The following is a 57,671-nucleotide window of genomic DNA, read 5'->3' as shown; positions in this document are numbered from 1 at the left end:
CCGCGCCCTGACCGGCAAACCCGCCCGTCAGCTGCGTACCGCCTGGACCGACGCCTGGGACGCCGCGGACGGCCCCGGCACCCTGCCGATGCCCCTCCAGGGGCTGCTGGTCGCCGAGGCCAACTCCCGTATCCAGCGCCACGAGGTCGAACCGCTGCTGGGCACGCCCGTCGGCCAGATCGTCGGCCGGATGAACAGCGAGCGCAGCGTGCAGGCCGTCTTCGACGATCTCACCCGCGGCTTCGAGAAGGCCGTCGACCGCATCAACCGCATCGCGGGCCGCGCCTGACCGCCGCGCCCGCCGAGGAGGCAGCACGATGACGGACCACTCCGCACCGCCCACCGGCTTCTGGGCCCAGGCCACCGCCGACCCGGACCGCACCGTTCTGATCGCCCCCGACGGCGAGGAGTGGACCGCGGGCCGCCTGCACGCCGCGGGCAACCGCCTCGTCCACGGGCTGCGCGCCGCCGGACTGACCCGCGGCGACGCCTTCGCGGCCGTCCTGCCCAACGGCGTCGAGTTCCTGACCGCGTACCTCGCCGCGTCCCAGGCCGGTTTCTACTTCGTGCCCGTCAACCACCACCTGGTGGGGCCCGAGATCGCCTGGATCGTCGCGGACTCCGGCGCGAAGGTGCTGCTCGCCCACGAACGGTTCGCCGACGCCGCCCGCGCCGCCGCCGACGAAGCCGGGCTGCCCGCCGGGCGGCGCTACGCCGTCGGCGCCGCCGAGGGCTTCCGCCCCTACGCCGACCTCCTCGACGGACAGCCGGACACCCCGCCCGCCGACCGCACCCTGGGCTGGGTCATGAACTACACCTCCGGCACGACCGGCCGCCCCCGCGGCATCCGCCGCCCGCTGCCCGGCACCCCGCCCGAGGAGACCCATCTCGGCGGCTTCCTCGGCATCTTCGGCATCCGGCCGTTCGACGACAACGTCCACCTGGTCTGCTCGCCGCTATACCACACGGCCGTCCTCCAGTTCGCCGGTGCCTCCCTGCACATCGGCCACCGGCTGGTCCTTATGGACCGCTGGTCGCCCCAGGAGATGCTGCGGCTGATCGAGGCCCACCACGCCACCCACACCCATATGGTCCCCACCCAGTTCCACCGGCTGCTGGCCCTCCCCGAGGAGGTCCGCGCCGGGTACGACGTGACGTCGATGCGGCACGCCATCCACGGGGCGGCGCCCTGCCCCGACCACGTCAAACGCGCCATGATCGACTGGTGGGGCGGCTGCGTCGAGGAGTACTACGCGGCGAGCGAGGGCGGCGGCGCGTTCGCCACCGCCGACGACTGGCTCAAGAAGCCCGGCACCGTCGGCAAGGCGTGGCCGATCAGCGAACTCGCCGTCCTCGACGACGACGGCAACCGCCTGCCCCCGGGCGAACTGGGCACCGTCTACCTGAAGATGCGCACCGGCGGCTTCCGCTACCACAAGGACGACGCCAAGACCCGGCAGAACCGCGTCGGCGACTTCTTCACCGTCGGTGACCTGGGCTATCTCGACGAGGACGGCTCTCTCTTCCTCCGCGACCGCAAGATCGACATGATCATCTCCGGCGGCGTCAACATCTACCCCGCCGAGATCGAATCCGTCCTTCTCGCCCACCCCGCCGTCGCCGACGCCGCCGCCTTCGGCATTCCGCACGACGACTGGGGCGAGGAGGTCAAGGCCGTCGTCGAACCGGCCGACGGCCACGCCCCCGGCCCCGAACTCGCCGCCGCCGTCCTGGAGTTCTGCACCGGACGGCTGGCCGGATACAAGCTCCCCAAGTCCGTCGACTTCGTCCCCGCCATGCCCCGCGACCCCAACGGCAAGCTCTACAAGCGACGGCTGCGGGCGCCGTACTGGGAGGGGCGGGAGGCGACGGGCCCAGCCTAGGAAGCCGACCGGCGCGCGCCGAGGGGGTGCGCGCCGGGGCCGAACGCCCCTGCCCGGTGCCTTGACCCGGGCCGGGGCGGCGCCGAGGATCGCGCCATGACGGCAGCGCGGAGCAACACGGTCGACGGAGTCCTGCGGCGCAGCGCGCGCCGGGTGCCCGGGCGGGCGGCGGTGCGGTACGCCGACCGCGCCTGGACCTACCGGGCACTGGACGAGGCGGTGACCGCGGCGGCGCGGGTGCTGCGCGGGCTCGGCCTCGCCCCCGGCGACCGGGTCGCCGCCTACGGACGCAACTCCGACGCCTACCTGATCGGCTTCCTGGCCTGCTCCCGCGCGGGGCTGGTGCATGTCCCCGTCAACCACGCCCTCACCGGCGAGGACCTGCGCTACGTCCTCGACCAGTCCGGCAGCTCCCTCGTCCTCACCGACCCCGCGTTCGCCACGCGGCTCCCGGCGGACCTGCCCGCCCTGCCGCTGCGGGACGCCCCGGACGGACTGCTCGCCCGTATCGCGGAGCCACCCCGGGACGCCCCGGACACCGACACGGGGGAGACGGACCACGACGCCCCCGGGGACGACGGCGACGCGCTCGTCCAGCTCCTCTACACCTCCGGGACCACCGCGCTCCCCAAGGGCGCGATGATGACGCACCGCGCCCTGGTGCACGCGTACACCAGCGCCGTCGTCGCCCTCGACCTCAAGGAGACCGACCGGCCGCTGCACGCGCTGCCGCTCTACCACGCGGCGCAGATACACGTCTTCCTGATGCCCTATCTGGCGGTCGGCGCCGAGAACACCCTCGTGGACGGGCCCGACGCCGGGCAGCTCTTCTCGCTGGTGGAGACCGGCCGGGTGGACAGCCTGTTCGCGCCGCCCACGGTGTGGATCGGCCTGGCCCGGCACCCGGACTTCGCCGTCCGCGACCTCCGCGGACTGCGCAAGGCGTACTACGGCGCGTCGATCATGCCCGTACCGGTCCTGGAGCACCTCCGGGCCCGCCTGCCCGGTCTCGCCTTCTACAACTGCTTCGGGCAGAGCGAGATCGGCCCGCTCGCCACCGTCCTCGGGCCCGGGGACCACGCCGGACGGATGGATTCCTGCGGCCGCCCGGTGCTCTTCGTCGAGGCGAAGCTGGTCGACGAGGACGGCCGCGAGGTGCCCGACGGCGAACGCGGCGAGATCGTCTACCGCTCCCCGCAGCTGTGCAGCGGCTACTGGGACAAGCCGCAGGAGACCGCCGAGGCGTTCCGCGACGGCTGGTTCCACTCCGGTGACCTGGCGGTACGCGACGCCGACGGCTACTTCACCGTCGTCGACCGGGTCAAGGACGTCATCAACTCCGGCGGGGTGCTGGTCGCCTCCCGTCAGGTCGAGGACGCCCTCTACGCGCATCCGCAGGTGGCGGAGGTCGCGGTGATCGGCCTGCCCGACGAGCGGTGGATCGAGGCGGTCACCGCCGTCGTCGTCCGCACGCCCGCACCGGACGGCGCGGACGGACCGGCCGGCGAACCGGTCGGGGAGCGGGAGCTGATCGACGCGGCACGGGCCCGGCTCGCCGGGTTCAAGGTGCCCAAGCGCGTCCTCTTCGTCGACGCGTTGCCGCGCAACGCCAGCGGCAAGATCCTCAAACGGGAGCTGCGCGCCCGCTTCGCCGCCCGCTGACCGGCAGAGATCGCGGGCCACCGCGTGTACGGAGGGCGACTGTCAGTGCCCCCTGCCATGCTGGGAACCGGCCGGGGACACCACGGACGGTGATGGAGCGTCATCGCTCGGCGGGGCGTCGGCCACGGTTGCCGTGCGCCGTCCACCGCGTCACGGCGCGCCGACCGCAGCACCGTCACGGCACCGCACAGCCATTCGTCCGCGCAAGGCGAAGGACCTCGGAGGACCCATGCTGACCACCGACTACGTACCGGGCACGCCCAACTGGATCGACCTCGGCGCCACCGACACCGACGCCGCCGTCGCGTTCTACTCCGCCGTCTTCGGCTGGACGTTCCGGTCCGCGGGGCCCGAGGCCGGGGGCTACGGCTTCTTCCAGCTCGACGGCCGCACCGTCGGCGCGATCGGCCCGCTGACCGAGGAGGGCGCCACCCCGTCCTGGACCGTCTACTTCCACACCGCTGACGCGGACGCCACCGCCCGTGCCGTCGTCGCGGCCGGGGGAGCGGTACGGATGGAGCCGGGCGACGTCTTCACCGCCGGGCGCATGGCGGCGTTCACCGACCCGACCGGCGCCGACTTCGGCGTTTGGCAGCCCCGGGAGAACCCCGGCCTCCAGGCCGTCACGGAGCCCGGCACCCTGTGCTGGACGGAGCTGTACACCACCGACGACGCCGCGGCCCGGGAGTTCTACCGCACGGTCTTCTCCTGGAGCTACCAGGACATGCCGATGGGCGGCGGCCCGGTCTACGGCATCGTCTCCTCGCCCGGCGGCGGCAAGGGCGAGGACACCGGCCAGGGCGGCATCATGCAGCTCCAGAAGGAGCATCTGGACGCCGGTTCGGGCTCCGAATGGCATCCGTACTTCGGCGTCACCGACTGCGACGCCACCTTCGAGATGGCCACGGAGCTGGGCGCCCGCGTGCAGATCCGGCCCATGGACGTACCGCGCGTCGGCCGCATCGCCGGGCTCCAGGACCCGTGGGGCGCCCCGTTCGCGCTGATCCAGGGGGATCCGACGATGAGCTGACCCGGTGGGGTGCCGGGGGAGCCGGGGGTGCCGGGGGAGCCGGAGACCGGGGCCGGTCGGCGGGGCCGCCCGAAGCGATCCGCCGCCCGCACCCGGCCCGGCACGTCCCGCGTCACGCCCCCCGAGTCGCCGTGCCCAGCAGGGCCACCGCGGGCAGGGCCACGAAGCCGTCGCCCACCGCGTGGGCGGCCACCTTACGGTCGTAGATCCGGCGTACCGCCGCGCGGGAGGCGGCGTCGAGATGGCTCAGGACGGTGCCGGTCATCGGGGTACCGGCGGCGACGTCGTGCCACCACTGGCCGGGGTCGACGCGGTGCAGCAGCCGCAGCGTCTCGACATCGGCGTCCGCGAAACCGGCCGCGTCCAGCAACCGGCAGAAGGCCGCGGGCCGTTCGGTGACGTCGTACCCGGCCAGGAACGGCGCGTCCTCGGGCGCCTCGGCGGGCCGGGGCACCCCGGACTCCGCCAGCGCCTCCCCGAACAGCGCCAGCGCCCGCATCGCCTCCTGGTCCCAGCAGGTCAGCGCGGCCCGCCCGCCCGGCGCCAGCACCCGGCGCACCTCCGTCAGACCCGCGGCCGGGTCCCCCAGGTGGTTGATGACGAAGTTGCCGGTCACGGCGGTGAACTCCCCGTCGGCGAACGGCAGCGCGTCGAGGAGGGCGACGTGGACGTCGAGCCCGGGGTGCGCGGCCGCCGCGAGCGCGGCCATCTCCGGGGAGGCGTCCACCGCCGTCACCTCCGCGCCGCGCCGCAGCGCCGCGGCCGACACCGGGCCGGGACCGCAGCCCACGTCCAGCAGCCGGGTGCCGGGCCCGACGCCCGCGGCGTCCAGCAACGGCGCGACGAACCGGGTGGTGAGCCGGGCGAATCCCTCGCGATACGCATCGCCACGCCCGGCCCAGCCCTCCCGCTCGAACCGGTCGAAAGATTCCGCGTCCCAGGTGGTCATGGCCGCTCCCGCCTTTCCTCGATGGCCGCTCATCGTGGCAGCCGGGATGCCCGGACGACCACCGGCCACCTCCCGGAACCGGCCGGACAAAACCGCGTCCGGCCGCCCCGTCGGCCCCGTAGGCTCATCCGGCCGGGCCACGTACGACCGCCGGTCCCGGCACGGAGCGGTTCCGGAAGCCCGATACGAGAAAGGCCGAAAGGTGCAGCTGATCCCCTCGATACGCCGCCTCCTGCCCGCCGCCGCGAGCGCGGTGCTGCTGCTCGCGGGGACGGGCGGAGCACAAGCCGCCACCACCACGGCGGGGGCGCACGCCAACCTGCCGCACGCCGCTCCGGCCCCGGGCGCGCCGCCCGCGGCGGGTGCGTTCGTCCACTCCCCGTACCGTCAACTCCGGCCGCTCGCCGCACTGTCGGCCGAGCGGGCCGCCCTGGGTGACCTGGTGGCGGCGGCCAAATGGGGGACCGGCGCGCCGATCGACGACCCGGCACGGGAGCGGGAGGTGCTGGACGCTGCTGCCGCGCAGGCCCGGCGGCTCGGCGCCGACCCGGAGGTCACCCGGCGGATCTTCCGCGACCAGATCGAGGCCAGCAAGACCGTGCAGCGCGGCCTGTACCGCGCCTGGGAGGCGGACCCGGCGCGGGCGCCGCGGGAGCGGCCCGACCTGGCGAAGGTCCGCACCGAGATCAACCGCGTCAACGACGCCCTGGTCCGCGCCGTCGCCGCCTCCCCGCACGCCCGCTCCGCGCCGTACTGTCCGGTGGTCCTGGGGGTGGCCGCCGACCGGGTACGGCACGAGGAGCGGCTGGACGCCCTGCACACCAGGGCGTTGGGACGCGCGGTGCGGTCGGTGTGCGGTGGCTGACGGGCGACGGCGCCCGCGCGCCCCTCACCCCTCGCCCCCGCCCCCCACCACCGCCTTCGCCCACCGGTAATCCGCCTTGCCGCTGGGCGACCGCTGGATGCGCTCGGCCACGACCACCGTGCGGGGTACCTTGTACCCGGCCAGGCGGGAGCGGCAGTGGGCGCGTACCGCCTCGGTGTCCAGGGGGGCCGCGCCCGGGCGGAGTTGGACGACGGCCGCGACGCGGCTGCCCCAGCGCGGGTCGGGTACGCCCGCGACCAGCGCGTCGTAGACGTCCGGATGGGCCTTGAGGGCCTGTTCGACCTCCTCCGGGTAGATCTTCTCGCCGCCGGAGTTGATGCACTGCGAACCGCGGCCCAGGACCGTGACCACGCCGTCCGCGTCGACGGTGGCCATGTCGCCGAGCAGCACCCAGCGGTCGCCGTCCGCCTCGAAGAACGTCTCGGCGCTCTTGACCGGGTCGTGGTAATAGCCCAGCGGTACGTGGCCGCGCAGCGCGATCCGGCCCACCTCGCCCGGGGCGACCGGCCGCCGCGTCGCCGGATCGACCACCGCCGTACGGGGATTGACCCGCACCCGGAACCCGCGCTCGGGCCCGGAGTCGTCGGTCGCCGTGCCGTTGAAGCCGGACTCCGACGAGCCGAAGTTGTTGAGCAGCATCGCCTGCGGCACCAGCGCGGTGAACTGCGCGCGGACCGTCTCCGACAGCACCGCGCCGGAGCTGGAGACGCTGAACAGCGAGGAGCAGTCGGTGCCGCGCAGCGGACCGGCGAGCGCATCGGTCAGCGGCCGCAGCATCGCGTCGCCGACCAGCGAGACGCTGGTGACCTTCTCCCGCGCCACGGTGCGTAGCACCTCCTCGGGTGCGAACTTGCGGTGCAGGACGACCTTCTGGCCGAAGTGGAAGGCGATGAACGCGGTCAGCGTGGAGGTGCCGTGCATCAGTGGCGGCGTCGGGAAGAAGACGATGCCGTCGCCCCCGGCCGCCACCCGCTCCGCGACCTCCTCCGGCCGCCGCACCGGCTCACCCGTAGGGGCGCCGCCACCCATCCCGGAGAAGAACAGGTCCTCATGGCGCCAGACCACGCCCTTGGGCATCCCGGTGGTGCCGCCGGTGTAGATGATGAACCGGTCGTCGGCGGAGCGCGGCGCGAACCCGCGCCCGGGGGACCCCGCGGCCTCCGCGTCCGCGAGTGCCACCGGCACCGGCTCCGGCTCCGGCGCGCCCTCGGGCGCCGGCCCGACCCGTACGAGATGGCGCAGCGCGGGCGCGTGCGGGGCGGCGGTGGCCACCCGGGTGGTGAACTCCCCGTCGAAGACCAGCGCCACCAGGTCGGCGTCCCGGTAGAGATAGGCCAACTCATCTTCCACGTAGCGGTAGTTGACGTTGACGGGGGTGGCGCGGATCTTCAGGCAGGCGTAGAGGGCCTGGAGGTATTCGACGCCGTTGTAGAGGTGGAGTCCGACGTGGTCGCCGGGGGCGACGCCCTGCGCGGTGAGGTGGTGGGCGAGGCGGTTGGCGGCGCGGTCCAGCTCCGCGTAGGTCAGCCGCCGTTCGGCGCCGCTGCCCGGGTGGTCGACGTACACCAGCGCCTCGCGGTCGGGGACCGCGTCGACGATCGATTCGAAGAGGTCGGCCAGGTTGTACTCCACGTCTCCTCCAGACCGTGCCGGACGGCGGCTCGGCGGCCATTAGAGCGTCGGCCACGGCAGCAGGGAAGGGCCACGGCGAAGAAAACTGACTGAGTGTCAGAAAACTCTTGAAGTCGCCGTACCGCTCCTGCACCCTGTTCTGCGTCCACAGACGGGAGGACGGACATGGGCGGGACGGAACATCTCACCGTGCACCGCGAGGGGGCGACCCTGGTGCTCACCCTCAACCGGCCGGAGGCGAAGAACGCCCTGTCGCTGCCGATGCTGGTCGGCCTCCACGACGGCTGGCGCGCCGCCGACGAGGACGACACGGTCCGCTCGGTCGTGCTCACCGGCGCCGGCGGCACCTTCTGCGCGGGCATGGACCTCAAGGCCCTCGCCGGTGACGGCATGGCCGGCGACCACTACCGCCAGCGGCTGCGTGATGACCCCGACCTGCACTGGAAGGCGATGCTGCGCCACCACCGCCCCCGCAAACCGGTGATCGCCGCCGTCGAGGGCCACTGCGTCGCCGGGGGCACCGAAATCCTCCAGGGAACCGACATCCGCGTCGCGGGGGAGAGCGCCGTCTTCGGCCTCTTCGAGGTCGCCCGGGGACTCTTCCCGATCGGCGGCTCCACCGTCCGCCTGCCGCGCCAGATCCCCCGCACCCACGCCCTGGAGATGCTGCTCACCGGCCGCCCGTACCCGGCATCCGAGGCCGCCCGGATCGGCCTGATCGGCCATGTCGTCCCCGACGGCGGGGCGCTGGCGAAGGCCCTGGAGATCGCCGAGCGGATCAACGCCTGCGGGCCGCTCGCCGTGGAGGCGGTCAAAGCGTCCGTGTACGAGACAGCCGACCTGTCCGAGGCGGACGGCCTCGCCGCCGAACTCGCCCGGGGCTGGCCGGTGTTCGACACTGCCGATGCCAAGGAGGGCGCCCGGGCCTTCGCCGAGAAACGCCCGCCCGTCTTCCGGCGCGCCTGACCGCGCCCCGGCCCACACCTCGCGCCCGGCGCGCGTCCCACCGCCGGGGGCGCACGCCGCACCCTGCGCGCCCCCGGCCACGCGCCCACCCAAGGAGCCCGCATGCCAGAGGTCACGCCCGAGCCCACCGCGCCCCCCGCCGAGCCGGAGGAGGCCCTCACCGCACCCCTCGTCGTGGAGTTCCCCTTCACCCGGTCACTCGGCCCCGTCCGCGGCGCCTTCCTGACCGGGCTGCGCGAACGCACCGTCCTCGGCATCAAGGCCACCGACGGCCGCACCGTCGTCCCGCCCACCGAGTACGACCCGGACACCGGCGCCGAGCTGCGCGAGCTCGTCGAGGTCGCCCCCACCGGCACCGTCACCACCTGGGCCTGGAACCCGTCCCCGCGCCGCGGCCAGCCGCTCGCCACCCCCTTCGCCTGGGTCCTCGTCCGCCTCGACGGCGCCGACACCGCCCTGCTGCACGCCCTGGACGTCTCCGGCCCCGACGCCGTCCGCACCGGCATGCGGGTCCGTATCCGCTGGGCCGCCGAGCGCACCGGCGCCGTCACCGACATCGCCTGCTTCACCCCGGACGACGGGCCCGCCCCGGAACCCGCCGAACCGGCCGCCCACAGCGGCGAGTTCGACGACCCCGTCATCGGCATCACCGCCCCCGCCCGGCTCGACTACACCTACGCGCCCGGCCGCGCCCAGTCCCGCTACCTGCGGGCCCTCGGCGAACGCCGCACCCTCGGCGAACGCTGCCCGTCCTGCCGCAAGATCTACGTTCCGCCCCGTGGCGCCTGCCCCACCTGCGGCATCGCCACCGCCGAACAGGCCGAGGTCGGCCCCCGCGGCACCGTCACCACCTTCTGCATCGTCAACATCAAGGCCCGCAACCTCGACATCGAAGTCCCCTACGTCTACGCCCACATCGCCCTCGACGGCGCCGGACTGCCCCTCCACGCCCGCATCGGCGGCATCCCGTACGACCAGGTCCGCATGGGACTGCGCGTCGAACCGGTCTGGCGCGACGGCAGCCGCTACCCCGACCACTACCGGCCCACCGGCGAACCCGACGCCGACTACGACAGCTACAAGGAGCTGATCTGATGCCGGCCCTGCCCCGCGACATCGCTGTCGTCGCCTTCGCCCAGAGCGATCATGTGGCCGACAGCCACGAGGTCTCCGAGGCCGAGATGGTGATGCCCGTCCTCCACGACGTCCTGGACCGGACCGGCCTCAAGGCCCGCGACATCGGCTTCACCTGCTCCGGCTCCTCCGACTACCTCGCCGGACGCGCCTTCTCCTTCACCATGGCCCTCGACGCCGTCGGCGCCTGGCCGCCGATCTCCGAATCCCATGTCGAGACGGACGGCGCCTGGGCGCTGTACGAGGCATGGGTCGCCCTCCTCACCGGCGAGGCCGACACCGCCCTCGTCTACGCCTACGGAAAGTCCTCCCCGGGCGATCTGCGCGCGGTCCTCACCCGCCAGCTCGACCCGTACTACCTCGCCCCGCTGTGGCCCGACTCCGTCGCCCTCGCCGCGCTCCAGGCCCAGGCCCTCCTCGACGCGGGCCTGACCTGCGAGGACGAGCTGGCCGCCGTCGCCACCCGGTCCCGCGCCGCCGCCGCGGACAACCCGCACGCCCAACTGCGCGGCCCCCGCCCGCAGGGTGATCATGTCGTCGCCCCGCTGCGCCGCGGCGACTGCGCGCCCGTCGGCGACGGCGCCGCCGCCGTGATCCTCGCCGCCGGGGACCGTGCCCGCGCGCTCTGCGGCCGGCCCGCCTGGATCCGCGGCATCGACCACCGCGTGGAGGCCCACTCCCTCGGCGTCCGCGACCTCACCGCCTCGCCCTCCACCCGCCTCGCCGCCGACCGCGCCGGAGCCTTCGACCGCCCCGTCGACCTCGCCGAACTGCACGCCCCGTTCACCTCCCAGGAGATCGTGCTGCGCCGCGCCCTGCGGCTCGGGGACGGCGTCACCGTCAACCCGTCCGGCGGCGCGCTCGCCGCCAACCCCGCCATGGCCACCGGCCTGATCCGCATCGGCGAGGCCGCCGCCCGCATCCAGCGCGGCGAGAGCGGCCGCGCCCTCGCCCACGCCACCTCGGGCCCGTGCCTGCAACAGAACCTCGTCGCCGTCCTGGAGGGGGAGTCATGAGCAAGGAGCCCGTGGCCGTCGTCGGCATCGGCCAGACCGCGCACGTCGCCGCCCGCCGCGACGTCTCGCTCGCCGGACTCGTCCGGGAGGCCGCCCGCCGCGCCCTCGACGACGCCGCCCTCGACTGGCGCGACATCGACGCCGTCGTCCTCGGCAAGGCCCCCGACTTCTTCGAGGGCGTCATGATGCCGGAACTGTTCCTCGCCGACGCGCTGGGCGCCGTCGGCAAACCCCTGCTCCGGGTGCACACCGCGGGCTCCGTCGGCGGCTCCACCGCGCTGGTCGCCGCCAACCTCGTCGCCGCCCGCGTCCACCGCACCGTCCTCACCCTCGCCTTCGAGAAACAGTCCGAGTCGAACGCGATGTGGGGCCTGTCCCTGCCCATCCCCTTCCAGCAGCCGCTGCTGGCCGGGGCGGGCGGCTTCTTCGCCCCGCACGTCCGCGCCTACATGCGCCGCAGCAAGGCCCCCGACACCATCGGCTCCCTCGTCGCCTACAAGGACCGCCGCAACGCCCTGAAGAACCCCTACGCCCACCTCCACGAGGCGGACCTCACCCTGGAGAAGGTGCAGTCCTCGCCGATGCTGTGGGACCCCATCCGCTACTCCGAGACCTGCCCCTCCTCCGACGGCGCCTGCGCGATGGTCCTCACCGACCGCACCGGCGCCGCCCGTTCCCCGCACCCCCCGGCGTGGCTCCACGGCGGCGCCATGCGCAGCGAGCCCACCCTTTTCGCCGGGAAGGACTTCGTCTCCCCGCGCGCCGGACGGGACTGCGCTGCCGACGTCTACCGCCAGGCGGGCATCACCGACCCGCGCCGCGAGATCGACGCCGTCGAGATGTACGTACCGTTCTCCTGGTACGAGCCGATGTGGCTGGAGAACCTCGGCTTCGCCGCCGAGGGGGAGGGGTGGAAACTCACCGAGTCCGGCGTCACCGCCCTCGACGGCGACCTGCCCGTCAACCCGTCGGGCGGCGTCCTGTCCACCAACCCCATCGGCGCCTCCGGCATGCTCCGCTTCGCCGAGGCCGCCCTCCAGGTACGCGGCCGGGCCGGGGACCACCAGATCGACGGCGCCCGCCGCGCCCTGGGCCACGCCTACGGCGGCGGCGCACAGTTCTTCTCGATGTGGCTGGTGGGGGCCGACCGGCCGGAGTGAGGCGGGCCGGGGCGGCGCCCACGCGCACCCGCGGGCCATGGCCGCACCCGGCGGCCCGCCCGCGCCCCGCCCGCCCCGGACGCCGCCCGCCGCATCCCGGCCGGGCCCGACTGCCGACGGGCCATTCCCGGCCCCGCCCGCCCTCACGGCCGGAGCAGTCCCGTCCACCACCCGTCGCCGTCGAGCCGTACGCACCGGGGCCCCGGACGGCCGCACGAGCCGGTGCGAACCGTCGCACCCGGCGCCGCCACCACCACCCGCCGCCCATGGCCCCCACACCACAGCCCAGGCCCCGCGCCGGGCCCCGACCCGTCCCCCGCGCCCGTCCGCCGGCCCCCGCCGTCGGGTCCGCCGACCGCCGTCCGGGCACGTACGATGGCGGCATGTCCTTCCTCCGCCGCCGCAGCGCAGCCACGCCCGCCGGGCCTGACTTCGACGTCCTCGCCATGGATCCCGGGGACTGGCCGGGCAATCTCGGAGCCGGGCTGCTGCCCGCCCCCGACGGCACCTGCCAGGGCGTCTTCCTCCGCTACGACCTGTTCGGCGGCCGCGGCCCCGCGATGGTCATCGGGAACCTCCCGGAGGGCTCCCCGGCCCGCGAGCTGGCCGACGGCGAGGTGCCCTTCGAGGTCGCCCAGCTGCTGGCGGCGCTCGGCAACGACGAGCCGGTCGAGGTCGTCGAGAGCGAGGACACCCCCGTCATGCACGACGACAACCTCCTCATCGTCAAGCGCATCAAGTGCTCCGAAAGCCGCGTCTCCTGCGCCCAGTTCGACCGCAGCGACGGCGTGCTGGTCACCATCGCCAGCTGGGACCGCCCGATCACGGACGATCTCTACGCCCTCCTCAAGCCGCTCCCGGCCGAACTCTTCCAGCAGCACTGACGAGCCGAGGGCCGGGAAGCGTCACCACTCCCCGGCCCCTGCGGCAGCCGGTTACGCCGCGCCCCGCCGGACGTCGACGTCCGCAGCCCGCACATACCCGATCCGGTGCCCGACCTGGATCTCGTAGTAGCGGTCCTCGCCCCGTACGACGGCGTGCGTGGCCGTGTCGAAGCCGGACGCGGAGAAGTAGTCCCCGCGCACGCTCCCGCCGACCGCGTACCGCTCCCCGGCGTGCAGCTGGTACGGCAGCGGCGACACCTCCTGCACCGGGACACCCGCCGGATACGCCGCCTTCTCCGGGTACGCCCGCCCGTAGACCGGGATCGTCGCCCGGCCCGCCTTCGGCGTCACCGTCGCGCCCGCTGTCCGGAAGGCCGTGGGCCGCTTCGCCGGGTTCTCGAACCACGCCCGCTGCCCGAGGTACCAGATCGCCGTCCAGTCGCCCTGCTGCCCGGCGAACGCGAAGTGCTGGCCGGTGCTGGCCCGCGCCCCCAGATCGTTGACGTCGATCGTCGACGCACTGCCGTCCGGCCGCAGCCCCACGTCCTTGACCAGCGCCGCGTCCGCCTTCGGCGCGACGCGCAGCCGCACCGCCTCCGACCCGTGCGCGGCACAGGGCGCGCCCGCCTTCTCACAGCCCGTGTACGGCGGCGTGTTCGTCGCGTAGTCCGGCCGGATCGTGACGAGATCGCCCGCCGCCCGCCGCCCCGCCGCGAACGGCTTGCCCAGCAGCGTGAAGTAGTGCGCCCAGTCCCAGTACGGACCGGGGTCGGTGTGCATCCCCGGGATCGTCGACGTCGTCGTGCCCGGCACGTTGTCGTGGCCCAGGATGTGCTGCCGGTCCAGCGGCACCCCGTACTTCCGGCTCAGATAGGTCACCAGCCGCGCCGAGCTGCGGTACATCGCCTCCGTGTACCAGGCGTCGGGCGCCGCCAGGAACCCTTCGTGTTCGATGCCGATCGAATGGGAGTTGATGTACCAGTTCCCGGCCTGCCAGGCGACGTCCTTCGTCGGCACGTGCTGGGCGATCAGCCCGTCGGACGAGCGGACCGTGTAGTGCCACGACACATACGTCGGGTCCTGGACCAGCTTCAGCGACGTCTCCCACGACCCCTCGGTGTCATGGATGACGATCGTGTCGACCTTGAGGTCCTTGGGCCGGTCCGCCTTGTCGTGGTTGCCGTAGTCGTCGTTCCCGAACTTCTCGTACGGCGCCGGGACCGACTCGCACGCCACCGTCGCCGGGCACTCGGGCCGCGCCGCCGGATCGGCCGCCTGCAGGACCGCCGGGGCGATACGTTTCGCCTGTCCGGCGTCGGGGCGCAGCGCCGGACGCGCCGCCAGCGCCACCCGCTGCCCCGCGTCCGTCGTCCGCGCCTGACCGCGCCGCAGCGTGTCGAAGACCTCGTCGGCGAAGACCCGCCCGCCGGACGTGTCGCCCGCCCCGGCGTACCGCGCCACCGCGGCGTACCAGCCGGCCGGACCGGCGTCGCGCGGCAGCCCCAGCGTGCGCTGCTCCGCGGCGAGCAGCGCCGCGCCGCCGAGGACGTTCGCCGCCGGATCGGTGCGCAGCTTCGCCGCCGGAATGCCGGTCAGCTCGGCCGCCCGGGGCAGCGTCCGCAGCCGCGCGGGCAGCTCGGCGGGCAGCGGCTGCGGCGCGGTGACCCGGCGTCCGGCCGCGACCGGCCGCGCGGTGTCGCCCCGCGGGTCGTCGTCCGCCTCGCTGCGGCGCGCCGCCGGCCGGGCCACCGCCGCCCGGGCGTCCGTCAGATGCATCGGGCCGTACCCGCCGTCGACGCTGGGCGCACCGCCGTGCGCATCCCAGCGGGACTCCAGGTAGGAGACGCCCAGCAGCACACTGCGCGGTACGTGGTAGCGGGCGGCGGCCTCGGTGAAGGCCCGCTGGAGGGTGTCCGGTGCGGGCTCGGCGGCCCCGGCCGGACCGGTGGCCGACACCAGTGGGAGCAGCAGTGCCCCGGCGGCGAGGGCCGTCGCGGTGCGGACGGCCGGGCGGGAGGTGCGTCGTCCGCCCTCCGGTTCGGCTCTCCGGATTCTTCGCAGTCTTCGCAAGGCAACCTCCTGGGACCGGCCCCGGCCGGGGCGTTGTGACGGGTGATGCGCAGACGTCCGAACGGGACGGGACTCGTCTCATGAGACCCGACCGGCCTAGAGGTATCGACTGCCCAACGATCCGTCAATCACCTCACCACAGCGGGATTTCGCATGTCAGCGCGGTACGGAGGCAGTCTTCCCGGGATCGGCCCGCGGCCTGCGGGGCGTCAGTGGAATGGACCAGTGGCGGCCGCGGACCACTTCGCCGGGCGGCCACGGAACCGGGAGCGCGGCCGTGCGCCACGGGGCGGCGCGCCCTGGCCCCGGCATCGCGCCCGTGCCCCGGCACGACGAAGGGGCGGCGCATCCGTCCTTCCGGATGCGCCGCCCCCAGGGCCGGTCGTCAGCGGGTGCCGACCGCCGCCCGTACCGCCCGCCGGGCCATCTGGGCGTCGTCGTGCAGCCGTCGCAGCAACAGCCGCTGTTCCTCGCCCGCGGACAGGGCGCCGGGCACGCCCCCGGCCGGAGTGCCCTCCGGCACCGGCTCCCGCATCGTGCGCTGCACCGCGCTCTCGTACCGCTGGATCTCCCGCGTCAGTACCAGCATCAGATTGACCAGGAACGCGTCCCGCGCCGCCGGGCCCGCCGCCTGGGCCAGCTGACTGATCTGACGGCGCGCCGCCGGAGCCTCACCGAGCTGCGCCCACAGCGTCGCCAGGTCGTAGCCCGGCAGGTACCACCCGGCGCTGTCCCAGTCGAGCAGCACCGGGCCCATCGGCGACAGCAGGACGTTGTTCAGCAGCGCGTCGCCGTGCGAGAACTGGCCCTGGACGTGCGGGATGCCGCGCAGCAGCTTCCGCAGGTCACCCAGGTCCCGGTCGGTCAGCAGCCCCAGTTCGTGGTAGCGCGCGATCCGGCGGCCGTAGTCCAGCGGCGCGTCGAAGAGCCCGGGCGGCGGCCGCCAGAGATTGATCCGGCAGATCGCGCCGAGCGCCGCCCGCACGTCCCCGCGCGCCGGAGCCTCGGAGGGGTGGCGCTGGAGGGCGGCGACGCGGCCCGGCATCCGCTCCACCACCAGCGTGCAGTTGTCGGGGTCGGCGGCCACCAGCCGCGGTACCCGCACCGGGGGACGGTGCCGGACGAACGCCCGGTACGCCACTATTTCCTGCCGGAACCGCTCGACCCAGGCGGGGGAGCGGTCCAGTAAACACTTCGCGACCGCCGTGGTCCGTCCCGTCGTGCCCACCAGGAGGACGGACCGGCCGCCGCGCCGCAGCACCTGGACCGGATGGAACTCCGGACAGATGCGGTGCACGGAGGCGACGGCGGCGCGCAGCGGGGCGCCCTGGGGGCCGGACAGATCGAGCCGCCCGCTCAGCGGCTGGGCGACCACGCCCGCCTGCCGGACCCGGCCGCCCGCAAGCCCGGGCACCGTCCCCGCGCCGGCGGCCGGATCGGGGTACGGCCGGCCGCCCGCGGGCTGGTGACGGTACGTCCGGGTGGGGGAGGTCACGGCGGACGATGCTGCGTACATGGGTGAGACGGATCCCTTCGTGCGCCGACGAGTGGTGCGCTCCCGGCCCGGTGGCGGGAGCCCGCCGGACGGACCTCGTGCAGAAGGCCGGTTCGGCGTGCCCCTGGAGCAGGGCTCGCACCCTGGGGAATGCGGTCCCGCCACCGGGCCGGGGGCGACACGTCTACACAACACACCGGCGCGGGTGGCAGACCATGTGGCGCACCCTGGCGAACCCCTGGCGAATGCTCGCAGCCCATGTCAACGGCGGTTAGTGTCAACGCAGTCGAGGAACCTGGGGGCTTGACGTGGGCAGGGAGCCGAACACCCGTCTCGCGGACCTTTTCGGACTGGCCGGATGGTCCAAGGGCGAACTGGCGAGACTGGTCAACCGGCAGGCGGCGGCCATGGGCCATCCGCAGTTGGCGACCGACACCTCGCGGGTGCGGCGCTGGATCGACATGGGGGAGACCCCCAGAGATCCGGTGCCGAAGGTGCTGGCCTCGCTGTTCACCGAGCGCCTCGGCCGTGTCGTAACCACCGAGGACCTCGGGTTCGCCCGGAGCGGCCGTACGGGGAGGCGGCAGTCCGACGACGGGCTGCCGTGGGCTCCCGAGCGGACCGCCGCGGTCCTCACGGAATTCACGGGAATGGACCTCATGCTCAACCGACGCGGTCTGGTGGGCGCGGGCGCGGCGCTCGCCGCAGGCTCCGCGCTGACCGGCGCCATGGACAACTGGCTGCACACCGACCCGGCACCGCGCTCCGGTGCCGCGGCACACCCCGATCCGCTCACCGTCTCCGGCTTCGAATCGTCGCACCGCTACGACCAGATCGGCCTCGACCGCTACGAGGCGGCGCCCGTCGGCTCCCAGGAGATCGACGCGCTGGAACGCTCCGTGGAGGTCTTCCGCGCCTGGGACGCCGCCCGCGGCGGCGGGCTCCAGCGCAAGGCCGTGGTCGGCCAGCTCAACGAGGTCGGCGGCATGCTTGCCTACCGTCACCCCGACCACCTCCAGCGCAGGCTCTGGGGGGTGGCGGCCAACCTCGCCGTGCTGGCCGGGTGGATGTCCCACGACGTCGGGCTGGAGCCCACGGCGCAGAAGTACTTCGTCATCGCCGCGCACGCCGCGCGGGAGGGCGGCGACCGGCCGCGCGCCGGTGAGGCGCTGTCCCGCGCCGCCCGCCAGATGGTCCACCTGGGCCGCCCGGACGACGCGCTCGACCTGATGCAGCTGGCCTCCTCCGGCTCCGGCGAACAGGCGCTGCCCCGCACCCGCGCCATGCTGCGCACCATCGAGGCATGGGCCCACGCGGCCAAGGGCAACGGCAACGCCGTCCGCCGCACCCTGGGCGAGGCCGAGGAGCTGTTCGTCTCCGACAAGGGCGATGTGCCGCCGCCCGGTTGGATGCAGATGTTCGACGAGGCCGATCTGCACGGCATGGAGGCGTTGGCCTACCGCACCCTTGCCGAACACGACCCGTCGGCCGCCGGTCTCGCGCAGAGCCACGCCAAACAGGCTCTCCGGCTACGGGAGAGCAGCCGCCGCCGGTCGCAGATCTTCGACTACCTCTCGATGGCGTCGGCCTGCTTCATCGGCGACGACCCCGAACAGGCAGACCGCTACGCCCGGTTGGCGCTGGCCGCCATCGCCGAGAACTCCTCGCACCGCACCTGGGACCGGCTGCGCGAGATGTACCGCCTCACCGGGCAGTACTCCGGCAACGACCGGATCAAGGAGTTGCGCGCGGAGATCGACCAGGTGATGCCGAAGCCGCGCGGCAAGGCGAAGGTGCCCGCCCCGGCGACGGCGCTCGACACCCGGCTCGGCATCACCTTCTCGGTCTGAGCCGATGCCGTACGACAACGACGTCGGCGCCACCGGGCCGGAGCACCGGAGCAGACCGACGGCCGGGGGGCGGCGTGACCGGGCCGCCGGATCCGGTCACCGTACGCCCGCCCTCCGGGCCGGCCGTTCACCGTCGTCTCAGCTGACCCGCGCGATCAGCAGACACGCATCGTCCTCGCGGACGGCGCCGTCGAACTCCTCGACGGCGAGCCGGACGCACTCCTGGGCGTCACGCGCCGCCGTGAAGCGCGGCGCCAGGCCGAGCAACCGCTCGGCCGCCTCGTGGGCCGCGTCCGGGCCGTGTGTACGGCGGGGCAGCAGACCGTCGGTGTGCAGCACCAGCAGATCGCCGGGGGCCAGCCGCTCGGTGCGCTGACCGTACGCGGCGTTCGCGGTCGCCCCGAGGAGGACGCCCTCCGGCGGGTCCAGCGCGCGCCCCGTGCCGCCGCGGAACAGCAGCGGCGCGGGGTGCCCGGCCTGGGCCCACTCCAGCTCCCGGGTGGCCGGGTCGAACCGGCAGCAGACGGCGCTGCCCAGCGCGGGCTGCGCGGCGGAGTCCAGCAGCTGGTTGAGGAAGCCCATCAGCGGCCCCGGGCGGTGACCGGCCACCGCCATCCCGCGCAGCGCGCCCAGCACCATCGCCATCCCGGACGTCGCGCTGGCGCCGTGCCCCGTCAGATCGCCGACGCTCAACAGCGTGGTGGTGTCCAGGAGTGGGAGGGCGTCGAACCAGTCGCCGCCGATCAGGGCGCTGGTGGCGGCGGGGAGGTAGTGCCCGGCCAGATCGAGGGCGACCGGGCCGCCCTGCGGGAAGCGGAGCGGACCGCGCCACGGCGGCAACACCGCCTCCTGCAGCTCGACCGCGAGCCGGTGCTCCGTCCGCGCCGCATGTCGCCTGCGCTGCAGCGAATCGCGGCTCTCGCGCACCGCCCGCTCGCTGCGCCGCAGCTCGCTGACGTCCCGCAGCACCGCCCACATGCACGCCGTCGAGCCGTCCGCGTCGAGCACCGGCTCGCCGGTCATGTGCACCGTCCGCACCCGGGCGTCGGGGCGTACGACGCGGAACTCGCCGTCGATGGGGCGGCCGTCCACCAGGCAGTCGGTGACCATCGTGGCCAGATGCTGCTGGTCCTCGGCGAAGACCAGGGACGGCAGCTCGTCGAGGGTCAGCGGGCCGTCGGACGGCTCCCGGCCGAGGATGGTGAACAGCTCCCCGGACCAGCTGACCTCGTCGGTGAGGAGGTTCCACTCCGCGCTGCCCACCCGGCTCAGCAGCGAACCGCGCGGCGGCTCCTCCTCGGCGGGCGGCGCGAGCGGCCCGGCGTACGCGGCGCCGTCGGTCTCCTCCGAGGGCAGGCCCTCTCTGAGCTGGTCGAGATGGCCGCCGACGTCGTCGAGGTGGTGGACGGCGAGGTCGCACAGCGCGCGCTGCCAGCGCAGCTGCGGATCGATGGTCGCATCGTCGGTCGCCGCCGACTCGCGTACGGCGTCGAGGCCACCGCGCAGCCGACGGGCCTGGGTGATCAGGGCCTCGACCGTGTCGCGCGCGGGCGGCTGGGCGGACGGGTGGTCCGCGAAGAGGGGGGACGGCATCGATTCTCCGAGATATGGCGGCGCCGGCCACGGCGGTCCTGCCCTGGCCGACAGAGCGCGCCCGGGGGCTGGTATGAGGGCCGGGTGACGACTCTTGCACAGGCTGCGACGGTCCGTAAGGGATTTGGCATGACCCGATACGGCGTTGCGGTCGGCATATGCCCCCGGCCTCCGTGGGGCGTCACCGGCCGAATCGGCGGAATGACAGATTCCAAGCTAGGCTGCGCCCGCCGTCGCGCTGCCGTGCCCACCGATCCATGCTGGGAACGACGCATACGGTCCGCGGTCACCGGCAAGAATGCCGGTCGGCGGAAATCCCGTTGCCAGCCAGTCCCCCGCACCGGATGCTGACCTCATGTTCGATCCAGACATAGCGCCCAGTGGCACCCTGCTCGGCCTCCTCCAGCGAGGCCGCGGCGACGGGACCCTGCACGCCCTCGCGGCGCCGCGGGCCGCGGCCCTCGCGGCGCTCGACGACTGTGTGCTGCGCGATGCCCGCCGCGACTGGCAGGTGGAGAACCGCTCCCTGTACTACGCGCGCCTCTACATGCAACTCGACGGTGGACTCGACGCGATCGAACGGCACCTCTTCCAACTGGACGACGGCGTCGACACCGCCGAGGAGCGCACCGGCCTCGCCCTCTCCGTCCTCGGCCACCTCGCCGCCTACGGCCGGGACGCCGCCCGCCTGCTGCTGCGCGGTTACGCCGCGATCGGCAGCAACTGGCGGTGGGCCCTGGACGAGCTGGCGCTGCGCGACGACGACGCGGGCCTGGCCGCCCTCGCGCCCGCCGTGCTCGCCCGCTTCCCCGCCACCGCCGAGGGCGACGCCGCGCTGGCCGCCGCCGTCCGTGACGCCTTCGAACCCCGCCCCTGGCGGCTGTGGGCCGAGGACCCGCGTTACGCGGAGCGCCTGGCCGCCGCCGGGGAGCAGGGTTCCTTCGACCGCTGGCAGCGTCAGCTGCGCCCGCGCGGCCCGCGGCCCGGCTGGAGCGTCGCCGATGTGCTGCGCTGGGCCGAGGAAGGCGCGCCGGGCGCGGTGGAGCAGCGGTATCTCGCCGCCGCCCGCTGCCTGGGCGCCGTCGCCGGGCCCGAGGACCGTCCCGTACTGCTGGGCGCCGCCCGGGTCGGCCCGGACGCGGCCCGCGCCGCCGTCCTGCACCACCTCGCCGAACGCGGCGACCCCGATGCCCTCGACCTCATCGAGGCGACCGCCGGTGACCCCGCCGCGGGCGAGGTGCCCACCGCCGCCGCGCTCGCCGCCTTCGCCCGGATGCGGTCCACTGACGCCGTCCTCGGCCGCGCCCGCGGCTGGGCCCGCCGCGGCGACGAGCTGGGTGCCGCGGCCGCCGCCGTCCTCGCCCGCCGCGGCGACGCCCGCGACGCCGGGGTGGTGCTCGCCGCGCTGCGCCGTACGGTCCGCGTCGGCGGCCCCGACGCGGACGCGCTGTGGGAGCTGGTCGACGGCGTCGGGCGGCTCGGCGTCGGCTGCGCGGCGCCGGTGCTGCGCCACGTCTACCGCGAGACCGCCTCCTCCGAGCTGCGTGGGCGGACCGCCGCCGCGCTCGCGGTGACCGATCCCGGGTTCGCCGCCGGGTTCGCCGTGGAATGTCTCTGGGACTGCGAGGAGACCACCCGGGAGCTGGCCGCCCGGCACGCCGCGACCGGCGACGACCGGGTCGTCGAACAGCTCCGCAGACTCGCCGCCGATCCGGCCGAGGAGGCCGAGGTGCAGACCGCCGTCCGCAGCCGGTTCGGGCCGGACGCCTCCGCGGTCTGAGCGGACGGCCGGCCCGGGCGGGGACCGGCGGAAGCCGCCCCCCGAGGCCGGGCAGCACCCCGACGCCGGTCCGGGTGGCCGTGCCCGGACCGGCAAAAGGCCCCGGCACCCACCGGCCCCGGCACATCCGGCCCCGCACCCGTGGCCGGGCCCGGGTGCCGCGCCCACGACGCCCTCTGGCGCGCCCCGCGTCCGCTGCCACAATGGCCGGATGACCGGACGCTGGGAGTTCTGGATCGATCGCGGGGGCACCTTCACGGACGTCATCGGCCGGCGGCCGGACGGCCGTCTGGTTACCGCGAAACTGCTCTCGCACCACCCCGAGCGGTACCGCGACGCGGCCGTCGAGGGCATCCGGCGGATGCTGGGCCTCGCGCCGGGGGAGCCGGTGCCCGCCGAGCGGGTCGCCGTCGTCAAGATGGGCACCACCGTCGCCACCAACGCCCTCCTGGAGCGCACCGGCGAGCCGGTCGTCCTCCTCATCACGGAGGGGTTCCGCGACGCCCTGCGCATCGCCTACCAGAACCGCCCCAGGATCTTCGACCGGCACATCGTGCTGCCCGAGCCGCTGTACGACCGGGTGATCGAGGTGCCCGAGCGGCTGGACGCGCACGGCTGGGTGGTGCGGCCGCTGGACACCGCGGCGCTCCGCGGTGAGCTGGCCCGGGCCCGCGCCGACGGGCTGCGCGCCGCCGCCGTCGTCCTGCTGCACGGCTACCGCCACACCGCCCACGAGAAGGCCGTCGCCGCGCTCGCCGCCGACGCCGGGTTCGCGCAGATCAGCTGCTCGCACGAGGTCAGCCCGCTGATGAAGCTGGTGCCGCGCGGCGACACCACCGTCGTCGACGCGTATCTCTCGCCGGTGCTGCGCCGCTACGTCGACGAGGTGGCCGCGCAACTCCCGGGCGTCCGGCTGATGTTCATGCAGTCCAACGGCGGGCTGCGGCGGGCCGCACACTTCCGGGGGAAGGACGCGGTGCTGTCCGGTCCGGCCGGTGGCGTCGTCGGCATGGTCCGCTCCGCCGCCGAGGCGGGGCCCGGCCACGACCGCGTCATCGGCTTCGACATGGGCGGCACCTCCACCGATGTGTCGCACTACGCGGGCGAGTTCGAGCGGGTCCTCGGCAGCGAGGTGGCCGGGGTGCGGATGCGCGCGCCGATGATGAACATCCACACCGTCGCCGCCGGCGGCGGCTCCGTCCTCCACTTCGACGGGCGCCGCTACCGCGTCGGCCCCGGCTCCGCGGGCGCCGACCCCGGGCCCGCCTGCTACCGCCGTGGCGGCCCGCTCACCGTCACCGACGCCAACGTCATGCTCGGCCGGATCCAGCCCGGCCACTTCCCGGCGGTCTTCGGCCCGCGCGGCGACCGGCCGCTCGACGCGGACGTGGTCCGCACCCGCTTCGCCGACCTGGCCGCGCGGGCCGCCCGGGAGACCGGCGACGACCGCGGGCCGGAGGAGGTCGCCGCCGGTTTCCTCGACATCGCCGTCCTCAACATGGCCAACGCCGTCAAGAAGATCTCCGTGCAGCGCGGCCACGACCTCACCCGCTACGCGCTGACCAGCTTCGGCGGCGCCGGTGGCCAGCACGCCTGCGCCGTCGCCGACGCCCTCGGTATCGACACGGTGCTGATCCCGCCGCTCGCCGGGGTGCTCTCCGCGTACGGCATCGGCGTCGCGGACGCCACCGCGATGCGGGAACGCGCTGTCGAGACGGAGCTGGACGGCGCGGCGGCCGCCGACCAGGTCCGTGCCGTCTGCGACGAACTGGCCGCGCTCGCCCGCCGTGAACTCGTCGACGAGGGCGTGCCCGCAGAGAGCGTCACCACTCGCGCCCGGGTGCTGATCCGCTACGCCGGGACCGACGCCACGCTCGGCGTCCCGCTTGCCACCACCGACGAGATGGCCGCCGCCTTCACCCGCCTGCACCGCGCCCGCTACGCCTTCACCATGGACAAACCGCTGGTCGCCGAGGCGGTGACGGTCGAGGCGACGGGCGCCGCGGGCGGTGCGGGCTCCGGCGCCGAGCCGCTCGGCCCCCGTACGGGCGAGATGCGGCCCGCCGCCACCGTCCGGATGTACACGGGCGGCGCCTGGCGCGACACCCCGCTCCACGCGCGCACCGGGCTGCGGCCGGGGGACACCGTCACCGGGCCCGCGCTCGTCACCGAGGAGGACGCGACCACGGTCGTCGACCCGGGCTGGCGGGCGACGGTCGGCGACGCCGGGCATCTGGTGCTGCGCCGCGCGGAGCCCCGTCCGGAGCGGGCGGCCGTCGGTACCGCGGCGGATCCGGTGATGCTGGAGGTGTTCAACAGCCTCTTCATGGCCATCGCCGAGCAGATGGGCGTCCGGCTGGAACACACCGCGCACTCCGTCAACATCAAGGAACGCCTCGACTTCTCCTGCGCGCTCTTCGACGCGGACGGCAACCTCATCGCCAACGCCCCGCACATCCCCGTACATCTGGGCTCGATGGGCGAGTCGATCAAGGAGGTGCTGCGGCGGCGCGGCGCCACCATGCGGCCGGGCGATGTCTACGCGGTCAACGACCCGTACCACGGCGGCACCCATCTGCCGGACGTCACCGTCGTCACGCCGGTCTTCGACGACGCCGGAGGCGAACTGCTCTTCCTGGTGGCCTCGCGCGGCCACCACGCGGAGATCGGCGGGATCACGCCCGGTTCGATGCCCGCGTTCAGCCGTACCGTCGACGAGGAGGGCGTCCTCTTCGACAACTGGCTGCTGGTCCGCGACGGGCAACTGCGCGAGGACGAGACCCGCGCGCTGCTGACGTCCGGCCCGTACCCCTCGCGGGCGCCGGACGCCAACCTCGCCGATCTGCGCGCCCAGATCGCCGCCAACGAGAAGGGCATCACCGAACTCCGCCGGATGACCGGGCAGTTCGGCCTGGACGTGGTCCGCGCCTACATGGGTCATGTCCAGGACAACGCCGAGGAGTCGGTCCGCCGGATCATCCCCCGCCTCACCGACGGCGACTGCGACTACGTCACCGACAGCGGCGCGCACATCAAGGTGGCGCTGACCGTCGACCGGGCCGCCCGCACCGCGGTGCTGGACTTCACCGGCACCTCACCGCAGCAGCCGGGCAACGACAACGCCCCGCGCTCGGTGGTGATGGCCGCGGTGCTCTACGTCTTCCGCACCTTGGTCGCCGACGACATCCCGCTCAACAGCGGCTGCCTGAAACCGGTCGAGGTGCGCGTACCGGACGGCTGCATGCTGGCCCCGTCCCACCCGGCGGCGACGGTCGCCGGGAACGTTGAGACCTCCCAGGCCGTCACGGGTGCTCTCTACGCCGCGCTGGGCGTCCAGGCGGAGGGCTCGGGCACGATGAACAACCTGACCTTCGGCAATGACAGGGTGCAGTACTACGAGACGGTCGCCTCCGGCTCCGGCGCGGGCCCGGACTTCGACGGCACCGACGCCGTACAGACCCATATGACCAACTCCCGGCTCACCGACCCCGAGGTGCTGGAGTGGCGCTATCCGGTGCGGGTCGACGCCTTCGCGGTACGGTCCGGCAGCGGCGGCGCCGGGGCCCACCATGGCGGCGACGGCGTCGAGCGGCGGCTGCGGTTCCTCGAACCGATGACCGTCGCCCTCCTCACCGGCCACCGCCGGGTCCCGCCGTACGGCATGGCGGGCGGCGCCCCGGGGGCGCTCGGCGAGAACGTCCTGCTGCGCGCCGACGGCACCACCGAGGAGCTGCGCGGCCGCGACACCGCCGAGGTGGGCCCGGACGACGTCCTGGTGGTGCGGACGCCGGGCGGGGGCGGGTACGGCGCGCCGGACGGACCGGGCGGATCGGGCGGTCCGGCCGGGGCGTGAGCGTGAGGCGGCCCGCCCGGGGCGCACGCCGGTCGGACCGCACGGGGAACGCCGGTCGGACCGCCCGCCCTCACGCCCCGCGCAGCGGCAGGAAACGGATCGGGGTGCCCGGTACGGCCTGCGCGGCGGCAGCCAGATGGCGGGCGGGGACCACGCCGATCACCGGGTAGCCGCCGGTCGTCGGATGGTCGTGCAGGAAGAGGACCGGCAGCCCGTCCGGCGGCACCTGGAGGGCGCCCAACGGCATGCCTTCACTGGGGAGTTCGCCGTCCTTCGCGCGTTCCAGGGGAGGGCCCTCGGTGCGCAGCCCGATGCGGTTGCTCGCCGCCGAGACGCGGAAGCGCCCGGTGGCCAGGGTGCGGTGTCCGTGCGCGGTGAACCAGTCGTCGCGGGGCCCGGGACGGTAGGGCAGCAGCAGTTCGGTGGGCGGACCCGGGTGCGGGACCGCGTCCGCCCAGGCCGGGGCCGGGGGTGCGGCGCCGAGCGGCAGCACCGCGCCGTCGGTGAGCGGATCGCCGCCCAGGCCGGAGAGCAGATCGGTGGCGCGGCTGCCGAGCACCGGCTCGGTCGCGACGCCGCCGCCGAACGCCAGGTACGAGCGCAGCCCCCGGGCGGCGGGCCCGGCGTCGAGGACGGCACCGGCCGGGACGCGGACCGGGGCGCCCCAGGGCGCGGGCCGCCCGTCGACGGTCACCGGGCAGGGCGCGCCGGTCACCGCGACGGTGGTGGCGCGGCGCATCCGTACGGCGCACCCGGTGAGCGTGGTCTCCAGGGTGGCCGTCGGCTCCGGGTTGCCGACGAGGCGGTTGGCGAGGCGGTGCGCCGGGGCGTCGAGGGCGCCGGAGAGCGGTACGCCCAGGTGTGCGTGGCCGGGGCGGCCGAGGTCCTGGACGGTGGTGAGGGCACCGGCCCGCACCACGAGGCAGGCGTGATCGGTCATCGGACGGTCTCCGTGTCGCGGGCCCTGTCCCGGGGCACGAAGTGCACCCGGGTGCCGGGCGTGAGCAGGGCGGCGTTCTCCCGCCGCGGGTCCCACAGCACCGCGTCGGTCCGGCCGATCAGCTGCCAGCCGCCGGGGGAGGAGCGCGGATAGACGCCGGTGTACGGCCCGGCGAGCGCGACCGCGCCGACCGGAACGCGGGTGCGCGGGGTGGCCCGGCGCGGCACGTGCCACTCCTCGGGCAGCCCGGTGAGATAGCCGAAGCCGGGGGCGAACCCGCAGAACGCCACATGGAAGGTGGTGGCGGCGTGGCGGCGCACCACCTCGTCGGGGGTGGTGCCCCACAGCGCGGCCACATCGGCGAGGTCCGGGCCGTCGTAGACCACCGGGATCTCCACGCCCGGCCGGTCGGCGGCGGTGAGCTGCGGGAGGTCCCAGGTCTCCAGGTCGGCGGCGAAGCCGCGGGGGTCGTCGAGGCTGTCGAGGAAGACGGTGCGGGCGGCGGGCACGATCTCGGTGACGGGCGGCAGGGTTCCGGCTGTGGCGCGCCGCAGCAGCTCCGCGTGGAGCGCGCCGACCTCGTCGGCGGTGTCCAGTTCGAGGAGGAGCCCGTGCGCGCCGACGGGCAGCGCTCTCATACGAAGCTCCGCACCACCACGCCGGCGGAGCCGAGTTCGGCCTTCACCCGGCGGGCGAGCGCGGCGGCGCCGGGGGTGTCGCCGTGCAGGCACAGCGACCGGGCGCGGACCGTGACCGGCTGTCCGTCGTGGGAGCGGACGGTGGCGTCGCGGGCGATGGAGAGCGCGCGCCGGACGACCTCCTCGGGGTCCTGGATGACCGCGCCCGGCTCGCTCCGCGGGACGAGGGTGCCCCCGGCGGTGTAGGCGCGGTCGGCGAACGCCTCGTCGACGACGGGTAGTTGGGCCTCGCGCGCTGCTTCGTGCAGCCGGGAGCCGGGCAGGCCCAGAACCGGCAGCGACTCGCCCGCGGCGCGGATCCCGGCGACGACCGCGGCGGCCTGTTCGGCGTCGTGGACGCAGCGGTTGTAGAGCGCGCCGTGCGGTTTGACGTAGCCGACGCGGGCCCCGGCGGCGCGGGCGAAGACCTCCAGCGCGCCGATCTGGTACGAGATTTCGTCGGCCAGCTCGTCCGCGGGGACGTCCATGGCGCGGCGGCCGAAACCGGCCAGATCGCGGTAGGAGACCTGGGCGCCGATGACGACGTCACCGGCGGCGGCGCGCTCGCAGACCCGGCGCATCGTGCCGGGGTCCCCGGCGTGGAAGCCGCAGGCGACGTTGGCGCTGGTCACGACGGACAGCAGGGCGTCGTCGTCGGTGAGCCGCCAGCGTCCGAAGCCCTCGCCGAGGTCGGCGTTGAGGTCGATGACGGCGGGTTGGACGGCGAGGTCGCTCATGGGTGTCCGCTCCAGGGCTCGGTGGCAGGGGGCGCGGCGGCTGCGGGGAGCGGGCGCCCGGGGCGGGTCCGGTGGGGCCCGGGGCCGTGGGCGCACGGGCCGACCGGCGTCGGCGCCCAAGGTAGCGATCGTTGAACGATCCGACAAGAGGTGTGTTGTTCCGATCCGGCTTCTGGGATTGACTTCCGACGGGAGAACGATCGAGACGGTGCCCGGCACGGACCGGCGCCACGGCGGAAGCGGGGTGGGCCGATGGCCGGCGGAGCGGCGAAGGCGGAGCGGCGGCGGCCGGTCGACGTCGAGGGGCTGGCGGGCGACCGGGCGCTGCTCGGCCGCGCCGGGACCGCCGAGCGGGTCGCGGACATCCTCCGCGACCGCATCGCCGAGGGCTACTTCCCGCCCGGCGCCCGGCTCTCCGAGGAGAGCATCGGCGGCGCCCTCGGCGTCTCCCGCAACACCCTGCGCGAGGCGTTCCGGCTGCTCACCCACGAACGGCTGCTGGTGCACCGCCTCAACCGCGGCGTCTTCGTCCGCGTCGTGACCGTCGAGGACCTGGCCGACATCTACCGGGTCCGCCTGCTCGTCGAGTGCGCGGCCGTCCGCGGTCTGGGCCAAGGGCCGTACGACGAGGGGACGCGGGCGACGATCGGGGCGATCGAGGCGGCGGTGCGCTCCGGCGAGACGGCGGTGCGCGAGCGCGCCTGGCAGAAGCTGTCCACCGCCAACATCCGCTTCCACCAAGGCGTCGCGGCGCTGGCGGGCAGCCCTCGCACCGACGAGCTGATGCGCGGCGTGCTCGCCGAACTCCGCCTGGTCTTCCACGTCATGGACGACCCGCGCCGCTTCCACGCGCCGTACCTCACCCGCAACCGGCAGATCGTCGAGGCGCTGGAGGACGGCGACGCCGCCGCGGCCGAGCAGCTGCTCCGCTCGTATCTGGAGGACTCGCTCGCCCAGCTCTCCGGGGCGTACGCGCGGCTGATCGCCGAGGGGTAGCGGCGCGGCGGCGGGTGGCGGCGCCGGGGCGGGGTGCGTCCGGTGCCGGGCCACGGCGGCGCCGGGCCGGGCGCGGGACCGATGGCGCGTCGCCGGAAAGTTCCCGGCCGTAGACCCCTTGTCGGATCGTTGAACAATCGCTTAGCCTCCGCTGCAATCCATTCATCGATCCTCACGATCCGCGTGGGGTCCTGTACGCGGAAGGCGGGCCCATGATCGTGCTCCTCGGCGTGCTCGTGGTCGTCATCGGCTTCGCCACGAAACGCCACCCCCTGCTGGTCGTCGGCGCCGCAGGCATCGTCGCCGGACTCCTCGGCGGACTCTCCCCCCAGGAGGTGCTGGCCGCCTTCGGCAAGGGCTTCGCCGACAGCAGGTCGGTGACGATCTTCGCCATCACCCTCCCGGTCATCGGCCTGCTGGAGCGCTACGGCCTTCAGGAACAGGCCCGCAACCTGATCGCCCGCTTCGCCAAGCTCACCACCGGGCGGTTCCTCGCCCTCTACCTGGGCATGCGGCAGATCGGCGCCGCCCTGGGCCTCACCGACGTCTTCGGCCACGCCCAGACCGTCCGCCCGCTGGCCGCCCCGATGGCCGAGGGCGCCGCCGAACGCCGCCACGGCACGCTCACCGACGCCGCCCGCGAACGCATCCGCGCGTGCGCCGCCGCCGCGGACAACGTCGGCCGGTTCTTCGGCGAGGACGTCTTCCTCGCCGTCGGCTCGATCCTGCTGATCACCGGCTTCGTCAACACCACCTACGGCACCCACCTCGAACCGCTCCACCTCGCGCTGTGGGCCATCCCCACCGCCGTGTGCGCCTTCGTCGTCCACGGCTGGCGGATGCTCCGCCTCGACCGCCACCTGGAGCGCGAACTGCGCGCCGCCAACGCCGGGGGCGCCCGCCCCGCCGAGCCCACCCACCCCACCGGCGCCGCCGGGAACGCCACCGCAGCGGAGGCCACCGAATGATCAAGGCAGAGTGGTTCTACTGGCTGGTCGGCCTCAGCTTCCTGGTGATGGCCGGGCAGATGCTCACCGACCGCAGCAACGCCAAACGGCTGGGCACCGCCGCCTTCTGGGGGCTGATCGGCGCCGGATTCATCTACAGCAGCTGGGTCGTGGGCCACCGGGCGCCCGCCGAGCCCCTGGGCGCCGCCGTCCTGGTCATGGTCGTCCTGGCCGGATGCGGTTTCACCGGACGCGGCACCCCGCGCACCACCACCCCCGCCGAACGCACCGCCCACGCCGCCCGGTTCGGCAGCCGCCTCTTCGTCCCGGCGCTCACCATCCCCGTCGTCGCGCTGGTCTGCGCCGTCGGCGTCGCCCGCCTGCGCATCGGCGGCCGACCCGTCCTCCAGGAGGGCAGCGAGACCATCCTCGGCCTGGGCATCGGCGCCGTCGTCGCGCTCGTCGTCGCCATGGTCATGCTGCGCGAGAAGCGGCTCTCGGTGCCCGTCGCCTCCGGCCGCTCGATGCTGGAGTCCATGGGCTGGGCGATGCTGCTGCCGCAGATGCTCGCCACGCTCGGCGCCATCTTCCAGGTCTCCGGCGTCGGCACCCAGGTCGGGAAGATCACCACTGCGGTCCTGCCCGACAACTCCCTCTACGTCGCCGTCGTCGTCTACTGCGTCGGCATGTTCCTGTTCACCCTGATCATGGGCAACGCCTTCGCCGCGTTCCCCGTGATGACCGCCGCCGTCGGCTGGCCCGTCCTCGTCGAGCACTTCCACGGCAACGCGCCCGCCGTCCTGGCCCTCGGCATGCTCGCCGGATTCTGCGGCACCCTGGTGACCCCGATGGCCGCCAACTTCAACATCGTCCCGGCCGCCCTCCTGGAGCTGAAGGACCAGTACGGGCCGATCAAGGCGCAGCTGCCCACCGCGGGCGTCCTGCTCGTCTGCAACATCGTGATCATGGCGCTCTTCGCCTTCTGACCCAGGCCGCCACCACCGAGGAGACCGCATGACCCGGGTACTGCTGACCGGCTTCGAACCGTTCGACGGCGAGAAGACCAACCCGTCCTGGCAGGCGGTCCGCGCCGCCGCCGCGCAGCCGCCCGCCGGACTCGACCTGCGCACCGCCGAACTCCCCTGCGTCTTCGGCGAGGCCGCCCGCCGGCTGCGCGCCGCGGTCGCCGCGCACCGGCCCGACGTGGTGATCTGCGTCGGCCAGGCGGGCGGCCGCCCCGACATCACCGTCGAACGCGTCGCCGTCAACCTCGACGACGCCCGCATCCCCGACAACGCGGGCGCCGCCCCGATCGACGAATCCGTCGTCGTAGGCGGCCCCGCCGCCTACTTCTCCACCCTGCCGGTCAAGGCGTGCGTGGCCGCCGTCCGCGCCGCGGGCCTGCCCGCCTCGGTCTCGCACACCGCCGGGACCTTCGTCTGCAACCACGTCTTCTACGCCCTCGCCCATCTCATCGCCACCGAACTGCCCGCCCTGCGCGGCGGCTTCGTCCACGTCCCCTACGCGCCCGAGCAGGTCACCGGCCGGGCGCAGCCGTCCCTGCCGGTGGACACCGTCGCCCGCGCCCTGCGCGAGATCGCCGCGACCGCCGCCACCACCCGCAAGGACCTGCGGCTGCCGGGCGGCGCCACCCACTGACCCCGCCGCGGCCCCGGCGGGCCGGGCGTCCGCTCCGCCGAGGCCGACCGGGTACGCGCCGTCACCGCCCCCGGGCGGCCCGCGTACGCTTGCTGACCGGCCGGAACGTGCCCCAGGTGCGGGCCGGGGCAGCGCCGCTTCGTCCGTTGTCAGTGCGAGCGCTTACTCTGTGCAACGTGACTTTTCCAGCTCCGGGGGCCACAGCGCCCCAGCCGGCCGGGACCCACCGGCCCGCGCCGGGCCCCGCCGCCGACGAGGGCCTGGCCCGCCGCCTGCGCGCCCTCGCGTGCACCGCGCCGCTGCACGACCTCGACGCGCGCAAGGCCAACCTCGCGGGCGAGTACGGCGGGTACGCCATGGCGGAGGTGGCGCTCGCCGTCATCGACCTGGTCACGCTCCACATGGACTTCGACACCGGCGCCGACCACGAGGAGATAGTGGCCCGGGTACTGCCCCGCATCGCCGCCCAGGCCCCCGGGCGCCCCGCCGCCGAACACGAGCGCGTCGCCCGCTGGGTGCTGGAAAATCTCCTCAACGTCGGCAGCGTGGACCGCGGATTCCGCGCCGTCTACGGCACGTTCGACACCACCGGCACCTATGTCCGCCGCGACTACGACTTCAAGCTCATCGAAGAGGTCCCCGGCACCGGCGGCGCGGTCTTCCTGCGCACCACCGACGAAGCGGTCAACGTCCTCGTCGGCGCCCTCGACACCGACGTCACCAGCGCCCAGATCGCCGCCGAGGTCAAGCTGGAGGTGCTGATCAGCCGCGGCCGCCTCGCCGACGCCCAGCTCGCCGCCGAGCAGGCCCGCTACCGCACCGTCCAGTACGCCGAGACGCTGCGCCGCACCCTCGACGCCACCCGGCGCAACGTCCGCGCCGTCGACTGGCTGCAGACCGTCCCCGACATGATCGCCGAAGCGCTCGACCACGTGGCCGACCGCTACCGCCACGAGAACGCGATCCTCACCAACATCCGCAAGGCCCGCGACGAGACCGAGGAGCCCGAGCACAAGCGGCGCGCCGCCGAGCTGGTCGACATCGTCAAGGACTGCATCCGGCGCCACACCCAGCTCCAGTCCCGCCTGCTGGAGGCCGGACCGCTCTTCCGCGCCGAGCAGGACCGCCAGGCGTTCGCCGCCCCGACCGCCCGCTCCGGGCTCGACCTCTACGGTCAGCTCGTCGCGCCGCTGCTGCCGCTCCCCACCGAGCAGGCCCGCCGCGTCACGGACGCCTTCTTCGCCCACGGCACCGGCCTGCGCACCCCGGCCGCCGTCCGCGTCACCGACCTCGTCGACACTCTGCTCACCCCGCCCGCCGAGCGGGACCACCTCGGCGCCGAGATGCCCGAGCCCGATCTCGTCGCCACCCCCGACGACAGCCGTTTCAGCGAGGCGCAGCTGGACGCCGCCATGGCCCTGCTGGACCTGCCGTCCGACGCACCCCGCCGCCTCTCCGGTCTGCTCGCCGACGCCCGCCGCACCGGCGACCCGGACCTCGCCTACCTCGTCGCCCTCCTCGCGGTGCACGCCGCCAGCCCCCCGGTCGGCACCGCCTACCGCCAGGGCGAGGCCCAGCTGCTCTTCGCCGTCGACGACGGCACCGAGCTGACCGACCCCGAGTTCGGCGGCGCCGACCTCATCGTCGGCACCGCCCTCCTGGACGCCGCGGGCATGGCCGCCGACCGCTCGGAGGTGGCCTGATGTCCCGGCCCGCCCGGGGCCGCCGGCTCCCGCCCGCCGCACCCCTGCCTCCCCCGTCCGTCCCCCACAAGGAGCCCCGCCCGTGACCGAGTACGCCGCCGACGAGGTGCCGCAGCCGGAGCCGGTGCCCGCGCCTCCCGGGCGGGGGGCCACCGCCGGGGCCGAGCCCGCCGCGGCGCCGGTCACCCCCGCCGACGCGGCCGACGCGGCCCGGCTCGTCGCCTTCGGCCTCCAGCCCAAGCTGCTGCCGGCCCGCGACGCCGAATACGCCGAACTGCTGCGCCGCCACCGCGACGACCCCGCCTTCGCCCGGCTCGCCGACGCCGTCGCCGCCGGGCTCGGCCTCGTCGTCCTGGAGGTCTCCACCCGCGCCGGGATGGCCGTCACCGCCGCCGAGGACTCCGTCTTCGCGGTCCGCATGGGCGACTACGCCCGCCGCGCCTCCGCCGATTCGGCCGACCGCTTCCTGCACGGTCTGGCCCACCTCGCCGTCGCCGCCCTCGCCTTCCCCCGCCCCGAGGACCTCGCCGACGACGGCTACATCGGCCGCCTCACCGTCAACGGCGTCGACGCCTTCGTCCGCCAGGCGTGCCGCCGCCTGGAGGAGCGCGCCGCCGAGGACGGCGAGAACACCGACCCGGCCACCGGCGCCCCCGGCCTGGAGGCCGCCTGGCGCGTCTACGCCCGCCGCAGCGCCACCGGCGCCACCAAGGACGCCCGGCGGCTGGCCGGTTCCACCACCGGCATCATCGCCAAGGCCGTCACCTTCCTCGTCGACTCCGGCTTCCTCCAGCGCACCGGCGACGACGCCGGGGGCACCTACCGCACCACCGCCCGCTACCAACTCCAGGTCCGCGACATGGCCGGGGGCGCCGCGATGAGCGAACTGCTGGAGTTGGGCGTCGTCCCCGTCGCCGACGGCACCGCCTCCCTGCTGCCCGGCGAGGACACCGACGCCCTCGACCTGGTGGCCGACGCCGGACTCCCGTTCCACAGCCCCTGACCGCCCGCCGTCCGACGCCCACTCCCGCCCACCCCGACAACGAAAGTCCGCCATGTACGAGCTGTCCCGGGTCCGCCTCTACTCCATCGGACCGGCCGGCGCACGCTACGCCGACACCGTGCTGGACCTGCGCGGCGTCGGCGCCCCCGTACCGCAGCCCGCGCCGGCCCAGGCGGACTTCTTCGAGGACGAACCGACCGGCCCGCCGCGTCGCCCCGCCCCCGCGGGCGTCCTCTTCCTGGAGAACGGTGGCGGCAAGTCCGTCCTCCTCAAGCTGATCTTCTCGGTGATGCTGCCGGGCCACCGCAACACCCTCGGCGGCGCCAGCTCCGGCGTGCTGCGCAAGTTCCTGCTCGCCGACGACTGCGGCCACGTCGCCCTGGAGTGGCAGCACACCGTCACCGGCGAGTCCGTCGTCGTCGGCAAGGTCAGCGAATGGCGCGGCCGTCAGGTCTCCAACGACCCGCGGAAGTTCGCCGAGGCGTGGTACAGCTTCCGCCCCGGACCCGGGATGAGCCTGGACGCGCTGCCCGTCGCCGAGGCGACCGTCGTCCGGCCGCGCACCGAGGACGGCGAAGGCGCCTCGGGCGCCCGTGGCCGCCGTCGCACCATGAAGGGCTTCCGCGACGTCCTGACCGAGGCGGGCAAGAACTACCCCCACCTCGACGTCGTCTGGGAGGAGATCCACGAACGCTGGAACGAGCACCTCGGCGACCTCGGCCTGGACCCCGAACTCTTCCGCTACCAGCGGGAGATGAACGCCGACGAAGGTGAGGCCGCCGGTCTCTTCGCGGTGAAGAACGACTCCGACTTCACCGACCTGCTGCTCCGTGCCGTTACCGACACCCGCGACACCGACGGCCTCGCCGACCTCGTCCACGGTTTCGCCCACAAGCTCGGCCGCCGCGCCGAGCTGACCGCCGAGCGGGAGTTCACCGCCGGCTCCCTCGACCTGCTCACCACCATCGCCGACGCCGCCGAACGCCGCGAGCAGGCCCGCCAGGTGCACCTCGGCGCCGAGCGCCGCACCCGTGCCCTCGCCCGGCAGCTGCACGCCCGCTCCACCGAGGAGCACGGCCGCGCCGCCGAGCTGGCCGAACAGGTCGCCGCCGCGGCCCACCGCACCGCCGACGCCGAACACACCCGCGACCGCCGCGCCCTGGTCTCCGCCGAGCTCGCCTACCGCCACGCCTCGCTGGCGCTGGCCGCCGCCGAGAAGGGCGCCGCCGCCCAGCGCCGCGAACTGAACGACGCCCGCACCCTGTACAGCGCCTGGCAGGCCGCCGAGACGGTGCTGCGCCACCGCGCCGCCGCCGACCGCTCCGCCCGCGTCGCCGTCGCCATCCGCGAGGCCGAACGCGACGCCGCACCGGCCCTGGCCGCCCGCGCCACCGCCGCCGCCGACCTCGTCCGCGCCCTGCACACCGCCGCCGAGGCCGGGGAACGCCTCGCGGGCGAGGAGGAGGAGCGCTCCGCCGCCCTCCAGGAGGTGGGGGAGAGCGCCCACCGCGACGCCACCGCCGCCGCCACCCGCGCCCAGCGCGCCCGCAGCGAGGCCGACCACCTCGGGCAGCGGCTCACCGAGGTCGCCGAGGAGACCGCCGAGGCGGTCCGCGCCGGGTGGCTCGACGACAGCGCCCCGGACGTCGACCCGGCCCGCGCGGCCCTCGCCGCCGCCGACGCCGAGAAGGACGCCGTCGCCGCCTGGGACACCGCCCGCGAGGCCGCCCGCACCGCCACCGATCACGCCCGCCGCGCCACCACCCGGCACTCCGCCGCCGAACTGGCCGCCGCCCGCGCCGAGGACGCCGCCACCGCCGCCGCCCGCGCCTGGGAGGCCGAGCGCGCCACCGCCGCCGCCCTCGGCGCCGAACAGCGCCTCGCCGACCTCCTCGGCCTGCCGCAGACCCCCACCGTCACGGGCGTCCCGGCCGCCGACGGCGCCGCGCCCCCGTCCGACCCGGCCGGTCCGCTGACCGCCGAGGAGCTGGACCGCAACGCCGACGCCCTGCGCGAGCTGTTGGACGACGGCGTCGCCTCCGCCGAGCGCCACCTCTTCGACCTGCGCACCGCCGCCGCCGACGACGCCCGCATCCTCGGCGCCCTCGGCGACGGCGGGCTGCTGCCCCCGGGCCCCGACGTCCTGGCCGCCGTCGAATACCTCGGCGAACACGGCGTCCCCGCGCTGCCCGGCTGGCGCTACCTCGCCCAGTCCGTCGACCCCGCCGACCACGCCCGGGTGCTCGCCGCCCGGCCCGAACTGGTCGACGGCGTGATCATCACCGACCCGGACACCCACGCCCGGGCCCGGGAGATCCTCGCCACCGCCGCGCTGCTGCCCCGCTCCGCCGTCGCCGTCGGCACCTCCGAGGCCCTGCTCGCGCCCGCCGCGGACACCCCCGCCGCGGACTCCGGCGTCTTCCTCGTCCCGCCGAACCCGGCGATGCACGACGAATCCGCCGCCGACGAGGAGCGCCGGGCCCTGCGCGCCCGCGCCGTCGAGCGGGACGACGAGATCCGCGCGCTCGCCGCCCGCCTCGCCGACGACCGCGCGCTCGCCGCCCGCCTCACCTCCTGGCGCGCCGGTTGCCCGGAAGGTCACCTCGCCGAGCTGGCCGAAGCCGTCGAGCGGACCCGCACGGCGGCGGCGGAGGCGGCCGCCGAGCTGGCTGAGGCCCGCGCCGCCCGCACCGAGGCCGATGAGACGGCCGCCGAGGCCACCGCCGTCCGCGACGAGCGGCAGGAGACCGCCCAGCGCGCCCGCCGCTCCGCCGACCTGCTCGCGGGCCTCGCCCACCGGCTGCGCGAGCGCGCCGGATGGCAGTCGCGGATGCGGGAACTCGCCGACGAGGCTGCCGAGTTCGAGGCCCGCGCCGAGGAGTGCGTGGACCGCGCCCGCGCCGCCGACGAGGACCGCCGGGCCGCCCAGCGCGCCGCCGACGACGCCCACCGCACCGCCCGCGCGCTGCGCGCCGAACGTGCCGAGATCGCCGGTGTCCCCGACGGCCTCGGCCCCGCCCAGGAGGGCGCACCCACCTCGCTGCCCGCGCTGCGCGAGGCGTACCGCGCCGCCTCACAGCTGTACGAGAAGGTCGGCGTCGGCGCCGACCTCCGCGCCGAACAGGCCCGCGCCGAGGGCGACGAGTCCGCCGCGCTCGGCGAGCTGAACCGCCTGACCAACAAGGTCCGCACCCGCGCCGGGGCGTTGCTGGAGAGCCCGGACGCCGCCGACGGCCCGTCCCGGCTGGCCGCCGCCGGGCGCGCCGAGGCGCTGGTGACGATGTTGGAGACCCGCGCCTCGGCCGCCAGCGAGCAGCTGGGCCGGTTGCGCGGCGAGGCGGAGCGGCTGGCGCCCGAGGAGGGCACGGCCCACACCGACCTCCCCGAGGAGCAGGTGCCCGCCGACGCGGAGCGCGCCAAGGAGCTGCTGCGCACCGCCGCCGGGGAACTGGCCACCGCCACCGAGGCGTTGGAGTCCGCCCGCGCCCACCACGACGAGCTGCTGCGCGGCCACCGCGCCGCCGAGGAGGCGGCCGGGGGCTTCGAGGAGACCGCGGCGCTCCTGCGTGATCTGCTGCGGGAGGCGCAGCCCGCCGACGACAGCGCGGACGAGCCCGTCCAGCCGTACGCCGGACGGCTGGAGGAGGGCCGCCGTGCCGCGGCCGAGTCCCGCCGCTCGCTGCGCGGCTGCGCCCAGGACCTCTCCGCCGCCGACAGCACCGTCCGCGATGCCGGCGACGTCCTCGTCCGGCACGCCAACGCCACCCGCTTCGAGCAGGTCCGCACCCCGGCGCGGCAGCAGATCCGGGAGCTGCCCGTGGCGACGCTGCCGGAGCACGCGACGAAGTGGGCGGAGGCGTTCGCGCCCCGGCTGCGGGTGCTCACCGACGAGCTGGACCAGCTGGAGCGCAACCGCGACTCCATCGTCGACCGGCTCCGCGGTCTGGTGGATTCCTCGCTGACCACGCTCCGCTCCGCCCAGCGGCTCTCCCGGCTGCCGGAGGGACTGGGAGAGTGGTCGGGCCAGGAGTTCCTGCGCATCCGCTTCGAGGACCCGGACCAGGCCACGCTCGCCGAGCGGCTGGGCGAGGTCATCGACGAGGCGACCCGCGCCGCCGTCCGCAAGAACAGCGATCTGCGGCGCGACGGCATGTCCCTGCTGCTGCGCGGGGTGGCCGCCGCGCTGGCGCCGCGCGGCGTGGCCGTGGAGATCCTCAAGCCCGACGCGGTGCTCCGCGCCGAGCGGGTGTCGGTCGGCCAGATGGGCGACGTCTTCTCCGGCGGCCAGTTGCTGACCGCCGCCATCGCGCTGTACTGCACGATGGCCGCGCTGCGCAGCAACGACCGCGGCCGCGACAAGCAGCGCCACGCGGGCACGCTCTTCCTCGACAACCCCATCGGCCGCGCCAACGCCACGTATCTGCTGGAGCTTCAGCGGGCCGTCGCGGACGCGCTCGGCGTCCAGCTGCTCTACACCACCGGCCTCTTCGACACCACCGCGCTGGCGGAGTTCCCGCTGGTCATCCGGTTGCGCAACGACGCGGACCTGCGGGCGGGCCTGAAGTACATCAGCGTCGAGGAGCATCTGCGCCCCGGCCTGCCGCAGCCGGACCCGTCCGGCGAGGCGGTCCACGGCCAGATCACGGCGACCCGGATGTACAAGCGCCCGGAGGAGCCCCCGGAGCCGGCGCCGGGCGACTGAGCCCCGGGGTGGGAGGCCCGGCACCGGCGCCTCCCACCCCGCCGTCCCGTACGGGCCCCGGCCTCCCTCACAGCACCACGACCGACCGCAGCACCTCGCCGCGCCGCATCTTGGCGAAGGCGGGCTCGATGCCGGTCAGGCCGATGGTCTCGGTGACGAAGCGCTCCAGGTCGAGCTTGCCGCTGAGGTGGAGGTCGATCAGGACGGGGAAGTCGCGGCTGGGCAGACAGTCGCCGTACCACGACGCCTTGAGGGCGCCGCCGCGTCCGAAGAGGTCGGCCAGCGGCAGTTCGACGCGCATGTCCGGCTCCGGCACGCCGACCTGGACCAGCGTCCCGGCCAGATCGCGCATGGAGAACGCCTGCAGGTAGGTCTCCGGGCGGCCGACCGCGTCGATGACGACATCGGCGCCGAACCCGGAGGTGAGCGCGCGGACCGCCTCGACGGGGTCCGTACCGCGGGAGTTGACGGTGTCGGTGGCGCCGAAGCGTTCGGCGGCGTCCAGCTTCCGGTCGTCGATGTCGACGGCGATGACGCGGCGCGCCCCGGCCCGGGAGGCTCCGGCGATGGCGGCGTTGCCGACGCCGCCGCAGCCGATGACCGCGACGGTGTCGCCGCTGCCGACGCCCCCGGTGTGCACGGCCGCGCCGTACCCGGCCATCACCCCGCAGCCGATCAGCCCCGCCGCCTCCGGCCGGGCCGCGGGATCGACCTTCACCGCCTGCCCGGCGGCGACCAGGGTCTTCTCGGCGAACGCCCCGATGCCGAGGGCCGGGGCGAGCGGGGTGCCGTCGCGCAACGTCATCGGCTGGGCGGCGTGACGGGAGTCGAAGCAGTACCACGGGCGGCCGCGGCGGCAGGAGCGGCAGCGGCCGCAGGGCGCCCGCCAGGCGAGGACGACGAAGTCGCCGGGGGCGAGGTCGGTGACGTCCGGTCCGGCCGCCTCGACGACCCCGGCCGCCTCGTGGCCGAGCAGGTAGGGGAAGGCGTCGCCGACCGCGCCCTCGCGGTGGTGCAGGTCGGTGTGGCAGACCCCGCACGCCTGGACGGAGACCAGGACCTCGCCGGGGCCGGGATCGGGCACGAGGATCGGCAACACCTCGACGGGCGCGCCCGGGGCGACGGCGACGGCGGCGCGGACTTCGTGCGGCATGGCTCACTCCTAAACAGCGCCTGCCGTGCGGGCAGGGGCGGGTGCACGCGAGAGTCGGCACGGATGCCTGTGAGGGGTGGGTGGTGCGCTGCGCAGGGGTGGGGGGAGCGGTGGACGGCGGACCGCCCACGCCCCGATGTTGCCTATCGCGCGCCGAGTTGCGCGATAGGAGACATGCTGGAAGTCCGTCCCCGATCCGTCAAGGGTCCTCTTGCGCCACCTGGAAGGGCCTCGCGGCAACTGCCGGACCGGCTCCTCGACGACTGCCCGGACCGGCCCCGCGGTGCCCACCGGGCGCGTCTCGGAGACCCGCCTCCCCGGGGCGAACCGCATGCCTCGCATGGCCCCGCCGGGCGCCCGTACGACCCGCCGGGCACGCCCTCAACGGGCCGTTCCGCCCGGCCGGTGGACCGTTCCGGACCGCCCGTCCCCGTCGCCCGACGCCCCCTCAGCCCGCGTACCCCATCCGCCGGGAGAGGTCCGCCGCCGCCTCGACCGCGCGCTGCGCCAGCTCCGGCAGGAGGGCGCGCCGCATCCGGTACGCGGGTCCGGAGACGCCGATCGCGCCGATCACCGCACCGTCGTGCGCCCGCACCGGCGCCGCCACCGCGTTCAGCCCGATCTCCAACTCCTCGGTGGAACAGGCGAACCCGCCCTCGAACGCGCCGGTCAGCTGCGCGCGCAGATCACCGGCGGAGGTCAGCGTGTGCTCCGTGAACCGCGCCAGCTTCCGCCCCGCCAGCCGCTCCCGGCGCTCGCGCGGCAGATGCGCCAGCAGCACCTTGCCGCTCGCGGTGGCGTGCAGCGGGGTGCGGCGGCCCAGCCAGTTGTAGGCGGTGACCGCTGCGGCGCCGCGCGCCTGCATGATGTTGACCGCCGCATCGCCGTCCAGCACCGCGATGTTGGCGGTTTCCCCGGTCCCGTTCGCCAGCGCCCGGCACACCGGCTGGCCCTCCTGCGAGATGTCCAGCCGGATGGCGGCGGCGCCCGCCAGCCGCAGCACCCCCGCGCCGAGGAAGTACTTGCCGCGCTCCTTCTCCTGCTCGACCAGCCCGCGGTTCTCCAGCACGCCCAGGATCCGGAACGCGGTGGACTTGTGGACGCCCAGTTCCTCGGACAGCTCGGTCACCCCCGCCTCGCCGAGGCGGGCGAGCAGCTCCAGCACGCTCACCGCGCGGTCCACGGACTGGACGGAACCCGCCCCGCCGCGCCGCTCGTCGGGCCGCTCCGCTGCGGTATCGCTCGTGTTCGACATGGGACTTCGTGTCACCGCCCGTTGGCCCCTGGGGGCGCGTCGGAGGGAGCCCGTGAGGCGCGTGGGGGCCCGGGGATCCCTGGCGAGCCGGGGCCGGGAGAAACGGCCCGAAGGCCCTTGACGGCCCGCCCCACGGCCTGGATTCTGTTGCGCATCGCGCTCTGCGATGCGTTATTCACAACGCCATGATACCGATCAGCGCGAGGGGGGCCAGATGATTCCCGTCTGCCGCATCGACGATCTTCCCGAGGGTGAAGCCGTCCGGATCACCGTCGACGACCACACACCCGCCATCGCCGTCTTCCACGCCGAGGACGGCGGCTTCTACGCCGTCGACGACCTCTGCAGCCACCAGGACGCCTCGCTCTCCGAGGGGTACGTCGAGGGCTGCCTCGTCGAATGCCCGCTGCACGCCGCCCTGTTCGACCTGCGCACCGGCGCCGCGACCTGTCTGCCGGCCCGCCGCCCGGTCCGCACCCACGAGGTCGCCGTCATCGACGGCGTCCTCCATGTCCGGCCCGCGGTGCGGGAGGATGCGGTCGCCTGAACCGGCGGACGGACCCGGGGCGTCGCCCGTTACGCGGCGGCGCCCCCGGCCCGTCGCTCCTCCCGCGCCGCGCGCCGCTCCTCCCGCCGCGCCCGCCGCCGCTCGCGCCGCAACTGCCGCGCCGTACTGCTCGGCTGCGACTGCACGCCGTACCGCTGCACCCAGACCTGACGCGTCACCCAGACGTCGAGCACCGCCCAGGTCGCCACCACCGTGCTGGCGACCGTGCTGATCACCGCCGGGAACGCCAGCCACGATCCGGCCAGCGTCCCGAGGAACGCGATCACGGCCTGGATCAGGGTGAGCGCCACGATGATCACCGCCCGTACCGCCGCCGTCCGCACCGGATCGGCCATCCGCCGCCGGGCCGCGGGCTCTTCCTGCCACAACGGGCGCCTGTCGGTGTCACTCAACGCCTCACCCTCCCCGTACGGACCGCTGCCCGGGCTCCGCCCTGCGCACGCGGGGCGCCCTCCGGGGCGGCCGCATGCCGCCCGGATGCCCGGCGCCGCCGCCATCGTCACCCACGCCGCCACGCGAGGGTGACCCGGGGTGGGGCAATTCCGGCCACACCATGGGGTGATGGCCGGAGGCGCCGCCCGGTGCCCCGCCGACCCGCGGGCGCCTTGTCCGGGAATCGCCGGACAAGGCCGGGCGATCCCCGCCGGGACTTTCCCCAAGCTCCGGCCGGGTCTTCGGGTTGGCCGCCGGGCAGTAGTAGGCTCGCGCCGTTTGTTGACGGAACACCACCCCCGGCCACCGGGGCTGACTGGGGGGAGGCCATGCGCTTTCGCGGGAAGTCGATCCGCCGGAAGATCGTGGCGTTGCTGCTCGTACCGCTGGTGTCCCTGACGGCCATGTGGGCGTTCGCGACGTACGTCACCGGGCGTGAGGCAGATCAACTGCTCACGGTCGGCCGGGTCGTCCAGAAGCTCGGCCACCCCTCCAGGAACCTCGTCGAGGATCTCCAGCGGGAGCGGCGGCAGAGCCTGATGTACCTCGCCGACCGGCGGGACGCCGACGCCCTGCCCCAACTCCAGGGGCAGGCGCGGGCCACCGATGAATCCCTCGCCCGGCTCCGCGCCGCGGCCGAGGTCCCGGCCGTCCGCGACGACCTCGGCCGCGGAACTGCCGCCTCCCTGGACAACGCGGTCAAGGCACTTACGCCCCTCCCGTCCCTGCGCCGTCAGGTCGAGGACAACACCATCTCGCGCGACGAGGCGTTCGAGGCGTACGCGGGGATGATCGACTCGCAGTACGACCTGGTCGTCGCGTTGCACGTGCTGGACGACGTCGACCTGGAGAAGCAGGGCCGCGCGCTGGTCACCCTCGGCCGTGCCCGGGAAGCGTTCGCCCGCGAGGACGCGCTGCTCTCCGCCGCGCTCGCCTCCGGCCGGATGACCAAGATCGATCTGCGGACCGTCTCCGACGAGATCGCCGAACGCCGCGTCCTGATGCGCACCGGCCTGCCCCTCATGCCGGCCCGCGACCGCGCCGCCTACGAGGACTACTGGCACTCCGCCAAGACCCGCGAACTGGAGGCCGTGGAGGACGCCGTGGTGGCCGCGGGCGCGGACGAGGCCCCCGAGGCGGTCAACGCCGAGCGCTGGGACATCCTCGCCTCCACCGTCCTCGACGATCTCCAGCGGATGGGCCAGGAGTCCGGGGAGCACTACCGCGAGCGGGTGCGGCCGGTCGCCCTGGCCGTCGTCGCGAAGGCGGCCATCGCCGGTGTCCTCGGCTTCGTCGCCCTGCTGGTCTCCCTGATCGTCTCCGTCCGCATCGGCCGTCGGCACGTCAAGGACCTCACCGCACTGCGCCGGACCGCCCACGAGGTGTCCGGCGTCCGGCTGCCCGCCGTGATGCGGCGGCTCGCCGCGGGCGAGCAGGTCGACATCGAGGCCGAGGTGCCGCGGCGGGAGTTCGGCCAGGACGAGACCGGCCAGGTCGGCCAGGCCCTCCACACCCTCCAGCGGGCCGCCGTCGAGGCCGCCGTGAAACAGGCCGATATGCGCCGCGGCGTCTCCGAGGTCTTCGTCAACCTCGCCCGCCGCAGCCAGGTGCTGCTCCACCGTCAGCTCACCCTGCTGGACACCATGGAGCGCCGCACCGAGGACACCGACGAGCTCGCCGACCTCTTCCGCCTCGACCACCTCACCACCCGTATGCGGCGGCACGCCGAGGGCCTGGTGATCCTCTCCGGCGCGGCCCCCTCCCGGCAGTGGCGCAAGCCGATCCGGCTGATGGACGTGGTGCGCGCCGCCGTCGCCGAGGTCGAGGACTACGAACGCATCGAGGTGCGACGGCTGCCCCGGCTCGCCGTGGAGGGCCCCGCCGTCTCCGACCTCACCCACCTCATCGCCGAACTCCTGGAGAACGCCACGGTGTTCTCCCCGCCGCACACCGCGGTCCAGGTCGTCGGCGAGCGGGTCGCCAACGGCTTCACCCTGGAGATCCACGACCGCGGCCTCGGCATGCCCGCCGATCAGCTCCTCGACGCCAATCTCCGGCTCGCCGAGACCGCCGAGTTCGCGCTCTCCGACACCGACCGGCTGGGCCTGTTCGTCGTCAGCCGCCTCGCCCAGCGCCAGGGCGTCCGCGTCTCCCTCCAGCACTCGCCGTACGGCGGGACCACCGCGGTGGTCTTCCTCCCCGGCGCGCTGCTGACCGAGACCGAGGAGGGCGAGGACACCGGCGGCGTCTTCCTGAACGGCCCGGACCTGCCCCGGCTGGAGCCGGTCACCGGCGAACCGGCCGCGCTGGCCGAGGCCCGCGCCCACGGACCGCGCGCCGTGGGCCAGGGGCGGCAGGAGTCAGCCGCCGACGCCCCGCATCCGCTCGACGACGAGGACGGCGTCTTCCGCGCCCGGACCCGCGGCCGACGCACCGCCACGCCCACCGGCCCCACCCCGTCGCCCGCCCTCGTCCCGCGCCCCCGGCTGGCCCCCGCCGAGCACCGCACGCCCGACGACGGCCCGGCCCCGCTGCCGCGCCGCCGCCCGCATCCGCCGGTGCTCGTCTCGGACCACGGCCGCACCGTCGACGACGGCGAGGCGCGCGCCCACACGGGCGGGCCCGGCGACTCCGGCCAGGAGCCGTCCGGCCACCCCCGCCCGGCCGACGGGAACCCCCCGGCGGCACCGGGGGGCGACGGTCCGGCGGACCGCCCCGCGGCCCCCGGAAGCACGGTCGGCGGGCTGCCCCGCCGGGTGCGGCAGGCCAGCCTCGCCCCGCAGCTCAAGAACGACCCGGACCGCCGGGCCGGTGACGAGCGGCCCGGCGCGGCCGATGACGACCGGGACGCCGAGGAGGTCCGCAGCCGGATGGCCGCGCTCCAGAGCGGCTGGCGGCGCGGTCGCCGCGACACGGGCGAGGACCCCGCGCCCGACGAGCCCGCGGCCCGGGAGGACACCGGCCGCGACGGGGACGACGGGGGCACGACAGCATCCAGAACCACTCCGGGAGGGGACGGTCCATGACCGCACCGCAGGCAGCAGCCACCACCGCATCGGCCATCGCGCAGGGCTCCGGCGAGCTGAACTGGCTCCTCGACGAACTCGTCGAGCGGGTCGGCAGCATCCGCAAGGCCCTCATCCTCTCCAGCGACGGCCTCGCCACCGGCGCCTCCAAGGACCTCACCCGCGAGGACGGCGAACACCTCGCCGCCGTCGCCTCCGGCTTCCACAGCCTGGCCAAGGGCGTCGGCCGCCACTTCGACGCGGGCCGGGTCCGCCAGACCCTCGTCGAGCTGGACGACGCGTTCCTCTTCGTCAGCGCGGCGGGCGACGGCAGCTGCCTCGCCGTCCTCGCCGACGCCGAGTCCGACGTCGGCCTGATCGCCTACGAGATGACACTCCTCGTCAAGCGGGTGGGTACGCACCTGGGTACCGCGGCGCGCGGTGGTGCGCCCACCGGCGGGTGACAGCGGTGAGGACATGACCGAACAGTCCGATCCGGGCGCCCGCCACGACGGAGCGGCGCGCTGGTACGACGACGAGGCGGGCCCCGTCGTCCGCCCGTACGCGATGACGCGCGGGCGGACCCGCACGGGGGCCGAGGACCGGCTCGACCTGATCGCCCTGGTGATCACGGAGAGCCGGTACGACGCGGCGGACGGTGACCACACGCTCTCGCCCGAGCAGCTCGACATCGTCGAGTGGTGCCGTGCGGCGCCGCAGTCGGTCGCCGAACTCGCCGCCGACCTCGATCTGCCGGTCGGCGTGGTGCGGGTGCTCATCGGCGATCTGCTGGACGCCGGGCTGGTCCACCTCACCCGCCCGGTGCCGCCCGCCGAGCTGCCCGACGAACAGGTGCTGCGCGAGGTCATCGACGGCCTGCGCGCCCTGTGAGCGGCCGCGGCCCGGCCGTCCCGTGCCCGGCCGGGGCCCGGCACCCTCCCGTCAACAGGCCGTTGTTACCGTCTTTTTGAGGCACCATCACCCCGGTCGGGGTCCTACGAGAAGAGAGCCGACATGACCGCGGACACGTCGCCGTACCCCCTCGAACACCTGAAGATCCAGGTCGGCCCGCACACCCACGGCGCCCTCGCCGCCGGTCCGGCCGACGGCGAGCTCGTGCTGCTGCTGCACGGCTGGCCCGAGTTCGCCGACTCCTGGTCCGAGGTGCTCCCCCGCCTCGCCGCCGCCGGTTACCGCGCCCTCGCCGTCGACCAGCGCGGCTACGCCCCCGGCGCCCGCCCCGGCGATGTCGCCTCCTACGCGGTCACCGAACTCGTCGCCGACGCCCTGGCGTTCGCCGACTCCCAGGGCGCGGACCGCTTCCACGTCGTCGGCCACGACTGGGGCGGGCTGCTCGCCTGGGTGCTGGCCGGCGCCCACCCCGACCGCCTGCGTTCGGTGACCTCGCTGGCAACCCCGCACCCCGGTGCGCTGCGGCGCGCGGTGACCGAGGACGCCGACCAGCAGGCCCGGTCCGAGTACGTGGGCCTCTTCCGCACCCCGGGCACCGCCGAGGAGAGCCTGCTCGCCGACGGCGCCGCCCTGATGCGGCAGGCGTTCGGCGGCCATGTGCCGGACGCCCTCGTCGACGCCAACATCCGGCGGCTCTCCGAGCCGGGCGCGCTGACCGCCTCCCTCAACTGGTACCGCGCGCCTGCGGAGACCTTCGCGCTGCCCGCCGCCCGTATCACCGTGCCCGCCCTCTACGTCTGGGGCACCGAGGACATCGCCCTGGGCCGCACCGCCGCCGAGCTGACCGCCGAGTGGGTGGACGGGCCCTACCGCTTCGAGGCCCTGGACGGCGCCAGCCACTGGCTGCCCGAGGAGGTGCCTGACCAGGTCACCGCGCTCCTCGTCGAGCACCTGGGCCGCCATTCCTGACCCCAGGGGCGGCGGGCGCCGGTTTCCGGCCGTCCGCCGCCCGGCGCCGCACGCGCCTTTCGGGACACTTACGGACGTCCCGCCCGCCCGGGCCGGACGGGCCCACCGCACAAGTGGGCGAGGCCGGGCGTACGTTGTACCGTTCCTCAGCATCCGCAGGCCGCTCACCGGCCGCCACGGCACGGCGCCGTGGGTCTCTGCGGCACCATCGGCACATTCGGGAGAAACAACCCATGGTCCTCGGGCGTTCTGAGCGTCGCCGCCGGTCGTCAGCCGTCGATCCGACGACCCTGAAGATCCTCGTCGCGGGCGGTTTCGGCGTGGGCAAGACGACGCTGGTCGGCGCGGTCAGCGAGATCAAACCGCTGCGCACCGAGGAGCGGCTCACGGAGGCGGGCCGCCCGGTCGACGACCTCGACGGCGTGGAGGGCAAGACCACCACCACCGTCGCGATGGACTTCGGCCGCATCACCGTCAACGACGCCTTGGTCCTCTACCTCTTCGGCACGCCCGGGCAGGACCGCTTCTGGTTCCTCTGGGACGAGCTGGCGCTCGGCGCGCTCGGCGCGGTGGTGCTCGCCGACACCCGGCGGCTCGCCGACTCCTTCGCGGCCGTCGACTACTTCGAACGCCGCGGGCTGCCGTTCACCGTCGCCGTCAACTGCTTCGACGACGCGGAGCAGTTCCCGCCGGAGACGGTCCGCGAGGCGCTGGACCTCGACGACGCGGTGCCGGTGCTGCTCTGCGACGCGCGGAGCAGGGAGTCCGTCCGGGACGTGCTGATCACCGTCGTCCAGCACGCCATGCGGATCAGCACCGAGCAGCGGGAACCTGCCCTGTCCTGAGCCTGCGGGCGCGTCGGCCTCCGGCCCCCTGGCTCGTACCCCGCCGTCCGGCGGCCGCCGGTCCGGCCTCAGCCGCCGGGGACGGGAGCCGGACGGCCGCGCCGCGTCTCGGTGGCCTCCGAGTCCGGGCGGCCCACCACCCAGCTCGCGCCGGTCAGCGCCTTCGGCGCCTTCTTCAGCGGGGCCAGCGTGGCCGCCGCCTGCCCGTGCCCGGTCGGCGGGCGACGCAGACGCGGTACCCCTCCTCCCGCAGCAGCGCCACCCCCTCGCCCCGCGCCGGATGCGGTACGCCGGAGAACGGCCCGCCGATGTCCAGGGTGATCTCCCACGGCCTGCGGCCCGCGTCGTGCACGGCCTTGCACAGCGCGGTCAGCCCCGGCTCCGCCGCGACCGTCGTGGCACACGTTGAGGTGCAGGGGCAGCAGCACCTCCTGCCGGTCCGCGGCGCGCACGGCGAGGGTGGCGAGTTCGGCGTGCAGACCGGGGGAGTGGCGCGCGGCGGCCAGTACGTCACCGCATTCGGGGCGGGCGAGCATCTCCAGCGCGACGACCGTGCCGGTCGCCAGGTTCACGACGGGTCGGTACGCGAATCGGAGCCGGTCCCTCCAGGCAGGCACGGCAGCAGCATGCCGCCCCCGGGGCGCCGACCGTGCCCGGTTCACGCGCTGTTCACGCAGGATTCCGGAGCGTGGGAAGCCGTGACCGCGCGGCGGGGCGCCGCGCACGCACCGGCGGGGCGTCAGCGGCCGTGCCCGGCGAGCCAGTCGGCGGCGATGCGGCCCAGCTCCGCGTCCCGCCCGGCGAGCATCATGCGGATCATCCGCGCATCGCCGCGCAGCGACCACGCCGGATGCCCGAACGTCGCCGGGTTGTTCCGCTCGATGAGGAAGTGCGCGGGCCAGGCGGTGCCGTAGCCGATGACCGGCAGCCCGAGCAGCAGCCGGGGCCGCCGCCGCAGTGCCCCGTAGGCGGTGACCGCGAGCCCGGTGAGCGTCCCCGTGAGGTGCACCCACCGGGTCGCGGCCTTCGCATGCATCGCGACGTAGTACGGCCAGAACTCCTCGTACGACGCGAACGACCGCGCCGGATCGGGGAGTGCGTCCCGCTCCGGGGCGGTCGTGCGTTCCGTGGTGTCCGTCATGCCCGCACGGTAGCCGCGCGCCCGGACGGTGTCAGCACCTGCTCCGGGCCGTTTCCGCCCGGTGGTTCAGCGCCGCCCGGTGACCGAACGCCACGACACCGGGAAGTCGAAAGAGGTGTCGGGGAACGTCTCCGGGGTCAGCGTGTAGTGCCACCACTCGGAGGGATAGTTGGTGAAACCGGCCTGCTCCATGCCCTGCTTCAACAGCAGCCGGTTCGCCCGCTGCTTGCCCTTGACGCGCGGGTCGAGGGTGTGCGCCAGCGTGTCGAAGCAGTCGAAGCCGGTGCCCATGTCCAGGGAGTTGTCGGGGAACCGCGACTCCTTGGGGCCGTAGCACGGCGACAGCGGCTCACCGGGCACATACGGCCGGGTGGGGAGCGCGGGCAGCTTCACCAGCGTCAGATCGACCGTGCTGCCCCGGCTGTGCCCCGACTTCTCCGCGATGTACCCGTCCCGGAAGAGCGTCGACTTGTCGATGCGGGGGTAGAACTCGCCCTTCATCCGCTGGTCGTCGAGGTCCTTGGCCCAGTCCATGAAGTGGTTCACGGCGCGCTGCGGCCGGTAGCAGTCGTACACCTTCAGGGAGTAGCCGCGCCGGAGGAACGCCTGCTGCGCCCGGTGCAGCCCGTCGGCGGTGTCCCGGGTCACCAGACAGGTCGGCTCGCGGTATCCGGTGACCCGTACGCCCATGAAGTCGTGCGGCGTGAAGTACCGCATCTCCTGGATGATCGTCGGGTCCACCGTCCGTAGCGCGACGAACTCCTCGGGGGCGTGCGGCTCTCCACCGTGCGCCCCGTCCTCCACGGGGGAGGCCACCGCACCCGCCGGGACCGCGGTCACCGTCAACGCGGCGGCCAGCGCCACGGTGAGCCCCCGGACCAGCCGTCGCAGCCGCCTCCGCGCCCCGGACGCCCTGCCCCGTGCCTCGGCTCTTCCGGACACCTCTGCATCACGCACCTCTCGCATTCTTGGCATGGGCACCGTCTACCAGTGCCGGGGTGGCGAGGGGAACCCCTTACCGTGATCGGCACCGGCGGACCGGGAGCATCGGCCCTGGTGACCGGCCTCTTCCCGGACACGGCGGCCCACCCGGGGCACGAGGCGGACGCCGCACCTCCGGGGCCCGGCGCCGTCCCCGGCCTGCCTCACCCCTCCGCCGCCCCCGCCCCCCGCACCCGTACGCAGTACCCGACCGTGCCGCCGTCCTGACGCTCCACCACCACCCGGCCCCGCTCCAGCCAGGTCACGAACCGGGCCACCTCCGGGTGCTCGCCCTCGGCATCCGGTACGACCAGCCCGCCGCCGCTGCGCCCCGTGACCGGCGCCCAGACCTCCAGCTCCGTGGCGCCGTCCGCGCCCGTCACCGGGAGCACCGCCCCGGCCCGTGCCAGCACCGGTATCCGCGACAACGGTGCCGCCAGCCGCACCGGCCCGGGGCCGTCGTACGCCCGCCCCGTCGCCGTGTCGTACCACCGCCCGCGCGGCAGGCGCACCACCCGCGTCCGCGCGCCCGGCTCCAGCACCGGCGCCACCAACAGCGCGTCACCCAGCAGGAACGCGTCCTCGCAGTCCCGCAGCGCCCGGTCGTGCGGCGTGCGCCACCACACCGGCCGCACATAGGGCGCGCCGGTCAGCCGCGCCAGCTGCCCCAGGGTCGCCAAGTACGGCACCAGCCGCTCCCGCTCCGCCAGCGCCGCCCGCACATGCGCCAGCACCTCCGCCCCGAACCCCCACGGCCCCGCGTCGCCCCGGGTGCGGAACAGCGGCAGATACGCCGCCAGCTGACACCACCGCAGATACAGCTCCGCCCCCGCCGCGCCCCTGCCCCCCACCTCCGGCCCGCTGTACGGCACCCCGCACAGCCCCAGGCCCAGCACCAGCGCCAGCGACGCCCGCAGCCCCGGCCAGTCCGCCACAGCGTCCGCCGACCACACCCCGCCGTACCGCTGGAGCCCCGCCCACCCCGAACGGGAGAAGGCGAACGGCCGCTCCCCGGGGCCCGCCGCCCCCACGCCCTCGTGCCCGGCGCGCGCCATCTGGAGCGCGTACACGTTGTGCGCCTCACGGTGGTCACCGCCGCGCCCCTCCAGCGCATGGCGCGCCGACCGCTCCAGCGCCACCTCCCCGCACGCCGCGAACGGCACCAGAGCCGCCAGATCGTGCCCCGCCCCGGCGAACCCCTGCGCCCACCGCTCCGCGGACCGCCCGCCCCACCAGGCGCGCGCCGCCGGATCCGTGAAGTCCGGGAACACCGACTCGCCCGGCCCCGCCACCCCGCGCACCTCCCGGCCCCGCGCACCGCGCACGAACGCCCCGGCGGCCACCCCGCCGTCGTACTCCCGTGCCCCCGCGCGCACCCGCACCGCCGGGCCCTCGACCGCCACGGCCCGCACCCCCTCGCCCCGCAACTCCCGCGTCAGATCCGGTAGTTCCGTACCCTCCGGCAGCTCACCGGCGCGCTCCCGCCGCGCCCCGGGCCCCAGCTCCAGATGGACGGCGGCCAGCGGCAGCCCGTGCTCCCTATGGGCGGCCACCGCCCGCCGCACCCGAGGGGCGCCACCCCGTAGCGCGTGCTGCGGGCCGAACGCCCAGCGCGGCGGCGGCAGCGGCGCGCCGGTCAGCGCCGTCCAGCCCATCAGCACCCGGGCCGGTGTCCCCACCAGCACCCAGTACCGCAGCGGCCCGCCGTCCATCCGCAGCGCGCACGCCCCCCGGCGGTCGTGCCCCGACCCCGCGCCCTCCCGGCCCTCCCGCAACGTCACCCAGCCGTCCCAGGAGTTGTCGTGGAACACCAGATGCGTCCCGGCGTCCGCCACCACCAGCTGCACCGGCATCGTCAGCCGGTCCTCCGCGGTGCCGCCCGGCCCCCCGGGCGCGGTGTTCCACAGCCGGTACGACCCGTCCCGCAGCCGCGGCCCCGCCGCCCGGCCCCCCAGCCCGAAGAACCGTGCGTCCGCCGCCACCTCCGACCGCTGCACCCACCGTGAACGGCCCTCCGTACCGGCCCCGCCGTCCCCGGGGCCCGCCGGGTCCGCGTCCGCCCCGCCGCCTTCCGGACCGGCCGCATCCGCACCCGGTGCCGCACCGCCGCCCGGATCCGTACGGTCCCACCACCGCGGCGGCAGCTCCCGCCGCAGCAGCACCCCGCCCGGCGTCCGCACCTCCACCGCGCCGTGCCGCGACACCACCACCGTCACCCGCTCCGACACCACCCGCCAGCCGCCCTCGGTGTCCGGCTCCAGCACCGCCCGCGCATCCGCCTGCGGACACCCGGCCAGCGCGTACGACGGCTCCGGCGCCGCCCCGTCCCAGCCGCAGAACACCGCACCGCCCGCCGCCACCCGCACCCGCAGCGACGACCGCGCGAACCGGATCACCCCACCGCCCGGCTGCGGCTCGGCTCCCTCGGCCTCCCCGGGGACCCGCGCCCGCTCCCGCCCGCCCCGGGGCAGCGCCACCGCGTCCGCCCTCCGTCGCCGCCACGCGGCCCGCACCGACCGCAGCCCCTGCGCCGCACCGACGGTCCGCACCGACCGCACCAGATCACGCCCGTTCATGCTGCTCAGACTGTCATTCCCGGCGATCACCCCGAAGGGCGTTCAACTTCCGTTCACCTGAGTGTCCACCGGGCGCCGCCCGACGGCCGAACCCCCCACACCCCGGGGCCACCGGACGCGCCCGCGACCGGACCGCACCCCAGGTCACGTCCGTACCACCGACCCGCTCCGCACCCCCGGGTGACCACTGCCCCACAGGTCAACCCTGGTGCACAGGACGATCACATGGCATCGTCCAGGAAGGCCGCGCCACCCCCGCACCCGCGCCGGGCGCAGCCGACGCCCACCACGCGTACCGTCCGGGAGCCTCGACATGACCACCGCACCGCCCCCCGCCCAGCAGCCGACGCCCCTCTGGCAGCCCGGCCCGGACCGCATCGACGGCGCACAGGTCACCCGCTTCCAGGCATGGGCCGCGACCCACCACGGCGCACCCGCCGCCACCCCCGGCGACCCGCAGCGCAGCTACGCCGACCTGCACCGCTGGTCCACCGACGACCTCCCCGCCTTCTGGCAGGCGGTCGCCGCCTGGTTCGACGTCCGCTTCGCCACCCCGTACGACACCGTGCTCGCCGACCGGAGCATGCCCGGCGCCCGATGGTTCCCCGGCGCCACCCTCAACTACGCCGAGCACGCCCTGCGCACCGCCGACGACCCGGACCGCGCCGCCACCCCCGCCCTGCTGTACACCGACGAGCGCCAGGAGGTCGCCCCCGTCAGCTGGGCCGACCTCCGCGACCAGGTCGCCTCGCTCGCCGCCGCCCTGCGCGACCTCGGCGTCCGCCCCGGCGACCGGATCAGCGGCTACCTCCCCAACATCCCGCAGGCCGTCGTCGCCCTCCTCGCCACCGCCGCCGTCGGCGCCGTCTGGACCTCCTGCGCCCCCGACTTCGGCGCCCGCAGCGTCCTCGACCGCTTCCAGCAGGTCGAACCCGTCGTCCTGTTCACCGTCGACGGCTACCGCTACGGCGGCAAGGAACACGACCGCCGCGCCACCGTCGCCGAACTCCGCGCCGAACTCCCCACCCTCCGCGCCGTCGTCCACATCCCCCTGCTCGGCACCGACGCCCCCGAATCCGCCCTCACCTGGTCGGACCTGACCACCAACGAAGCCGAACCGGCCTACGAGCAGGTCCCCTTCGACCACCCGCTCTGGGTCCTGTACTCCTCCGGCACCACCGGCCTGCCCAAGGCCATCGTCCAGTCCCAGGGCGGCATCCTCCTCGAACACCTCAAGCAGCTCGGCCTCCACTGCGACCTCGGCCCCGGCGACCGCTTCTTCTGGTACACCTCCACCGGCTGGATGATGTGGAACTTCCTCGTCGGTGGCCTCCTCACCGGCACCACGATCGTGCTCTACGACGGCAGCCCCGGCCACCCCGACATCGCCGCCCAGTGGCGGATCGCCGAAGCCACCCGCGCCACCCTCTTCGGCACCTCCGCCGCCTACGTCATGGCCTGCCGCAAGGCCGGCATCCACCCCGCCCGCGGCCTCGACCTCTCCACCGTCGGCTGCGTCGCCACCACCGGCTCACCGCTGCCCCCCGACGGCTTCCGCTGGCTCCACGACACCTTCCGGGAGAGCGACGGCGACCTCTGGATCGCCTCCGTCAGCGGCGGCACCGACGTCTGCAGCTGCTTCGCCGGGGCCGTCCCCACCCTCCCCGTCCACATCGGCGAACTCCAGGCCCCCAGCCTCGGCACCGACCTCCAGGCATGGGACCCCCAGGGCCGCCCGGTCATCGACGAGGTCGGCGAGCTCGTCGTCACCAACCCGATGCCCTCCATGCCGGTCCGCTTCTGGAACGACCCCGACGGCAGCCGCTACCACGACAGTTACTTCGACACCTATCCCGGCGTCTGGCGCCACGGCGACTGGATCACCCGCACCTCCCGGGGCGGCGTCATCATCCACGGCCGCTCCGACTCCACCCTCAACCGCCAGGGCGTCCGCATGGGCTCCTCCGACATCTACGAAGCCGTCGAACGCCTCCCCGAGATCCGCGAATCCCTCGTCATCGGCCTCGAACTCCCCGACGGCGGCTACTGGATGCCCCTCTTCGTCCACCTCGCCCCGGGCGCCGCCCTCGACGACGCCCTCCGCGACCGCATCAAGCGGACCCTGCGCACCGAACTCTCCCCCCGCCACGTCCCCGACGACATCATCGAGGCCCCCGGCATCCCCCACACCCTCACCGGCAAGCGCATCGAGGTCCCCGTCAAACGCCTCCTCCAGGGCACCCCCCTCGACAAGGCCGTCAACCCCGGCTCCGTCGACAACCTCGAACTCCTCGGTTTCTACGAGCGCATCGCCGCCGACCGCCGCACCCGGAACGACGACCGCGCACAGTAACGGCCGGACCGCTCCACCCGCCGTTGTCAGACCCCAAGATTACTCTCAGTGACAAGTGAAGTCCGCGGCGGCACTCCGCCGCCGCGGACGACCAACTCACCGAGGGGGCGTCATGACATCCACGTTCCGCACCACCCGCCGCACCCGGGAACAGCTGCGCCGCGAAATCCCCGGCACCGCCGCCGTGTTGGCCGACCCACACGACTTCGCGACCATGCGCCGCTACCGCACCTTCCCGTTCGACGACCACACCCGCTACCTCCGCCACCTGGAGGACCACCTCCGCACCCGCACCGCCAAAGGCGTGCGCACCACCCTCACCCTCTTCGACCCCGACGCCTACGCCGAGTACTGCCAGGAGCTCGGTCTCGACCCGGACACCACGGACAGCCGCGCCCGCTACACCGCCGAACTCGCCTGCACCGGCGCCACCGTGCCGTACGCCGGTGAACCCCTGGCCGAACTCCTGCCACTGCTGGTCGAGGAGACCGGGCGGCAGATCGCCTGGGACAGGGCGGCCACCCGGCTCGCCGAGGCCGGCACCTGCCCGGACTGCGACGAGGACCTCTCCCACACCGCCTTCGCCCTTGCCACCCAGGCACTCAAGGAACTGCTCGACGGCCTCGGCGACGGCACCCACCACCTCGTCTGCAGCATCCCCGCCGGGGCCCCACCCCTCCTGGCAGCCCTCCGCATCACCTCCGAGGAGGGCCGCCACCACCTCTCGGAATCCGAGTCCCTGACCTTCTGTACGGTCCTGGCCGCCGGAATCGCCCACCGCACACCGGGCGGCATCGTCTCCCGCAGCACCCGCCCGCAACCGCAGCCGGACGACGGCACCGCGACGCCACACGACACCGTCCGCGGCTGGACACTGCGCGACGGCTGGCCGGAGCCGCTCACCGCCGCCCAGGTCTTCACCGCCTACTGCACCGACGCCGAGACCGGCGAGCCCATCCCGCCCGAGCACCAGGTCGACCACACTGCAGGCTTCCCCCTCACCCGCCCACCGGAGACCCACCGCTGCTGACATCCCGCAGCGGTACCCCGATACGCCGGACGGCCGCCCCGCCACAGGGGCGGGACGGCCATCCGGTACGACACGAGCGGCAGCGCGCCGCCGGGAATCACTCCCCGGAGAGCACCACCTGCGCGGCGATCCGCGCCTCCTCGGCGGTGTCCGCCGCCCGCGCCGCCGCAGCAGCACGCTCACACTGCGCCAGCGTGTGCTTGGCCAGCGACGCCCGCACATACGGAAGGGAGGCCGCACCCATCGACAGCGACGTCACCCCGAGCCCGGTCAGCACACAGGCCAGCAGCGGATCGGACGCCGCCTCACCACACACCCCACAGCTCTTGCCCTCGGCCTTCGCGGACTCCGCCGAGAGCGCCACCAGATCCAGCAGCGCCGGCTGCCACGGATCCTGCAACCGCGACACCGCGCCCACCTGACGGTCCGCCGCGAAGGTGTACTGCGCGAGGTCGTTGGTCCCCAGCGAAAGGAACTCCACCTCCTGCAGAATCGACCGCGCCCGCAGCGCCGCCGACGGAATCTCCACCATCGCCCCGAACTTCGCCTGCAGCCCGGCGTCCCGGCACGCGTCCGCGAACGCCTTCGCGTCCGTACGGTCCGCCACCATCGGCGCCATGACCTCCAGGTAGACGGGCAGCCCCTCGGCGGCCTTCGCCAGCGCGGTCAGCTGCGTCCGCAACACCTCCGGATGGTCGAGCAGGGTACGCAGCCCCCGCACCCCCAGCGCCGGGTTCGGCTCATCGGCGGGCGTCAGGAAGTCCAGCGGCTTGTCGGCACCGGCGTCCAGCACCCGCACCACGACCCGGCCCTCCGGAAACGCCTCCAGCACCGTCCGGTACGCCTCGACCTGCTTCTCCTCGGACGGCGCCTGCTTGCTGTCGTCCAGGAAGAGGAACTCCGTACGGAAGAGCCCCACGCCCTCCGCACCGGCCTCCACCGCCGCAGGTACGTCCGCGGGCCCGCCGACGTTCGCCAGCAGCGGCACCTTGTGACCGTCGGAGGTGGCACCGGGCCCGGTCGACGCGGCCAGCGCCGCCTTCCGCGCCGCGGCGTCCGTCTCCAGCTCCTCCCGCTTCGCCTCGCTCGGCTCGACGAAGAGCTCGCCGGTGCTCCCGTCGACCGCGACGACGGTCCCCTCGGCCAGTTCACCCGCGCCCGGCAGCGCGACCACCGCGGGCACCCCCAGCGCCCGCGCCAGAATCGCGCTGTGGCTGGTGGGACCGCCCTCTTCGGTCACGAAC

General features: G+C 74.9%; 44 protein-coding genes (2 of these 44 cut by a window edge). 28 read left to right on the top strand and 16 right to left on the bottom strand.

Features of this window, described 5'->3' with window-relative positions:
• The 4 genes from OG422_RS02905 to OG422_RS02890 all read left to right on the top strand — a co-directional run.
• Positions 1-289 carry the 3' end of an NAD(P)H-dependent flavin oxidoreductase gene (locus OG422_RS02905; protein ID WP_405739294.1) on the top strand. It extends 815 nt beyond the left edge of the window, so 289 of the gene's 1,104 nt are visible here — the last part of the coding sequence; its start codon lies off the left edge, out of view; its stop codon occupies positions 287-289.
• Between the two features lie 28 nt (positions 290-317).
• Positions 318-1,883 carry an acyl-CoA synthetase gene (locus OG422_RS02900; RefSeq protein WP_405739291.1) on the top strand — a complete coding sequence of 522 codons (1,566 nt, stop codon included), beginning with the start codon at positions 318-320 and terminating at the stop codon, positions 1,881-1,883.
• A gap of 96 nt (positions 1,884-1,979) precedes the next feature.
• Positions 1,980-3,545, top strand: coding sequence for a fatty acyl-CoA synthetase (locus tag OG422_RS02895; protein ID WP_405739288.1), 1,566 nt, complete (start codon positions 1,980-1,982; stop codon positions 3,543-3,545).
• Between the two features lie 229 nt (positions 3,546-3,774).
• Entirely contained in the window at positions 3,775-4,575 is an 801-nt protein-coding gene (locus tag OG422_RS02890) for a VOC family protein (protein WP_405739285.1), read from the top strand.
• Positions 4,576-4,687: 112 nt separating this feature from the next.
• Here OG422_RS02890 and OG422_RS02885 read toward each other — a convergent pair whose 3' ends face one another.
• Positions 4,688-5,524: a class I SAM-dependent methyltransferase gene (locus OG422_RS02885; protein WP_405739283.1), complete on the bottom strand. Its 837-nt coding sequence runs from the start codon at positions 5,522-5,524 to the stop codon at positions 4,688-4,690.
• Between the two features lie 202 nt (positions 5,525-5,726).
• Here OG422_RS02885 and aroQ point away from each other — a divergent pair, with 202 nt between their 5' ends.
• Entirely contained in the window at positions 5,727-6,389 is a 663-nt protein-coding gene (gene aroQ / locus OG422_RS02880; RefSeq protein ID WP_405739280.1) for a gamma subclass chorismate mutase AroQ, read from the top strand.
• A gap of 24 nt (positions 6,390-6,413) precedes the next feature.
• Here the strand turns inward: aroQ and OG422_RS02875 are convergent, their stop codons facing one another.
• Positions 6,414-8,042: an acyl-CoA synthetase gene (locus tag OG422_RS02875; protein ID WP_405739277.1), complete on the bottom strand. Its 1,629-nt coding sequence runs from the start codon at positions 8,040-8,042 to the stop codon at positions 6,414-6,416.
• A gap of 165 nt (positions 8,043-8,207) precedes the next feature.
• Here OG422_RS02875 and OG422_RS02870 point away from each other — a divergent pair, with 165 nt between their 5' ends.
• The 5 genes from OG422_RS02870 to OG422_RS02850 all read left to right on the top strand — a co-directional run bounded on the left by OG422_RS02870 (position 8,208) and on the right by OG422_RS02850 (position 13,202).
• Positions 8,208-9,008, top strand: a complete 801-nt coding sequence (locus OG422_RS02870; protein WP_143941672.1) for a crotonase/enoyl-CoA hydratase family protein — start codon at positions 8,208-8,210, stop codon at positions 9,006-9,008.
• A gap of 102 nt (positions 9,009-9,110) precedes the next feature.
• Positions 9,111-10,103 (top strand): Zn-ribbon domain-containing OB-fold protein, encoded by a 993-nt coding sequence (locus OG422_RS02865; RefSeq protein ID WP_405739274.1) that lies wholly within the window; start codon positions 9,111-9,113, stop codon positions 10,101-10,103.
• Positions 10,104-10,111: 8 nt separating this feature from the next.
• Complete coding sequence (locus tag OG422_RS02860) at positions 10,112-11,158, top strand: thiolase domain-containing protein (RefSeq protein WP_405747613.1); 1,047 nt, start codon at positions 10,112-10,114, stop codon at positions 11,156-11,158.
• Positions 11,155-12,318 (top strand): thiolase domain-containing protein, encoded by a 1,164-nt coding sequence (locus OG422_RS02855; RefSeq protein WP_405739271.1) that lies wholly within the window; start codon positions 11,155-11,157, stop codon positions 12,316-12,318. The genes OG422_RS02860 and OG422_RS02855 overlap by 4 nt, the downstream gene beginning before the upstream one ends.
• Positions 12,319-12,701: 383 nt before the next feature.
• Complete coding sequence (locus OG422_RS02850; RefSeq protein WP_143945135.1) at positions 12,702-13,202, top strand: hypothetical protein; 501 nt, start codon at positions 12,702-12,704, stop codon at positions 13,200-13,202.
• A gap of 51 nt (positions 13,203-13,253) precedes the next feature.
• On the opposite strand, the gene OG422_RS02845 is transcribed toward OG422_RS02850, so the two are convergent.
• The gene (locus tag OG422_RS02845; protein WP_405747612.1) at positions 13,254-15,254 is read right to left on the bottom strand and encodes an N-acetylmuramoyl-L-alanine amidase; all 2,001 of its coding nucleotides are present in this window, start codon (positions 15,252-15,254) and stop codon (positions 13,254-13,256) included.
• A gap of 403 nt (positions 15,255-15,657) precedes the next feature.
• A complete protein-coding gene (locus tag OG422_RS02840; protein WP_405739267.1) occupies positions 15,658-16,788 on the bottom strand; it encodes an aminoglycoside phosphotransferase family protein in 1,131 nt (376 codons plus the stop codon).
• Positions 16,789-17,075: 287 nt separating this feature from the next.
• On the opposite strand from OG422_RS02840, the gene OG422_RS02835 reads away from it, so the two are divergent.
• The gene (locus OG422_RS02835) at positions 17,076-18,617 is read left to right on the top strand and encodes a hypothetical protein (RefSeq protein WP_405739265.1); all 1,542 of its coding nucleotides are present in this window, start codon (positions 17,076-17,078) and stop codon (positions 18,615-18,617) included.
• Positions 18,618-18,755: 138 nt separating this feature from the next.
• On the opposite strand, the gene OG422_RS02830 is transcribed toward OG422_RS02835, so the two are convergent.
• Positions 18,756-20,210 (bottom strand): PP2C family protein-serine/threonine phosphatase, encoded by a 1,455-nt coding sequence (locus OG422_RS02830; RefSeq protein ID WP_405739262.1) that lies wholly within the window; start codon positions 20,208-20,210, stop codon positions 18,756-18,758.
• Between the two features lie 355 nt (positions 20,211-20,565).
• Between OG422_RS02830 and OG422_RS02825 the strand changes: the two genes are divergently transcribed.
• Entirely contained in the window at positions 20,566-21,990 is a 1,425-nt protein-coding gene (locus tag OG422_RS02825) for a HEAT repeat domain-containing protein (protein WP_405739259.1), read from the top strand.
• Positions 21,991-22,201: 211 nt separating this feature from the next.
• Positions 22,202-25,843 carry a hydantoinase B/oxoprolinase family protein gene (locus OG422_RS02820; protein ID WP_405739256.1) on the top strand — a complete coding sequence of 1,214 codons (3,642 nt, stop codon included), beginning with the start codon at positions 22,202-22,204 and terminating at the stop codon, positions 25,841-25,843.
• A gap of 70 nt (positions 25,844-25,913) precedes the next feature.
• Here OG422_RS02820 and OG422_RS02815 read toward each other — a convergent pair whose 3' ends face one another.
• The 3 genes from OG422_RS02815 to OG422_RS02805 are packed head-to-tail and all read right to left on the bottom strand — an operon-like array spanning position 25,914 to position 28,197.
• Positions 25,914-26,783 carry a biotin-dependent carboxyltransferase family protein gene (locus tag OG422_RS02815; protein WP_405739253.1) on the bottom strand — a complete coding sequence of 290 codons (870 nt, stop codon included), beginning with the start codon at positions 26,781-26,783 and terminating at the stop codon, positions 25,914-25,916.
• Complete coding sequence (gene pxpB / locus OG422_RS02810) at positions 26,780-27,421, bottom strand: 5-oxoprolinase subunit PxpB (protein WP_143941664.1); 642 nt, start codon at positions 27,419-27,421, stop codon at positions 26,780-26,782. Before pxpB ends, OG422_RS02815 begins: the two co-directional genes overlap by 4 nt.
• On the bottom strand, positions 27,418-28,197 hold the full coding sequence (locus OG422_RS02805; protein ID WP_405739249.1) for a LamB/YcsF family protein: 780 nt from the start codon (positions 28,195-28,197) through the stop codon (positions 27,418-27,420). Before OG422_RS02805 ends, pxpB begins: the two co-directional genes overlap by 4 nt.
• A 252-nt stretch (positions 28,198-28,449) precedes the next feature.
• Between OG422_RS02805 and OG422_RS02800 the strand changes: the two genes are divergently transcribed.
• From OG422_RS02800 to OG422_RS02770, 7 genes are all read left to right on the top strand, one after another.
• Complete coding sequence (locus OG422_RS02800; protein WP_143944865.1) at positions 28,450-29,193, top strand: GntR family transcriptional regulator; 744 nt, start codon at positions 28,450-28,452, stop codon at positions 29,191-29,193.
• Between the two features lie 212 nt (positions 29,194-29,405).
• A complete protein-coding gene (locus tag OG422_RS02795; protein ID WP_405739246.1) occupies positions 29,406-30,161 on the top strand; it encodes a DUF969 domain-containing protein in 756 nt (251 codons plus the stop codon).
• The gene (locus OG422_RS02790; protein ID WP_405739244.1) at positions 30,158-31,126 is read left to right on the top strand and encodes a DUF979 domain-containing protein; all 969 of its coding nucleotides are present in this window, start codon (positions 30,158-30,160) and stop codon (positions 31,124-31,126) included. The genes OG422_RS02795 and OG422_RS02790 overlap by 4 nt, the downstream gene beginning before the upstream one ends.
• A gap of 28 nt (positions 31,127-31,154) precedes the next feature.
• Positions 31,155-31,799, top strand: coding sequence for a pyroglutamyl-peptidase I (gene pcp / locus OG422_RS02785; protein ID WP_405739241.1), 645 nt, complete (start codon positions 31,155-31,157; stop codon positions 31,797-31,799).
• A gap of 176 nt (positions 31,800-31,975) precedes the next feature.
• On the top strand, positions 31,976-33,502 hold the full coding sequence (locus OG422_RS02780) for a hypothetical protein (RefSeq protein ID WP_405739238.1): 1,527 nt from the start codon (positions 31,976-31,978) through the stop codon (positions 33,500-33,502).
• A gap of 82 nt (positions 33,503-33,584) precedes the next feature.
• Positions 33,585-34,505, top strand: a complete 921-nt coding sequence (locus OG422_RS02775; protein WP_405739235.1) for a hypothetical protein — start codon at positions 33,585-33,587, stop codon at positions 34,503-34,505.
• Positions 34,506-34,557: 52 nt separating this feature from the next.
• Complete coding sequence (locus OG422_RS02770; protein WP_405739232.1) at positions 34,558-39,207, top strand: hypothetical protein; 4,650 nt, start codon at positions 34,558-34,560, stop codon at positions 39,205-39,207.
• 67 nt (positions 39,208-39,274) lie between these two features.
• Here OG422_RS02770 and OG422_RS02765 read toward each other — a convergent pair whose 3' ends face one another.
• Both OG422_RS02765 and OG422_RS02760 read right to left on the bottom strand, forming a co-directional pair.
• Positions 39,275-40,360: an S-(hydroxymethyl)mycothiol dehydrogenase gene (locus tag OG422_RS02765; protein WP_143942996.1), complete on the bottom strand. Its 1,086-nt coding sequence runs from the start codon at positions 40,358-40,360 to the stop codon at positions 39,275-39,277.
• A gap of 448 nt (positions 40,361-40,808) precedes the next feature.
• Positions 40,809-41,615, bottom strand: a complete 807-nt coding sequence (locus OG422_RS02760; protein ID WP_405739228.1) for an IclR family transcriptional regulator — start codon at positions 41,613-41,615, stop codon at positions 40,809-40,811.
• Between the two features lie 214 nt (positions 41,616-41,829).
• Here OG422_RS02760 and OG422_RS02755 point away from each other — a divergent pair, with 214 nt between their 5' ends.
• On the top strand, positions 41,830-42,162 hold the full coding sequence (locus OG422_RS02755) for a bifunctional 3-phenylpropionate/cinnamic acid dioxygenase ferredoxin subunit (protein WP_143942998.1): 333 nt from the start codon (positions 41,830-41,832) through the stop codon (positions 42,160-42,162).
• Between the two features lie 29 nt (positions 42,163-42,191).
• On the opposite strand, the gene OG422_RS02750 is transcribed toward OG422_RS02755, so the two are convergent.
• Positions 42,192-42,680 (bottom strand): hypothetical protein, encoded by a 489-nt coding sequence (locus tag OG422_RS02750; RefSeq protein WP_405747611.1) that lies wholly within the window; start codon positions 42,678-42,680, stop codon positions 42,192-42,194.
• Between the two features lie 264 nt (positions 42,681-42,944).
• Here OG422_RS02750 and OG422_RS02745 point away from each other — a divergent pair, with 264 nt between their 5' ends.
• The 5 genes from OG422_RS02745 (at position 42,945) to OG422_RS02725 (ending at position 48,346) form a co-directional block, all read left to right on the top strand.
• Positions 42,945-45,641: a nitrate- and nitrite sensing domain-containing protein gene (locus tag OG422_RS02745; RefSeq protein ID WP_405739225.1), complete on the top strand. Its 2,697-nt coding sequence runs from the start codon at positions 42,945-42,947 to the stop codon at positions 45,639-45,641.
• Complete coding sequence (locus tag OG422_RS02740) at positions 45,638-46,084, top strand: roadblock/LC7 domain-containing protein (RefSeq protein WP_143944302.1); 447 nt, start codon at positions 45,638-45,640, stop codon at positions 46,082-46,084. Before OG422_RS02745 ends, OG422_RS02740 begins: the two co-directional genes overlap by 4 nt.
• Before the next feature lie 13 nt (positions 46,085-46,097).
• Complete coding sequence (locus OG422_RS02735; RefSeq protein ID WP_143944301.1) at positions 46,098-46,511, top strand: DUF742 domain-containing protein; 414 nt, start codon at positions 46,098-46,100, stop codon at positions 46,509-46,511.
• Between the two features lie 123 nt (positions 46,512-46,634).
• Positions 46,635-47,501, top strand: a complete 867-nt coding sequence (locus OG422_RS02730; protein ID WP_405739221.1) for an alpha/beta fold hydrolase — start codon at positions 46,635-46,637, stop codon at positions 47,499-47,501.
• Positions 47,502-47,734: 233 nt separating this feature from the next.
• Positions 47,735-48,346 (top strand): ATP/GTP-binding protein, encoded by a 612-nt coding sequence (locus OG422_RS02725; protein WP_143944299.1) that lies wholly within the window; start codon positions 47,735-47,737, stop codon positions 48,344-48,346.
• A 68-nt stretch (positions 48,347-48,414) separates the two neighbouring features.
• On the opposite strand, the gene OG422_RS02720 is transcribed toward OG422_RS02725, so the two are convergent.
• The 4 genes from OG422_RS02720 to OG422_RS02705 form a co-directional block, all read right to left on the bottom strand.
• Positions 48,415-48,918 (bottom strand): hypothetical protein, encoded by a 504-nt coding sequence (locus tag OG422_RS02720; RefSeq protein ID WP_405739219.1) that lies wholly within the window; start codon positions 48,916-48,918, stop codon positions 48,415-48,417.
• A gap of 167 nt (positions 48,919-49,085) precedes the next feature.
• On the bottom strand, positions 49,086-49,487 hold the full coding sequence (locus tag OG422_RS02715; RefSeq protein ID WP_143944297.1) for a DUF962 domain-containing protein: 402 nt from the start codon (positions 49,485-49,487) through the stop codon (positions 49,086-49,088).
• 66 nt (positions 49,488-49,553) lie between these two features.
• Entirely contained in the window at positions 49,554-50,378 is an 825-nt protein-coding gene (locus OG422_RS02710) for a M15 family metallopeptidase (RefSeq protein WP_405747609.1), read from the bottom strand.
• 254 nt (positions 50,379-50,632) lie between these two features.
• Entirely contained in the window at positions 50,633-53,044 is a 2,412-nt protein-coding gene (locus OG422_RS02705) for a glycoside hydrolase family 31 protein (protein WP_405739216.1), read from the bottom strand.
• A 313-nt stretch (positions 53,045-53,357) separates the two neighbouring features.
• Between OG422_RS02705 and OG422_RS02700 the strand changes: the two genes are divergently transcribed.
• Both OG422_RS02700 and OG422_RS02695 read left to right on the top strand, forming a co-directional pair.
• Complete coding sequence (locus tag OG422_RS02700; RefSeq protein WP_405739213.1) at positions 53,358-55,397, top strand: acetoacetate--CoA ligase; 2,040 nt, start codon at positions 53,358-53,360, stop codon at positions 55,395-55,397.
• Between the two features lie 112 nt (positions 55,398-55,509).
• Complete coding sequence (locus OG422_RS02695; RefSeq protein ID WP_143943779.1) at positions 55,510-56,427, top strand: hypothetical protein; 918 nt, start codon at positions 55,510-55,512, stop codon at positions 56,425-56,427.
• A 97-nt stretch (positions 56,428-56,524) separates the two neighbouring features.
• Here the strand turns inward: OG422_RS02695 and ptsP are convergent, their stop codons facing one another.
• Positions 56,525-57,671: the 3' portion of a phosphoenolpyruvate--protein phosphotransferase gene (gene ptsP, locus OG422_RS02690; RefSeq protein ID WP_405739211.1), read on the bottom strand. 524 nt of this gene lie beyond the right edge of the window; the window shows 1,147 of its 1,671 coding nt (coding positions 525-1,671); its start codon lies beyond the right edge, outside the window; its stop codon occupies positions 56,525-56,527.

The sequence above is a fragment of the Streptomyces sp. NBC_01525 genome, assembly GCF_045040405.1.
Classification (GTDB): Bacteria; Actinomycetota; Actinomycetes; order Streptomycetales; family Streptomycetaceae; genus Streptomyces; species Streptomyces benahoarensis.
The sequence above is the reverse complement of the archived record's forward strand: the minus strand, read 5'-3'. Positions and strand labels throughout refer to the sequence as shown.

Bases quoted from the DNA above. Each gene is read 5' to 3' on its own strand.
- OG422_RS02850 (WP_143945135.1), top strand. From the start codon at position 12,702: ATGTCCTTCCTCCGCCGCCGCAGCGCAGCCACGCCCGCCGGGCCTGAC.
- pxpB (WP_143941664.1), bottom strand. From the start codon at position 27,421: ATGAGAGCGCTGCCCGTCGGCGCGCACGGGCTCCTCCTCGAACTGGAC.
- OG422_RS02805 (WP_405739249.1), bottom strand. From the start codon at position 28,197: ATGAGCGACCTCGCCGTCCAACCCGCCGTCATCGACCTCAACGCCGAC.
- OG422_RS02790 (WP_405739244.1), top strand. From the start codon at position 30,158: ATGATCAAGGCAGAGTGGTTCTACTGGCTGGTCGGCCTCAGCTTCCTG.
- OG422_RS02800 (WP_143944865.1), top strand. From the start codon at position 28,450: ATGGCCGGCGGAGCGGCGAAGGCGGAGCGGCGGCGGCCGGTCGACGTC.
- OG422_RS02750 (WP_405747611.1), bottom strand. From the start codon at position 42,680: ATGGCGGCGGCGCCGGGCATCCGGGCGGCATGCGGCCGCCCCGGAGGG.
- OG422_RS02725 (WP_143944299.1), top strand. From the start codon at position 47,735: ATGGTCCTCGGGCGTTCTGAGCGTCGCCGCCGGTCGTCAGCCGTCGAT.
- OG422_RS02825 (WP_405739259.1), top strand. From the start codon at position 20,566: ATGTTCGATCCAGACATAGCGCCCAGTGGCACCCTGCTCGGCCTCCTC.
- OG422_RS02745 (WP_405739225.1), top strand. From the start codon at position 42,945: ATGCGCTTTCGCGGGAAGTCGATCCGCCGGAAGATCGTGGCGTTGCTG.
- OG422_RS02885 (WP_405739283.1), bottom strand. From the start codon at position 5,524: ATGACCACCTGGGACGCGGAATCTTTCGACCGGTTCGAGCGGGAGGGC.
- OG422_RS02730 (WP_405739221.1), top strand. From the start codon at position 46,635: ATGACCGCGGACACGTCGCCGTACCCCCTCGAACACCTGAAGATCCAG.
- OG422_RS02740 (WP_143944302.1), top strand. From the start codon at position 45,638: ATGACCGCACCGCAGGCAGCAGCCACCACCGCATCGGCCATCGCGCAG.
- OG422_RS02735 (WP_143944301.1), top strand. From the start codon at position 46,098: ATGACCGAACAGTCCGATCCGGGCGCCCGCCACGACGGAGCGGCGCGC.
- OG422_RS02855 (WP_405739271.1), top strand. From the start codon at position 11,155: ATGAGCAAGGAGCCCGTGGCCGTCGTCGGCATCGGCCAGACCGCGCAC.
- OG422_RS02890 (WP_405739285.1), top strand. From the start codon at position 3,775: ATGCTGACCACCGACTACGTACCGGGCACGCCCAACTGGATCGACCTC.
- OG422_RS02760 (WP_405739228.1), bottom strand. From the start codon at position 41,615: ATGTCGAACACGAGCGATACCGCAGCGGAGCGGCCCGACGAGCGGCGC.
- OG422_RS02700 (WP_405739213.1), top strand. From the start codon at position 53,358: ATGACCACCGCACCGCCCCCCGCCCAGCAGCCGACGCCCCTCTGGCAG.
- OG422_RS02755 (WP_143942998.1), top strand. From the start codon at position 41,830: ATGATTCCCGTCTGCCGCATCGACGATCTTCCCGAGGGTGAAGCCGTC.
- OG422_RS02840 (WP_405739267.1), bottom strand. From the start codon at position 16,788: ATGTACGCAGCATCGTCCGCCGTGACCTCCCCCACCCGGACGTACCGT.
- OG422_RS02870 (WP_143941672.1), top strand. From the start codon at position 8,208: ATGGGCGGGACGGAACATCTCACCGTGCACCGCGAGGGGGCGACCCTG.
- OG422_RS02715 (WP_143944297.1), bottom strand. From the start codon at position 49,487: ATGACGGACACCACGGAACGCACGACCGCCCCGGAGCGGGACGCACTC.
- OG422_RS02765 (WP_143942996.1), bottom strand. From the start codon at position 40,360: ATGCCGCACGAAGTCCGCGCCGCCGTCGCCGTCGCCCCGGGCGCGCCC.
- OG422_RS02865 (WP_405739274.1), top strand. From the start codon at position 9,111: ATGCCAGAGGTCACGCCCGAGCCCACCGCGCCCCCCGCCGAGCCGGAG.
- OG422_RS02770 (WP_405739232.1), top strand. From the start codon at position 34,558: ATGTACGAGCTGTCCCGGGTCCGCCTCTACTCCATCGGACCGGCCGGC.
- OG422_RS02830 (WP_405739262.1), bottom strand. From the start codon at position 20,210: ATGCCGTCCCCCCTCTTCGCGGACCACCCGTCCGCCCAGCCGCCCGCG.
- pcp (WP_405739241.1), top strand. From the start codon at position 31,155: ATGACCCGGGTACTGCTGACCGGCTTCGAACCGTTCGACGGCGAGAAG.
- OG422_RS02820 (WP_405739256.1), top strand. From the start codon at position 22,202: ATGACCGGACGCTGGGAGTTCTGGATCGATCGCGGGGGCACCTTCACG.
- OG422_RS02695 (WP_143943779.1), top strand. From the start codon at position 55,510: ATGACATCCACGTTCCGCACCACCCGCCGCACCCGGGAACAGCTGCGC.
- OG422_RS02795 (WP_405739246.1), top strand. From the start codon at position 29,406: ATGATCGTGCTCCTCGGCGTGCTCGTGGTCGTCATCGGCTTCGCCACG.
- OG422_RS02895 (WP_405739288.1), top strand. From the start codon at position 1,980: ATGACGGCAGCGCGGAGCAACACGGTCGACGGAGTCCTGCGGCGCAGC.
- OG422_RS02705 (WP_405739216.1), bottom strand. From the start codon at position 53,044: ATGAACGGGCGTGATCTGGTGCGGTCGGTGCGGACCGTCGGTGCGGCG.
- OG422_RS02815 (WP_405739253.1), bottom strand. From the start codon at position 26,783: ATGACCGATCACGCCTGCCTCGTGGTGCGGGCCGGTGCCCTCACCACC.
- OG422_RS02900 (WP_405739291.1), top strand. From the start codon at position 318: ATGACGGACCACTCCGCACCGCCCACCGGCTTCTGGGCCCAGGCCACC.